This window comes from Tabrizicola sp. (genome assembly GCF_034366665.1).
Taxonomy (GTDB): domain Bacteria; phylum Pseudomonadota; class Alphaproteobacteria; order Rhodobacterales; family Rhodobacteraceae; genus Tabrizicola.
Genome location: NZ_JAXMMF010000101.1, coordinates 1 through 44,502, shown reverse-complemented (window position 1 = coordinate 44,502; position 44,502 = coordinate 1). Strand labels below are relative to the sequence as shown.

At 66.3% G+C, this 44,502-nt stretch carries 44 protein-coding genes, 1 tRNA gene and 3 pseudogenes; 21 read left to right on the top strand and 27 right to left on the bottom strand.

All coding sequences use genetic code 11. From position 1 onward, the window contains the following. Both U1E69_RS13965 and rpmH read right to left on the bottom strand, forming a co-directional pair. Window positions 1-185, bottom strand: a pseudogene (locus U1E69_RS13965) (ribonuclease P protein component); the annotation flags it as partial. A gap of 32 nt (window positions 186-217) precedes the next feature. After that, window positions 218-352: a 50S ribosomal protein L34 gene (rpmH, locus tag U1E69_RS13960; RefSeq protein ID WP_103259146.1), complete on the bottom strand. Its 135-nt coding sequence runs from the start codon at window positions 350-352 to the stop codon at window positions 218-220. A 262-nt stretch (window positions 353-614) separates the two neighbouring features. Between rpmH and U1E69_RS13955 the strand changes: the two genes are divergently transcribed. The 4 genes from U1E69_RS13955 (at window position 615) to U1E69_RS13940 (ending at window position 4,319) form a co-directional block, all read left to right on the top strand. Then, on the top strand, window positions 615-1,343 hold the full coding sequence (locus U1E69_RS13955; RefSeq protein WP_322244980.1) for a TVP38/TMEM64 family protein: 729 nt from the start codon (window positions 615-617) through the stop codon (window positions 1,341-1,343). Next, a complete protein-coding gene (locus tag U1E69_RS13950) occupies window positions 1,344-2,759 on the top strand; it encodes a dihydrolipoyl dehydrogenase family protein (RefSeq protein WP_322244979.1) in 1,416 nt (471 codons plus the stop codon). Between the two features lie 72 nt (window positions 2,760-2,831). After that, window positions 2,832-4,193, top strand: coding sequence for a HAMP domain-containing sensor histidine kinase (locus U1E69_RS13945; protein WP_322244978.1), 1,362 nt, complete (start codon window positions 2,832-2,834; stop codon window positions 4,191-4,193). Window positions 4,194-4,242: 49 nt separating this feature from the next. Beyond that, window positions 4,243-4,319 (top strand) — tRNA-Arg (locus tag U1E69_RS13940). Between the two features lie 67 nt (window positions 4,320-4,386). Here U1E69_RS13940 and U1E69_RS13935 read toward each other — a convergent pair. Then, entirely contained in the window at window positions 4,387-5,001 is a 615-nt protein-coding gene (locus U1E69_RS13935) for a TetR/AcrR family transcriptional regulator (RefSeq protein WP_322244977.1), read from the bottom strand. A gap of 101 nt (window positions 5,002-5,102) precedes the next feature. Here U1E69_RS13935 and U1E69_RS13930 point away from each other — a divergent pair, with 101 nt between their 5' ends. The 5 genes from U1E69_RS13930 (at window position 5,103) to U1E69_RS13910 (ending at window position 9,569) form a co-directional block, all read left to right on the top strand. Continuing rightward, window positions 5,103-6,143 (top strand): spermidine/putrescine ABC transporter substrate-binding protein, encoded by a 1,041-nt coding sequence (locus U1E69_RS13930; protein ID WP_322244976.1) that lies wholly within the window; start codon window positions 5,103-5,105, stop codon window positions 6,141-6,143. Window position 6,144: 1 nt separating this feature from the next. Continuing rightward, a complete protein-coding gene (locus tag U1E69_RS13925) occupies window positions 6,145-6,999 on the top strand; it encodes an ABC transporter permease (protein ID WP_322244975.1) in 855 nt (284 codons plus the stop codon). 82 nt (window positions 7,000-7,081) lie between these two features. Next, the gene (locus tag U1E69_RS13920) at window positions 7,082-7,852 is read left to right on the top strand and encodes an ABC transporter permease (RefSeq protein WP_322244974.1); all 771 of its coding nucleotides are present in this window, start codon (window positions 7,082-7,084) and stop codon (window positions 7,850-7,852) included. Continuing rightward, the gene (locus tag U1E69_RS22620) at window positions 7,849-8,847 is read left to right on the top strand and encodes an ABC transporter ATP-binding protein (RefSeq protein ID WP_416200286.1); all 999 of its coding nucleotides are present in this window, start codon (window positions 7,849-7,851) and stop codon (window positions 8,845-8,847) included. The genes U1E69_RS13920 and U1E69_RS22620 overlap by 4 nt, the downstream gene beginning before the upstream one ends. Continuing rightward, window positions 8,844-9,569, top strand: a complete 726-nt coding sequence (locus tag U1E69_RS13910; protein WP_322244973.1) for an MBL fold metallo-hydrolase — start codon at window positions 8,844-8,846, stop codon at window positions 9,567-9,569. Before U1E69_RS22620 ends, U1E69_RS13910 begins: the two co-directional genes overlap by 4 nt. Window positions 9,570-9,629: 60 nt before the next feature. On the opposite strand, the gene U1E69_RS13905 is transcribed toward U1E69_RS13910, so the two are convergent. The 15 genes from U1E69_RS13905 to U1E69_RS13835 all read right to left on the bottom strand — a co-directional run bounded on the left by U1E69_RS13905 (window position 9,630) and on the right by U1E69_RS13835 (window position 25,267). Then, complete coding sequence (locus tag U1E69_RS13905) at window positions 9,630-11,414, bottom strand: ABC transporter ATP-binding protein (protein WP_322244972.1); 1,785 nt, start codon at window positions 11,412-11,414, stop codon at window positions 9,630-9,632. Continuing rightward, window positions 11,411-12,370: an acetamidase/formamidase family protein gene (locus U1E69_RS13900; RefSeq protein WP_322244971.1), complete on the bottom strand. Its 960-nt coding sequence runs from the start codon at window positions 12,368-12,370 to the stop codon at window positions 11,411-11,413. Before U1E69_RS13900 ends, U1E69_RS13905 begins: the two co-directional genes overlap by 4 nt. 3 nt (window positions 12,371-12,373) lie before the next feature. After that, a complete protein-coding gene (locus U1E69_RS13895) occupies window positions 12,374-13,990 on the bottom strand; it encodes an ABC transporter substrate-binding protein (RefSeq protein WP_322244970.1) in 1,617 nt (538 codons plus the stop codon). A gap of 20 nt (window positions 13,991-14,010) precedes the next feature. Next, window positions 14,011-14,931 (bottom strand): ABC transporter permease, encoded by a 921-nt coding sequence (locus U1E69_RS13890; RefSeq protein WP_322244969.1) that lies wholly within the window; start codon window positions 14,929-14,931, stop codon window positions 14,011-14,013. After that, window positions 14,932-15,813 carry an ABC transporter permease gene (locus U1E69_RS13885; protein ID WP_322244968.1) on the bottom strand — a complete coding sequence of 294 codons (882 nt, stop codon included), beginning with the start codon at window positions 15,811-15,813 and terminating at the stop codon, window positions 14,932-14,934. Continuing rightward, the gene (locus U1E69_RS13880) at window positions 15,791-16,393 is read right to left on the bottom strand and encodes an ANTAR domain-containing response regulator (protein WP_322244967.1); all 603 of its coding nucleotides are present in this window, start codon (window positions 16,391-16,393) and stop codon (window positions 15,791-15,793) included. Before U1E69_RS13880 ends, U1E69_RS13885 begins: the two co-directional genes overlap by 23 nt. Continuing rightward, entirely contained in the window at window positions 16,390-17,469 is a 1,080-nt protein-coding gene (locus tag U1E69_RS13875; protein WP_322244966.1) for a transporter substrate-binding protein, read from the bottom strand. Before U1E69_RS13875 ends, U1E69_RS13880 begins: the two co-directional genes overlap by 4 nt. Before the next feature lie 189 nt (window positions 17,470-17,658). Continuing rightward, window positions 17,659-18,891, bottom strand: coding sequence for a DUF2201 family putative metallopeptidase (locus U1E69_RS13870; protein ID WP_322244965.1), 1,233 nt, complete (start codon window positions 18,889-18,891; stop codon window positions 17,659-17,661). Continuing rightward, window positions 18,888-19,991, bottom strand: coding sequence for an AAA family ATPase (locus tag U1E69_RS13865; protein WP_322244964.1), 1,104 nt, complete (start codon window positions 19,989-19,991; stop codon window positions 18,888-18,890). Before U1E69_RS13865 ends, U1E69_RS13870 begins: the two co-directional genes overlap by 4 nt. Further along, window positions 19,988-20,677, bottom strand: coding sequence for a hypothetical protein (locus U1E69_RS13860; RefSeq protein WP_322244963.1), 690 nt, complete (start codon window positions 20,675-20,677; stop codon window positions 19,988-19,990). Before U1E69_RS13860 ends, U1E69_RS13865 begins: the two co-directional genes overlap by 4 nt. 226 nt (window positions 20,678-20,903) lie before the next feature. After that, window positions 20,904-22,157, bottom strand: a complete 1,254-nt coding sequence (locus U1E69_RS13855; protein ID WP_322244962.1) for an Hsp70 family protein — start codon at window positions 22,155-22,157, stop codon at window positions 20,904-20,906. Between the two features lie 252 nt (window positions 22,158-22,409). After that, the gene (locus U1E69_RS13850; protein WP_322244961.1) at window positions 22,410-22,853 is read right to left on the bottom strand and encodes a response regulator transcription factor; all 444 of its coding nucleotides are present in this window, start codon (window positions 22,851-22,853) and stop codon (window positions 22,410-22,412) included. Window positions 22,854-23,252: 399 nt separating this feature from the next. Then, window positions 23,253-23,900: a BON domain-containing protein gene (locus U1E69_RS13845; RefSeq protein WP_322244960.1), complete on the bottom strand. Its 648-nt coding sequence runs from the start codon at window positions 23,898-23,900 to the stop codon at window positions 23,253-23,255. A 107-nt stretch (window positions 23,901-24,007) separates the two neighbouring features. Continuing rightward, on the bottom strand, window positions 24,008-24,703 hold the full coding sequence (locus U1E69_RS13840) for a VIT family protein (RefSeq protein ID WP_322244959.1): 696 nt from the start codon (window positions 24,701-24,703) through the stop codon (window positions 24,008-24,010). Between the two features lie 3 nt (window positions 24,704-24,706). Beyond that, a complete protein-coding gene (locus tag U1E69_RS13835; protein ID WP_322244958.1) occupies window positions 24,707-25,267 on the bottom strand; it encodes a heme-binding protein in 561 nt (186 codons plus the stop codon). Between the two features lie 193 nt (window positions 25,268-25,460). Between U1E69_RS13835 and U1E69_RS13830 the strand changes: the two genes are divergently transcribed. From U1E69_RS13830 to U1E69_RS13805, 6 genes are all read left to right on the top strand, one after another. Next, complete coding sequence (locus U1E69_RS13830) at window positions 25,461-26,204, top strand: hypothetical protein (protein ID WP_322244957.1); 744 nt, start codon at window positions 25,461-25,463, stop codon at window positions 26,202-26,204. Next, window positions 26,201-26,617, top strand: coding sequence for a hypothetical protein (locus tag U1E69_RS13825; RefSeq protein ID WP_322244956.1), 417 nt, complete (start codon window positions 26,201-26,203; stop codon window positions 26,615-26,617). Before U1E69_RS13830 ends, U1E69_RS13825 begins: the two co-directional genes overlap by 4 nt. A 19-nt stretch (window positions 26,618-26,636) precedes the next feature. After that, window positions 26,637-27,155, top strand: coding sequence for a hypothetical protein (locus U1E69_RS13820; protein ID WP_322244955.1), 519 nt, complete (start codon window positions 26,637-26,639; stop codon window positions 27,153-27,155). Between the two features lie 286 nt (window positions 27,156-27,441). Beyond that, window positions 27,442-28,635, top strand: a complete 1,194-nt coding sequence (locus U1E69_RS13815; protein ID WP_322244954.1) for an efflux RND transporter periplasmic adaptor subunit — start codon at window positions 27,442-27,444, stop codon at window positions 28,633-28,635. Then, on the top strand, window positions 28,635-29,849 hold the full coding sequence (locus U1E69_RS13810) for an ABC transporter permease (protein WP_322244953.1): 1,215 nt from the start codon (window positions 28,635-28,637) through the stop codon (window positions 29,847-29,849). Before U1E69_RS13815 ends, U1E69_RS13810 begins: the two co-directional genes overlap by 1 nt. Continuing rightward, window positions 29,846-30,523 (top strand): ABC transporter ATP-binding protein, encoded by a 678-nt coding sequence (locus U1E69_RS13805; RefSeq protein WP_322244952.1) that lies wholly within the window; start codon window positions 29,846-29,848, stop codon window positions 30,521-30,523. Before U1E69_RS13810 ends, U1E69_RS13805 begins: the two co-directional genes overlap by 4 nt. A gap of 66 nt (window positions 30,524-30,589) precedes the next feature. On the opposite strand, the pseudogene U1E69_RS13800 reads toward U1E69_RS13805, so the two are convergent. From U1E69_RS13800 to U1E69_RS13770, 7 genes and pseudogenes are all read right to left on the bottom strand, one after another. Next, window positions 30,590-30,838: pseudogene (locus tag U1E69_RS13800) on the bottom strand (DUF6920 family protein); the annotation flags it as partial. Between the two features lie 320 nt (window positions 30,839-31,158). Beyond that, a complete protein-coding gene (locus U1E69_RS13795) occupies window positions 31,159-31,467 on the bottom strand; it encodes a hypothetical protein (RefSeq protein ID WP_322244951.1) in 309 nt (102 codons plus the stop codon). 123 nt (window positions 31,468-31,590) lie between these two features. Beyond that, the gene (locus U1E69_RS13790) at window positions 31,591-32,055 is read right to left on the bottom strand and encodes an alpha/beta hydrolase (RefSeq protein ID WP_322244950.1); all 465 of its coding nucleotides are present in this window, start codon (window positions 32,053-32,055) and stop codon (window positions 31,591-31,593) included. Between the two features lie 56 nt (window positions 32,056-32,111). Beyond that, window positions 32,112-32,552 (bottom strand): alpha/beta fold hydrolase, encoded by a 441-nt coding sequence (locus tag U1E69_RS13785; protein WP_322244949.1) that lies wholly within the window; start codon window positions 32,550-32,552, stop codon window positions 32,112-32,114. Window positions 32,553-32,583: 31 nt separating this feature from the next. After that, the gene (locus tag U1E69_RS13780; RefSeq protein ID WP_322244948.1) at window positions 32,584-33,714 is read right to left on the bottom strand and encodes a hypothetical protein; all 1,131 of its coding nucleotides are present in this window, start codon (window positions 33,712-33,714) and stop codon (window positions 32,584-32,586) included. A 28-nt stretch (window positions 33,715-33,742) separates the two neighbouring features. Further along, window positions 33,743-34,138 (bottom strand): cupin domain-containing protein, encoded by a 396-nt coding sequence (locus U1E69_RS13775; RefSeq protein ID WP_322244947.1) that lies wholly within the window; start codon window positions 34,136-34,138, stop codon window positions 33,743-33,745. Window positions 34,139-34,228: 90 nt separating this feature from the next. Continuing rightward, on the bottom strand, window positions 34,229-36,796 hold the full coding sequence (locus tag U1E69_RS13770; protein WP_322244946.1) for a cation-translocating P-type ATPase: 2,568 nt from the start codon (window positions 36,794-36,796) through the stop codon (window positions 34,229-34,231). Window positions 36,797-37,016: 220 nt separating this feature from the next. On the opposite strand from U1E69_RS13770, the gene U1E69_RS13765 reads away from it, so the two are divergent. Both U1E69_RS13765 and U1E69_RS13760 read left to right on the top strand, forming a co-directional pair. Continuing rightward, complete coding sequence (locus tag U1E69_RS13765) at window positions 37,017-37,448, top strand: hypothetical protein (protein ID WP_322244945.1); 432 nt, start codon at window positions 37,017-37,019, stop codon at window positions 37,446-37,448. Window positions 37,449-37,482: 34 nt separating this feature from the next. Beyond that, complete coding sequence (locus U1E69_RS13760) at window positions 37,483-38,415, top strand: hypothetical protein (RefSeq protein WP_322244944.1); 933 nt, start codon at window positions 37,483-37,485, stop codon at window positions 38,413-38,415. Window positions 38,416-38,610: 195 nt separating this feature from the next. Here the strand turns inward: U1E69_RS13760 and U1E69_RS13755 are convergent, their stop codons facing one another. After that, on the bottom strand, window positions 38,611-39,342 hold the full coding sequence (locus U1E69_RS13755) for a Crp/Fnr family transcriptional regulator (protein WP_322244943.1): 732 nt from the start codon (window positions 39,340-39,342) through the stop codon (window positions 38,611-38,613). A 195-nt stretch (window positions 39,343-39,537) separates the two neighbouring features. On the opposite strand from U1E69_RS13755, the gene U1E69_RS13750 reads away from it, so the two are divergent. Next, window positions 39,538-39,774, top strand: coding sequence for a hypothetical protein (locus U1E69_RS13750; RefSeq protein WP_322244942.1), 237 nt, complete (start codon window positions 39,538-39,540; stop codon window positions 39,772-39,774). A 59-nt stretch (window positions 39,775-39,833) separates the two neighbouring features. On the opposite strand, the gene U1E69_RS13745 is transcribed toward U1E69_RS13750, so the two are convergent. Next, window positions 39,834-40,583, bottom strand: a complete 750-nt coding sequence (locus tag U1E69_RS13745) for a cyclic nucleotide-binding domain-containing protein (protein ID WP_322244941.1) — start codon at window positions 40,581-40,583, stop codon at window positions 39,834-39,836. Window positions 40,584-40,771: 188 nt separating this feature from the next. On the opposite strand from U1E69_RS13745, the gene U1E69_RS13740 reads away from it, so the two are divergent. The 3 genes and pseudogenes from U1E69_RS13740 to U1E69_RS13730 all read left to right on the top strand — a co-directional run. After that, window positions 40,772-41,278: a hypothetical protein gene (locus U1E69_RS13740; protein WP_322244940.1), complete on the top strand. Its 507-nt coding sequence runs from the start codon at window positions 40,772-40,774 to the stop codon at window positions 41,276-41,278. After that, the gene (locus U1E69_RS13735; RefSeq protein ID WP_322244939.1) at window positions 41,275-43,458 is read left to right on the top strand and encodes a 4Fe-4S binding protein; all 2,184 of its coding nucleotides are present in this window, start codon (window positions 41,275-41,277) and stop codon (window positions 43,456-43,458) included. The genes U1E69_RS13740 and U1E69_RS13735 overlap by 4 nt, the downstream gene beginning before the upstream one ends. 12 nt (window positions 43,459-43,470) lie before the next feature. Then, window positions 43,471-44,502: pseudogene (locus tag U1E69_RS13730) on the top strand (TAT-dependent nitrous-oxide reductase); the annotation flags it as partial.

The window sequence follows — 44,502 nt, the reverse complement described above, 5'->3', positions numbered from 1 at the left end:
CGGGACTGCGGATCGCCGTCCACCGGGTTACGGGCCAGCAGCAGGAAGCCCCCGGTTCCCTGCCGCCGCGCCGAGGCGGCCTTGAGATAATCGGCACGCTTGGTCAGCACGCAAAGCGAAACCGCCGGAGAGCCTGTGGGCGCTGCGGCAGCGATGCCTTGGCCCTGGGTCTCCGGCGGTGTCATGTGCTTGTCCTGACGCCCCTCGGGGCGCGAAATCAGGCGGTCAGCTTGTGACGGCCCTTGGCGCGGCGGGCGGCCAGGACCAGACGGCCGTTCTTGGTGGCCATGCGCGCACGAAAGCCGTGGCGGCGCTTGCGAACCAGGTTCGACGGTTGAAAGGTGCGCTTCATCGCGGCTCTCCATTAGACTTGCCCGAACCCGGTAGATTCCTATGCGGATTCGGGGGGCCCATAACTTGAAGCCCGTCCTTTACGGGCGGTTTCGACCCAAGTCAACGCAGGCCACGCTGATTTCCTGCAACATTTCACTTCGGCAGCCCGGGAAATGTTTCACTCTGCCCGGGATCGCCCCGCGACGGATCAAGGCCGCGTGAAACCCCTGTCGCCGAGACGCGTCCTGCGCCATGTTCGGCGCCTGATGCAAGGACCTGACATGCCCTCCCCTTCCGCGACCTCCGATGCCCGCTCGTGGCTGAAGCGCCTGCCGATCCTGGTGATTCTGGCGGCGGCCCTTCTGGGCGCCGTCGCGCTGCGCGATGAGTTGAGCTTCGAGACGCTTGCTCGCCACCGTGAGGACCTGCTGGCCTTCCGCGATGCGCATTACCTTTGGGCCGTGCTGGGGTTCCTGGCGGCTTATGTGGGGATCGTGGCACTAAGCCTGCCCGGAGGCACGGTCGCAACGCTGACGGGCGGGTTCCTTTTCGGCCTTTTCCCCGGCGTCTTGTACAACGTGGCGGGCGCGGGTGCCGGGGCGGTCCTGGTGTTCCTGGCCGCGCGCAGCGGGTTCGGTGCGGCCCTGGCGCAAAAGCTGGAAACGGCGGGCGGCAAGGCGGCAAAGCTGCAAGCGGCTCTGCGCGAAAACGAATGGTCGGTCCTGTTCCTGATGCGCCTTGTCCCGCTGGTGCCCTTCTTCATCGCCAACCTGATCCCGGCCTTCGTGGGCACCAGCCTCGTCCGCTTTGCCGTCTCGACCTTCATCGGGATCATTCCCGGGGCGCTGGTCTTCACCTCGGTCGGGTCAGGCCTGGGCGAGGTTTTCGCGCGGGGCGAGGCTCCGGACCTGGGCATCATCTTCACGCCGCCGGTTCTGTTTCCGCTGCTTGGTCTGGCGGCGCTGGCGGCGCTGCCTATGCTGATCCGGGCCATCAAGGGAGCGCGCTGAATGCAGCGGATCGAGACGGATATCTGCGTGATCGGGGCCGGCTCTGGCGGCCTGTCGGTTGCGGCCGGGGCGGTGCAGATGGGCGCCCGCGTCGTGCTGATCGAAGCGGGCGAGATGGGCGGCGACTGCCTGAACACCGGCTGTGTTCCTTCGAAAGCGCTGATCGCCGCGGCCAAGGCAGCCCAGGCGCAGCGGCACGGGTTCCGCGGGGTTGCTCCGGTTACCCCTCAAGTGGATTTCGGCGCGGTGAAGGATCACGTGCAGGCGGTGATCGACAAGATCGCCCCTGTCGACAGCCAGGCGCGGTTCGAGGGCCTGGGCTGCACGGTGATCCGCGCCTTTGCCCGGTTCACCGGCCCGCGGGAGGTCGAGGCAGGGGATACGGTGGTCCGCGCCCGGCGTTTCGTGATCGCCACCGGCTCGCACGCGCTGGTGCCGCCGATCCAGGGGGTGGAAACGGTCCCCTACCTGACCAACGAGACGATCTTTGGCCTGCGTGACCGACCGCAGCATCTGATCGTCATTGGCGGCGGACCCATCGGCGTGGAAATGGCGCAGGCGCATCGGCGGCTGGGTTGCGAGGTGACGGTGATCGAGGGCGCGCGGGTCCTGGGCCGCGAGGACCCCGAGCTTGCGGCCGTGGTGATCGCCGCGCTGCAAGCCGAAGGGATCACCCTGGTCGAAGGCCAGCCGGTCGTGCGACTGTCGGGCTGCGACGGGGTGGTCGAGGTCACGTTGGGCGACGGTCGGCAGGTCACGGGCTCGCACCTCTTGATGGCCGTCGGTCGCAAGGTGGCGCTGGAGGGGATGAACCTGGAAGCGGCGGGCGTGGCCTACACATCCAAGGGTGTCACGGTAGACGACCGGTTGCGGTCGTCGAACCGGCGCGTCTATGCGGTGGGCGATGTGGCGGGCGGCTTGCAGTTCACGCATGTCGCGGCCTGGCACGCGGGGATCGTGATCCGCCAGGCCGTTCTGGGCCTGCCCGCAAAGGCCGACCCGCGCGCCCTGCCTCGGGCCACCTATACCGACCCCGAACTGGCCCAGGCGGGTCTGACCGAAGCCGAGGCGCGCAAGCTGCATGGCGACAAGGTGACTGTGGTGCGGGCCGAGTTCGCCCACAACGACCGCGCGCTGGCCGAGGGCAAAACCAAGGGGATGATCAAGGTCATGGTCGTCAAGGGACGCCCCGTCGGCACCAGCATTGTCGGGGCGCATGCGGGGGAACTTGTCGGGCTTTGGGCGCTTGCCATCTCGTCCAGACTGAAGATGTCGGCCATTGCCGCGATGGTTGCACCCTATCCCACACTGGGAGAGGTTTCCAAACGCGCGGCGGGCGCCTATTTTAGCCCCAAGCTGTTTGAAAATCCGACGTTGAAGCGCCTGGTCAGGGTCGTGCAACGCTGGGTTCCATGAAGCCGGACAAGGAAGGTTCGGGTGGCCGAAAGACGGAAGAGATTTCTCAAGACGCTTTCGGGGCGCTTCCTGATGCTGACGGTCATCTTCGTGATGCTGGCCGAAGTGCTGATCTTTGTCCCCTCGATCGCCCGATTCCGGGCCGACTTCATGCTGACCCGGCTGAAGCAGGCTCAGATCGCCGCGCTGACCCAGCTTGCAGCCGAAGACATGGTCTCGCCCGAGCTGGAGGCCGAACTTCTGGCCAATGCCGAGGTCTACAACGTCGTCCTGCGCCGCGACGAGGTGCGGCAGCTGGTGCTGTCTTCGCCCGTCCCCGGCGAGATCCATGACACCTACGACCTGCGCATGGCCGGCCCGTGGGAGCTGATCCGCGACGCCTTCGCGGTGCTGTTCGACCCGCAGAACCGGATTGTGCGGGTGATCGGTTACCCCGTTCAGGACGCGGGCACCCTGATCGAAGTGACGATCGAGACGAAGCCCCTGCGCGCTGCGATGCTGGACTATGGCTTGCGCATCCTGATCCTGTCGGCGCTGATCTCGATCGTGACGGCGCTTTTGCTGTTCCTTGCGGTGCAGCGCCTGCTGGTCACCCCGATCCGGCGCGTGGTGCATCACATGAAGACCTATGCCGAAGCGCCCGAAGATGCACGCCGGGTGATCGAACCCAACGCGGATGTCGAAGAGCTGCGCTCGGCGGAAGAGGCTCTGCAGTCAATGCAGATGCAGTTGACCAATGCACTGCGCCAGAAGGAACGGCTGGCGCAACTGGGCGGGGCCGTGGCGAAGATCAGCCATGACCTGCGCAACATCCTGACCACGGCGCAGCTTTTCGCCGACCGGCTTGAGGGCAGCGCCGATCCTATCGTCGCCCGGGCGGCCCCGAAGCTGATCAACTCGATCAGCCGGGCGGTGTCCTTGTGCGAATCGACCCTGGCTTTCGGCAAGGCCGAAGAACCCCCGCCACAGCTCCGCCGCCTGAACCTGGCCCAGTTGGTCGGCGAAGTGGCCGAGGGCGAGGCTCTGGTGGCCGAAAGCGCGATCACCTGCCTGATCGAGGTGCCGCCGGGCCTGATCATCCGCGCCGACGGCGAGCAGCTGTATCGCGTCTTGTCCAACCTGATCCGCAACGCCCGGCAGGCCATCGACGCGACCGGCCAGCCCGGCACGATCGAGATCTCGGCCGGCGAGGACGAAAGCGAATGGTGGATCAGGGTCGGCGACACCGGCCCTGGCCTGCCCCCAAAGGCGCGCGAGCACCTTTTCGCGGCCTTCCAGGGCGGGGCGCGCAAGGGCGGCACCGGCCTTGGACTCGCCATCGCCGCCGAACTGGTCCGCGGCCACGGCGGCCGCCTTGACCTTGTGCGCAGCGACGCCGACGGGACCGAGTTCGCCATCCATCTGCCGAAGGAAACAACCGACCCCGCCCCGTGATTTCGCCCTTGCATTGCCCGCCGCGCAAGGCTACATCGCCCGGCATTGCGGACCCGTAGCTCAGCTGGATAGAGCATCAGACTACGAATCTGAGGGTCGGGCGTTCGAATCGCTCCGGGTCCGCCATCCTCCCTTCAAAACAAACCCGAACCGGCGCCGTGTCGGTGATTGTCTGGTCATTTCATCCCGGACATCAAGGTCGCATCAGCATGGCAAGGCAGCGTGTCTGGGCCCCGCTCTTCCTTTGCAGGTCCACCATCTGCATGCCGTCATCCTTGACGAACTCGATGAACAACTGGTTCAGCGACTGGAAAACGACAGTGCCCAGGGTCGTTGGGTCAACCTCGGCCCGTATCAAGGCACGCCTCGCAAGTTCGGTCAGAAGATCGCAGACCTGTGCTGCAAGCATCGCGTCAAGCCGCGTGTAGTGACGCGAGAACGGCGTTCCCGGCGCCTCGATCGAGATCGCCATGGCCTTCCGCCACATCTCTTTCGACAGATACATCAACGAGTGGTCATAGTAGAGCCGGATCAGGCCGATCAGGGCGTCCTCGACGTCGGGTGGCGGGTCGACCACCACAGCCCGCCCCGCCTCCAGCACTTCCTCGACCTCCATCGACACGATGGCCAGCAGAAGATCACCCTTGGTCGAGAAGTAGTTGTAGCACGTCCCGGCCGACACCTCGGCGGCAGCGGCAATGTCCTCGATCCGCACGGCGTCATAACCTTGCATGCGAAACAGGCCCGAGGCCGCTTCAAGAATGCGCCGCGTGCGGTCGGCCTTCTGTCTTTCGCGCAGACCGGTCATGCGGTTTCCAGATCGCCCATTATTTGATGTTGACTTCAAAATTGAACGAACTCAATTCTTTTCGCAAGCGCCCACCAGAGGCCCCCAACATGGAGATGACGATGACCCGCACGCTGTCCGCCCTTGCCCTTCTGCTGACCGCCACCCCCGGCCTTGCGCAAGAGCTGAACGCGCTGGTCTGGTGCGACCACACCGACCCGGCGCTGATCGAGCCGTTCGAACAGAAGTTCGGCGTGAAGGTGAACCTGAAGGAATATGAGGGCACCGCGGCGGGCCTTGCGATCCTGGACCAGTCGCAGCCCGGAGACTGGGATGTCCTGGTGATCGACGCCGTCGACGTGAAGCGCGCGGTCGAGGCGGGGCACCTGGCCGAGCTTCCGGCCGACAAGCTGCAGACGGCGGACTTCTTCCCCGAGCTGGTGATGGCCGAGAACAACGTGGTCGATGGCAAGACCTACGCCGTGACCGAGAAGTTCGGCTACAACACGATCAGCTACGACAAGACCAAGGTCGATCCGGCCGACATGGAGGACATGGCGGCCCTCACCTCGGGCAAGTATGACGGCCGGATCGGGATCTACGACTATTACCTGCCGGTCCTGGGCCTGGTGGCGCTGGGTCAGGGGATCAACACCGCCGACATCTCTGCCGAGAACCTTGCAGCGCTGCGAGACCCGCTGATGGCGCTGCGCAAGGCCTCGAAGCAGGTCTCCGACGTCGTCTCGGCCCAGACCGCCCTGGCGACCGGAGAGGTCGACATCGTCGTAGGCGGGGGCGAGTGGCTGACGGCGGTGCTGGCGGCGGACAACGCGAACCTCGACTGGACGATCCCCAAGCAGGGCGGCCTGCGCTGGGCGCAGTCGATCGGCGTCGTGGCAGGCTCCACCCAGCCCGACCTGGCGCTGGAATTTGTGAACTACATCACCTCGCCCGAAGGCCAGGCGCGGCTGGCGACCTCGTCCTGCTATTGGGGGATGCCCGCCAATGCCAAGGCTGGCGATGTGCTGACGCCCGAGCAGAAGGCCGTGCTGCGCTGGGACCAGCAGCCCGAGTTCCTGACGCGCGCACAGCTTTACCCGATCCCCGATGCCGCCCTGGACACGGCGATGCAGGACCTCTGGACCGAGATGCTGGCGCAGTAATATGGGCCTCGGCGCCCGCGACCGCCGTCAGGCTTGGGGCCTTCTGGCCCCGGCGCTGATCTGGACGGCGGCCTTCTTCGTGCTGCCGTTCCTGGCGATGATCGCCCTCTCCTTCGCGCAGATGGAGGGGCGCGAGGTGGTCCGTGGCCTGGACCCCGGCAACTACATCCGCATCTTCACCGATCCGGTGATGCTGGGCGCGCTGTGGAACAGCCTGGAGATCACGGTGGTCGTCACCGTGATCTCGGTCGTCCTGGCCTACCCCCTGGCCGCGATCATCGCGTTTCGCGTTCCTGCGCGCTGGCAACGCCTGGCGCTGCTGCTGGCGGTGCTGCCGTTCTGGACGTCCTACGTCGTGCGGTCCTATTCCTGGCTTCTGGTGCTGGGCCAGAACGGGGTGGTCAACAAGGCCTTGCTGGGGTTGGGCCTTATCGCCGAGCCTTTGGAGATCGCCTCGACCCGCGCTGCCACCGTGATCGGCTTCGTCCATTTCTTCGTCATGCTGCTGACCCTGACGATCTACGCGAACCTGATCCAGCTTTCGCCGAACTATGCCCGCGCCGCGCAAGACCTTGGCGCCAGCCGCTGGCAGACGTTCGTCCACGTCATCCTGCCCCTGACCCTGCCGGGGGTCGTGACCGGGGCCTTCCTGACCTTTGTCCTGTGCATCGGCGACTACATCACGCCGCAGATCCTGGGCGGCAACACCGAGTTGACGCTGCCGCAGCTGATCATGCTGCAACTGGGCCGCAGCGGGAACTTCCCGCTCGCCTCGGCGCTAAGCGTGGTGCTGATGGCGGTGGTGACGCTGGCTTATTTCGCGTCAAGCCGCTGGCTGAGGCTGGACCGGGTGTGAGGGGCCGCTCGTCGATGACTTCGTCACTCCTCGCTTGCGTCACACCGACGAGAAGCCGAAGGCGCACGAGGAGGGTACCGGGGTGATACGCGTCCTCTCCTGGGCCTACCTTGGCATTGCCTATGCCTTCGTCTTCCTGCCGGTCGCCGTGCTGGTGGCCTTCAGCTTTCAGGACGGCCGCCTGCCCGTTCCGCCCTTCAAGGGTGTGACGCTGGACTGGTACGCGAAGATCCTGGGCAACGACGACCTGACCTCGGCTCTCCTCAACTCGCTGATCGTCGCCGTCGTCTCGTCGCTGATCGCGCTTGTCCTGGGCTTCCTTGCCGCCCATGCCCTGGCGCGGGTCCGCCTGCCCGGATCGGCACTGATGCGGGGCGTCCTGATCGCGCCGATGACGGTCAGCTACCTGATCATCGCATTGGGCCTCCTCAGCCTCTTCAACCTGACCGGCGTCCGGCTTTCGCTTCTGACAGTCGGCATCGGCCATGTCGTCATCAACCTGCCCCTTTGCTTTGCCATCACCTATGCCGCGATGGGCGACCACCAGCGCGCCGCCGAGCGTGCCGCCCGCGACCTTGGCGCGCCCGAATGGAAGGTGCTGACCCTCATCTCCGCCCCCATGCTGGCCGCGCCCCTGGCGGCTGCCTTCTTCCTGTCGGTCACCTTCTCCTGGGACGAGTTCATCATCGCCTTCCTTCTGACCCGCTTCGACGTCACCTTGCCGGTGGAAATCTGGTCGATGCTGAAATCCGGCCTTTCCCCCGCCACCAACGCCGTGGGGTCGCTGGTCTTCCTCGTCTCGGTGACCCTGGTGATCCTTCTTGAACTTACCGTCTTCCGGAACCGCAAATGACCGCCGCCGTCTCCATCCAGACCGTCTCGCAACGCTACGCACAGGCCACCGCATTGGACCGGGTAAGCCTGGAGATCGAGGCGGGGGAGTTCGTCGTCCTTCTTGGACCCTCGGGCTGCGGGAAGACCACGCTTCTGAACCTGATCGGCGGGTTCACCGAACCGACCGAGGGGGCCATCCTGATCGGCACCCGCGACATGGCAGGTGTTGCGCCCAAGGACCGGCCAACCACCACCGTCTTTCAGGACTATGCCCTCTTCCCGCACATGACGCTCCGCGACAACGTGGCCTTCGGCTTGCGGATGCGCGGTGTGGACCGCAGCAAACGGTCAGAGAAGGCCGAGGCGATGCTGGCCCTCGTCGGTCTTGAAGGCCGCGGCGACCGCCGCCCGCATGAGCTGTCCGGCGGCCAGCGCCAGCGCGTCGCCCTGGCCCGCGCGCTGGCGGTGGAACCCGAGGTCCTGCTTCTGGACGAACCCCTTGGGGCACTGGACCTCAAGCTGCGCCGCCAGATGCAGGATGAGCTGAAAGCCATCCAGCGCCGGGTCGGCACGACCTTCATCCACGTCACCCACGACCAGGAGGAAGCGATGGCCATTGCCGACCGCATCGTCGTGATGAACGCAGGCCGGATCGAGGATCACGGCCCCCCGCGCGAGGTCTACCTGCATCCGAAAACCCTTTTCACGGCCGGTTTCATGGGCGAGGTGAACCGCATCCCCGTCGCCAACGGTCAAGCCCCATTCGGCCCCGTGCCGGTGTCTGACGGCATTTTGTGCATCCGCCCCGAGGCGTTGTCCGCCCGCGGCACCCTCCACATCGGTCTGTGCAAGATCGAAGAGGCCGCCTTCTTCGGCACCCACATCCGCGCCCATGTCAGCCCCCTGACCGCGCCCGACTTGCGGCTGGTGGTGCATCTGCCGCAGTCTCAGCTGGTCAAGCCCGGCGGAGTGCTGGATCTTGGCGCCGAAAGTCATGTGGTGCTGACCGAATGAGAGCGAAACCCGAAGACTGGTGGCGCGTGCGCAAGCTGGATGACGGCGTCACGCATATCGACGAACCCCATATCCGCGAGTTCTACCGTTGCAACGTCTGGCACGTCCGGGGCCGCGACAGCGACATGCTGGTCGACAGCGGGATGGGCGTCGTCTCGCTTCGCAACCATGTTCCCGTGGTCACCGAACGCCCGCTGCAAGCCGTCGCCAGCCACACCCATTTCGACCACATCGGGCTGCACCACGAATTTCCCTGCCGCCTCTGCCACGCCGCCGAGGCGCATCTTCTTCGCGCGCCCACGCGCGAGAACACCCTCGCCGACAAGTATGTCACTGACGACATCTTCACGACCCTGCCGCCCGAACCGTACCGGTCCGAGACCTATGCGGTCAAAGCCGCACCGGTGCAGCGCATTCTGTGGGACGGGGACGTCATCAGTCTGGGCGACCGTTCGTTCGAGGTGATCCATACGCCCGGACATTCCCCCGGGGGCATCGCGCTGTGGGAGGCGGCGACGGGCATCCTCTTCTCGGGCGACATCGTCTATGACGGTGAGCTTATCGAAGGCACCAGCGACATCGAACGCGTGCAGTACATCGCATCGATGCAGCGCCTTTTGCGGCTTCCGGTCCGGGTTGTGCATGGTGGGCACTTTCCCAGCTATTCCGGCCAGCGGCACCGGGAAATCATCCTTGACTGGCTTCGGGTGAAGGGACTTTAGCGCGGCCTGCGGGGCCAAAGCCCGCCAGGGGAAGACGTAAGGTCTGCCCGTGCGCCCGTTTCAGCCGGCCGTGTCGATCCCGACCAGATGCCCCTCGCCGATATCCCGCAAGAGGACCCGTCTGGGCTCTTGGCCTGGGGGATGCAGCGGGCTGGGGATGTCGGACGCGGCCCGCGGATGTGCTGTCCGTTTCTGCTTGGGGTCGGGGACTGGAACCGCAGCGATCAGGCGCTGCGTATAGGAGTGCTGGGGGTTGCCGAATATCTGCGCCCTGGTTCCCATCTCGACAATCTGGCCCAGGTACATGACCGCGACGCGGTCCGAGATGTTGTCGACCACCGCCATGTCGTGGCTGATGAACAGGTAGGACATCCCGAACTCGGCCTGCAACGCCCGCAAAAGCTCCAGCACGCGGGCCTGAACGCTGACGTCCAGCGCAGAGACGCTTTCGTCGGCGATGATCAGGTCCGGCTGCAAGGCCAGCGCCCGGGCAATGCAGATGCGCTGGCGCTGACCACCCGAAAATTCGTGGGGATAGCGGTCAAGGTGGCTTGCCTCCAGCCCGACGCGGGCCATGAGGTCCGCCGCCTTCGCCCGCTGGCTGGCCGCGTCGCCAATCCCGTGGATCGCAAGTGGCTCGGCAATCAGCTCGCCCACCCTCATCCGGGGGTTCAGCGCGGCCATCGGGTCCTGAAACACCATCTGCACGCGGCGACGCATGGCTTTCAGCCCGTTGGCGTCCAGCCCTTCCATCGCCTGCCCGCCGATCTCGATCCGGCCCTGGTGCGGGGCAAGGCCGACAAGTGCCTTGGCGATGGTGGACTTGCCACAGCCGGATTCGCCCACCAGAGCCAAGGTCTCACCCTTCAGGATGTCGAAGCTGACATGCTCGACCGCGTGGACATTCTGCTGGACGCGCCCCAGAAGGCCGCCGCGCAAGGGGTAGCGGACAACGACGTCCGTCAGCCGGGCGATGGGATCGCCCACGACAGGCGGGCGGACCGCCCCCCGCCCCATGCGCGGCACTGCCGCCAGTAGCGCGCGGGTGTAGTCGGCCTGGGGGCGGTCAAAGAGGTCGAGGGTCGGCGCGGTTTCAACCTGACGGCCCTGGCGCATCACGATCACCCGGTCGGCCATTTCGGCGACGACACCCATATCATGGGTGATGAGGATGATCGCCGTGCCAAGGTCGCGTTGCAGGTCGCGCAAAAGGTCCAGCACCTCGCGCTGCACTGTCACGTCCAGCGCGGTCGTCGGCTCGTCGGCGATCAGCACCTCGGGCCGCAGCGCGAGGGCCATCGCGATCATCACCCGCTGGCGCATTCCGCCGGAAAGTTCATGCGGATACTGGCCCATCCGACGCTCGGGTTCCGACAGCCGCACGGCGCGCAGGGATTCGACGGCACGCTTCCGGGCCTCGGCCCGGCTGACGGGCTCATGGGCGCGGATCGCCTCGGCAAGCTGCGCACCCACGGTCATCACCGGGTTTAGGCTGGTCATCGGCTCCTGGAAGATCATCGCGATCCGGTCGCCCCGCACCGCCCGCAACGCAGCCTCCGGCATCCCCGTAAGCTCTTGCCCCGCAAGAAGCACCCGCCCCCCCGTCACCCGCACGGCCGGCGGCGGCAGCAGCCCCATGATCGCGAGCGACGTGATCGACTTCCCCGACCCGCTTTCCCCGGCGATGGCCAGCGTCTCTCCCTTCGCCAAGTCGAAGGACAGGTCCTGCACCAGCGGTTTCAACCCGCCTTCGGTGCGGACCGAGACGCACAGCCCCTCGACCCGCAACACGGGCGCCGGGGCCGTCACAGCCCCGGAGGTTGGCATGGCCGCCGCAAGGGTCATTCGAAGACGACCCGGGGGAAGTAGAAGCTGACGACCCAGTTCGGCATGTCGACGACCTCGGAAATCCGAAGATCGCCGCAGACCGAACAGAGCATGTAGGCGTCCACCGCCGAGAGGCCCTGCTGCGCCTGCAGAAGGTCGATCATCCCCGAAACGGCATCCTTGGCCGCCGTCATCAGGTCCGGCCCGATCCCCGTCGTCGCCTCATAGCCCTTGGCGTCAAGGTGCCGCGTCACCGGGCCGGGAGTGGTAAAGCGCGGCGTCTTCAAGGGTTGGTTCTTCACCAGGTCCAGCGTCAGCACCACGTTCATCGGAGACTCGATGGCCGTCCCGCAGACCTCGCCATCGCCCTGCGCGGCATGAGTATCGCCCACACTGAACAAGGCCCCCTCCACCTCCACCGGCAGATAGAGCGTCACGCCCGAGGTCAGGTCCCGGATGTCGAGATTGCCGCCGACCCTGCGCGGGGGAACGACGGAATGGTGGCCAGTTTCCGCAGGTGCATTGCCGATGGTCCCCGAGAAGGGTTTCAACGGCACGCGGGCGGACTTGCCCCACAAAGCAGGCTCCATGCTGGCCGGGTCATAGGACCACAGGCACAGGGCCGGGTCCTTGAACTGGTCGGCCAGCAGCCCGAAGCCCGGAATGTTTGCCGTCCAGCCGAAACCCTTGCCGTCGAACACCTTCGGCGCGAACCCCTCCAGCGTCACCTTCAGCACGTCACCCGGCTTGGCCCCGTCGACATAGATCGGCCCCGACACCGGGTTGATCTTGCCGAAATCAAGGTCGACCACGCTTTGCAGCGTCGACGACGGGCCAAGCTGGCCCGCCGAGGAATCATGACAATGGAACTCGATGGTCGAGCCCGGAGCGACGCGCAGCGCAGGCGGCAGGGAGTTGTCCCAACCGAAGTGGTGCTGCGCGCCGTGGATCGTGTAGTCACAGGCCTTGCACATGGGTCACTTCACGAAGACGTAGTCGAAGTTGACCGTGGCGATCGGGTCGACATAAAGCGCAGGGTCCCCGCCCATCCGGTCGGACCGCATGGTGAAGCGCTGGTCGTTGAACAACGGTGCCCAGGGCGCGTCCTCCATCACCTTCATGTAGATGTCCGACCAGGCTTTCAGACGGTCAGCCGTTTTCGCCGGGTCCGACATGCTGTCGGCGGCCACGGCGGCGGCGTCGAGATCGGCGTTGCAATACTTCGCCCAGTTCCAGCCGCCCGGCTCGGCCCCTGCGCAGCCCAGGATCGGGCCGAAGAAGTTCGACGGATCGGGGAAGTCCGCGACCCAGGCCAGGCCGCCCGACCAGACCATCGGTGCGGTGCCCGCGCCACCCGCCTCGATCACGTTCGGGGCGGCAAGGGATTGCAGGTTCACGGTTATGCCGATGGCGGCAAGGTCCTGCTGGATCGCCTGGGCGATGCGAGGGTTCGGGTCGGTGTTCACCACGTAAAGGTCAGTCTCGAACCCGTCGGGGTAACCCGCGTCGGCCAGCAGTTTCTTCGCCCCTTCGACGTCATAGGGATAGCCCGCGTAGTCAGCGGTATAGCCCGGCATCGCAGGCGGCAGCGGCTGGGTCGCAGGGGCCGCGCGGTTGTTGATCACCTGGACGATGCGGTCCTTGTTGATCGCCATGTTCACCGCGCGCCGCACCTCGACCTTGTCGAAGGGGGCGGCGGTGACGTTCATCGTGATGTAGCCGGTGTGCAGCACGTTGCCCTGCGCCACCATGGCCTTCTGCGCCGGGTCGCCCATCACCTCGGTGAACTTCGCGGGCGGAATGCCGTCGCCGGGCACGTCGATCTCGCCGTTCTGCAGGCGCAGAAGCGCCACCACCGGCTCTTGCCCGAACTCGAAGGTCACGCCGTCCAGATAGGGCTCACCGGCGCGCCAGTAGTCGGGGTTGCGCTCGAACACCAGGCGCTGGCCAAGCGTCCATTCCGTCATCTTGAAGGCCCCGGTGCCGACCGGCAGCTTGCCAAAGTCGCCGCCCGCGGCATCGACCGCCTCTTTCGGCACGACGGACGAGAAGTTGATCGCCATGACGTGCAGGAAGGTGGCGTCGGGGCGCGACAGCTCGATCTTGACGGTCAGGGGATCAACCACCGTCACGCCTTCCAGGCTGGTGGCCGTGCCGCCGACCATCGCGTCATAGCCCTTGATCATGCTGAAAAAGCCCGACCCCGGCGACTGCGTGGCGGGCAGCGTGACGCGGTCCAGCGAGTATTTCACATCCTCGGCCGTCATCTCGCGGCCATTGTGGAACTTCACGCCGGGGCGCAGCTTGAAGACATAGGTCAGCCCGTCCTCCGAGATCTCGAAGCTTTCGGCCAGACCCAGACGCAGGTCGGTGGTGCCGGGGACATAGTCCATCAGCCCGTCGAACAGAGACCGGATCATCGACCAGTTCTGCCAGTCGTAGCCGATGGCCGGGTCCAGCGTGGCGACGTCGTCCTTGTAGGTCATCACCATCGTGCCGCCCTGCTTGGCGGCAGGGTCGGGGGTGTATTCCTCTGCGGCACCAGGCAGGGACAGGGCCAGCATGACGGCGGTCGAGGCGAGCAGTTTCTTCATTCTTTCTCTCCTGTTGGTTGTCAGCGAAGTTTAATTCTGGGGTCGATGAACGGGGCGATGATGTCGGCCAGAAGGTTGCCCAGCACGATGGCGATGGCCGAAACCAGCGTGACGCCCATGATGATCGGGATGTCGACGCGCTGGATCGCCTGCCAGGCCAGTTGCCCGATGCCGGGCCAGCCGAAGACGCTTTCCACCACGACGATCCCGCCCATGAAGATGCCGATGTCGATCCCGATCATCGCGATGACCGGCAGGATCGCATTGGGCAGCGCATGCCGCAGGACGATGCGCCCGCGGGTCAGCCCCTTGGCGCGGGCGGTGCGGATGTAGTCGGCGCGCAACACGTCGATCATGCTTGACCGCATCATGCGGGAATACCAGCCCGAGCCGAGGATACCGAGGGTGACGGCGGGCAGCACCAGATGCGCAAAGGTCCCGTAGCCACCGATCGGGAACCAGCCCAGCTTGACCGCGAAGACATACAGTAGCAGCAGGCTCACCACGAACTGCGGGGCCGAGACGGTGACGAAGGAGGTGATCATCAGCGTCTGGTCCACCGACCTGCCCCGCCAGACCGCCCCGACAATGCCCATCGTCAGGCCCAGCAAAAGCTCGCAGAAGATCGCCCCGGCCATCAGAAGCAGCGTCGCAGGCAGGCGCGACCAGATCAACTCGGCCACTTCGGTCTTCTGCAGGTAGCTGCGCCCCATGTCGCCCTGCACCAGCGCACCCAGGTAACGGGCGTATTGCACGACGAAGGGCTTATCGAGGCCCAGTTGCTGGCGGATATTCTCCACCGTTTCCGGCGTCGCCGACCTCCCGGCGATCTGCCGCACCGGGTCGGCCGGCAGGACGAACAGAAGGAAGAAGGTGATGAAGCTGACGCCCAAAAGGATCAGCGCAGATTGCACCAGACGGCGGATCAGGTAGGCGGCCATTCAGTCGCGCCCCCGCTGCGTCGGGTCCAGCACATCGCGCAGCGCGTCGCCCACCAGGTTGAACGCCAAAGCCAGCAGGATGATCGCGGCGCCGGGGATGAACACCAGCCAGGGGGCCGACTGGAAGTAGGTCTGGTTTTCAAAGATGATGTTGCCCCAGCTGGCCGTCGGGGGCTGCACGCCGATGCCCAGGAACGACAGCGTCGCCTCCAACAGGACCGTGGTCGAAATCCCCAGCGTGCCCCAGACGATGATCGTCGGCATCAGGTGCGGAAGGATGTGGCGGAAGAGGATGCGCGAGGTGCTTGCCCCCAAAGTCCGTTCCGCCGCGATGAAGTCGCGCGTGGCCAGCGACGAGGTCTCGGTATAGATCACCCGCGCGGTCTGCACCCAGTTCACCAGGGCGATGACCAGCGCCACGATCCACAGCGACGGCTGGAAGATCGCCGCCAGACAGATCGCCAGCAGAAGCGCCGGGAAGGCCATCATGAGGTCGGTGAAGCGCATCAGCACGCCGCCGATCCAGCCCCGGAAGAATCCCGCCGTGATCCCGACCAGTGTGCCGATGATCAGCGCAAGGCCGTTCGCCACGACCCCGATGATCAAGGAGGTCTGCGCTCCATACAGCAACCGGCTGAAGAGATCGCGGCCCAAGAGGTCGGTCCCCATCAGATAGGCCCCGCCCGGCGGCATCGGCGCGCCCTCGATGGTCAGCCCGTCGAACATCTGCTCGTTCGGATCATAGGGCGCGATCCAGGGCGCGAAGACCGCCCCGGCCACCACCAGCGCAATGATGACCAGGCCGACGACCGCCATCTTGCGCCGCAAAAGCCGCGCCAGCGCGCCCTGGGACGGCGCTTCAGCCGCGCTGAGATCGGTCATCCGGCCCCCCCTGCGCCGCGACGATCCGCGCCGCCGCGTCTTCGAAACTGATCCGCCAGGCCATCGCCATCTGCCGCAACTGCGCATAGGCCTCGGCCTCGGACTTGCCTCGCGCGGCCAGCAGCGTCACCGCCCGCACGACCGTCTGCCGTTCATCCAGCCGCCGGCGCAGGTCGGCAATCTCTGCCGACAGCGCCTTTTGCGCGTCGAAGGCATCCCGCGCGATCAGAAGCGCCGAATAGGCCCCGTTGTCGCCCACGGGCTTCAGAAGCTGCGCATGCGACCCCGCCTTCAGCGACCACTCGATCCGGCCCGGAGCCTCGGAGCCGATCAGCGCGATCATCGGGATCGGGGGCTGACCGGCCTCCCACGGGAACATCCCGTCATGACCCATGTCGGCGTCGAAGAAAATGTAATCCGCCGCCAGTGCCTCCGGTCCCAGTTCCGGCCAGGCCTGCGCCACCTGCAACCCGATCGCCGTCAACTGCCGGGTCAGCGCCTGCACCGTCGGGTGCGGCCGGTGCAGGATGATCGCCTGCGCCCCGCCCAGGTTCGGAATCCGGATCGGACGGCGCTTCATGACACCACCCGTAACGCGGGCATCGGAACCGATCGGCTGCGCGTAAGGTAGGGGTCGCCCGCCACCGCGTCCCAGCGCTTCAGCGGTTTGAACACCCCGCCCTCAACCCGCGCGATGATGACGGGCAACACCGTATGATGCGTCTCGGGATCGACGATGCCGCCCCGCCCGGCCAGTAGCTGCGACAGGGGCCAGTTCTCGGCCCCCTCGCGCCCGGCCAGAAGCCGCGCCAATTCCATCACCGCCGAAAACGCCGCCGCCTCGTGCGAAGACCCGAAGCTCCCCGCCCCAGGCCAGCCCGGCACGCCCCGGAAATAGGGCCCGGCCGCCACCAGCCCCTCGGCCGCCGTACCAAGGGCAGGAAGTTCGCATTCGGTCAGATTGCAGGACAGGACCGGGCAATTCCCGGGCAGGAACGCCGCATCTTCCTGCCCCAAAGCCCGGTAGGCCGCCATGAATTCATAAGACGACGGCCCGATCAGCGAGTTCAGGATGAAATCCGGCCGGGCAAAGCGCAGCTCTTCGATCATCCGGTCCACGTCGCGCGATCCGATGGGCAGGTAGCGTTCGCCCGTGACCTCGCCGCCCGCTGCGGTGATCCGCTCGCGGGCAAGACGGTTCATCTCCCAGCCCCAGATGTAGTTTGACCCGGTCAGGTAGGCCCGCCGCCCATGTGCGGGCATCACCCAGTCCAGCAACGGCAGAAGGTGCTGGTTCGGGCAGGCATGGGTGTAGACCACATGGTCCGACGCCTCGAACCCCTCGTACGGGACCGCATACCACAGCGTTCCACCGTATTTCTCGACGGTCGGGATCACTTCCTTGCGGCTCCACGAGGTGATGCATCCCACCACATGCCGCGCCCCGCTGCCCTGCAGGATTTCCTCGCAAAGTGGCGCGTAGGCGTCGATGTTGCCACCCGGGTCGCGCTCGACCGGGACGAAGCTCAGGTCGATGTCCGGGTCGCCGTTGATCCGGGCAATGGCCGCCAGGGCGCCCGACCGGCACGCCTCGGAGATCAGCGAATAGCTGCCCGAGCGCGACAAGAGGAGTCCCAGCTTGATCTGCCGTTTCAAGGCTTGCCCCAAACATAAAAGGCCCTGTCGCAGACGGATGAGTGTCTGCGCGCAAGGCCCGAGTGCCACATTGATGTTCTGCAAGTTCAGCGCAGACGATATGCGGGGCGTGACGGCGGTCAAGGCCTGATGCAGATTTTCTTCTGCCAAAGCCGAGCTTCTTGGGTGAAGTGCCCAAACAAAGGACAGCTAGCCATCGACCCATGCGTCGCCGATGCGGATCAGTCGACCAAAGGGCGGGGTCTCGACGCGGCCTGTCACGGCCCAGACCACCGGGAACCTTGGCGCGGCCGGGATGGGGGCGTCGAGATCGGTCAGCACGACCAGGATCGACGGCTGCAGGCGCGCGGTTTTCGCGAAAAGGTCAGTGAAGTCCGTGCCACCGCCAGTCCGCACCTCTGCAGGCTGCTGATTGCGCCAGGCGGCGGGGTCCAGCTGGCTGGAGGCATGGACCGCCTCGTCGAAGGCCAGAAGATGCACCTCGGCCCCCGTTCGGCGGGCGATGCCTGTGGCCTCGGCCCAGAACAGGCGCAGGGTCTGCGGGTCGATCGAGGATGAGGTGTCCAGCCCGACGACGATCCTTGGTCGCTGGCCCGACCGCCGCTGCCCCGGCTGAAAGACCGGGACGGGGCCGCCGGTCCGCTCGGCCTCGGCCAGACGCGCGATGAAGGGCCGGGACGGGCGGGTCCAGCTTGGTGTCGGACGCTCGACCACGGCCCGCGCCAGAAGTCCGCGCAGCACGATTTCCCAAGGCACCTGATCCGGCGCAAGGTCGGCCAGGATCGCGCCAAGCCGTCCGATGCCGGACCCCGCCTTCCGCCCCGCCTCCATCGCCCGCAGGATCTGGTTGCGCCAGTCGGCGGCCGATTGGGCGAGACCTGCGTCGTCGGGCGGGCCGGTCTTCAGATCGTCGTTGAAGCCGCGCGTTCGGGCCCAGTCCCTCAGGCGCTTCGCGCGCGTGGGATCACTGTGCAGCGCCATCGCCAGCCGGTCGGCATCCCACTGCTCCAGCGCGGCCACGGCACTGGGGGCGGGCATGCCCGCTTCAGCCAGAAGCTCGGTCAGGATGACCGAGGGGCGGGGGATCGCATGGCCCGCCAGGATCAGCGTTTCGTTGATGATCGCGTCGGCAGCCAGAGTGAACAGCGCCGGATCAAAGGCATCCCCCAGCCGTTCCGCCAGTCCTGCAGACCGCGCCGAATGCCGCAGCGCCACATGCAGGACGTGATGCGCCACAAGGCCGACCTGTTCGGGCATGCCCAGAAGGTCGAATCCCGGACCGTAGACGATGGTCTCGCCTTCTGTCGCTGTCGGCCCCGTTCCATCCCGGTGTCGGCACCAAAGCGCAAGGACGGCGAGTGCCGCATCTACCTCTCCCAGATGGGCGATGGCTTGCGCGGCGCGGGCCGAATGGCCTGTCACGGCAGGCCAAGGGCGCGGCGGTCGGCGGCATAGCCGGCATAGGCCTCGGACGCGGCGAAGGCGTCTTGCCAGCCCTGCGCCAGCGCCCGGCCGATCAGCAGCTCGAACCCGAAGCTGGCAAGTTCGCTGGTGGGCAGTCCAGCGCCGGACAGGCCCTTGTGCAGGCGCAGGTCGGCCAGGATCTCGATGCCGGCAGGCAGCGTGTCGCGGCTGACCATGCCGACCAGCCCGAAGACCATGGCCGTCAGCCCGTGCAGCGTTGCGGGGTAAAGGCCCGCGCGGTCGGCACGGGGCGTGGCGAGCATTTCATCGATGTGGACGGTCGCGGCAATCTCGTCGGCCAGCAGCGCGAATTCGGCGGCGGGGGCGCTGCCCACGGTGCCCGCGATCATCACCTGCCGGATCGCCCGGTCCGCGATCGTGTCCATGATCCGGCTCACACGGGTCCAGCTGCGCGGGGTGCAGGCAATCATCTGCCCGCGACGAAGGGCATCCTCGGTCGTCTCCAGAAGGTCGGGACGCGTGCGGATGAAGCTGGCGACAGCGGGGTGGATTCCCGCCGGAATCGCGTAATTCGCCAGCCAGTCCGTGGCATTCGCCTGCACGATCATGTGGATCAGCCGGTCGCTCAGCGCGGATCCCATGTCATAGGCGATGGCCCCGTCCTCGACCTGGTTGCCCGCGGCGACGATCATCACGCTGGGGGGCAGCAGGTGGCGCCCGACCCGTCTTTCTTGCAACAGGCCATAAACCGTGGGCTGCAGCGACGGTGCCGCTGCCGTCAGTTCATCCAGGAACAGGATGGCGGGGGCATCCGTGTCGGGCAGATCCTCGGGGCGATACCAGACCGTTTTCGAGGTGCTGTGGTCATAATAGGGCAGGCCGCGCAGGTCCTGCGGCTCGATCGTGGTCAGGCGCAGGTCGTAAAGCCGGGCGCCGATCCGGTCGGCCAGGGCCTGCACCAGCTCGGTCTTGCCCACCCCCGGACGGCCATGCAGCATCCAGGACGCGGTCATCCCCCCCGCCTGCTGCGCGGCCCAACCCGCCTCAAGCACCCGCAGCGCCTCGCCGGCAGAGACGGTGGTTGCGTTCACGCTCATCGCGCCGGTGCCCCCCGGTCAAGCAGCGCCGCCAACCGGGCGTGGGCCGACACGGCGCGTGCCTCCTGCGCGACCTCGCGGACATATCGCTTGTCGCGATGATTGGCGGCCAGAAGATCCCGCTCGGTGAACGCGTCATCGAAAAGGCCATCGGTCAGCAGGGCGCGATCCTCGGGGTCAAGCGAAAGGACGTGCGCGTCGGGCACATCGCTTTGGACCGAGACCAGCGTCAGGGGCGGAACCCGCGCCAGGTCGGACTGTTCGACGACAAGACGCAGCGCCCCCTCGCGCAGATCATGCCGGGCCGCGATCCGTCGCAGGCAACCGCGCGCCCGAAAGGCCAGGGTGTCAAGCCGGCGAGCGGCTTCATCGGGTTCGACCTGTGCTGCCCGGGCCCTCGGCGACAGACGCAAGACCTTAAGCTCGACCAGCACGACCAGGATCACCATCAGGGCCGGGGCCTGCATCACGGGCACCGCAAGGTCGCGCACCATGAGAGGAGGAAGCGCAAACGGCAACAGCGTCACCGAGAAGCGGATCAGCTGCATTTCCACCAGCAGCCGCGCCCAGACCCGGACACTTGCGGTCACCGGAACGACCAGAACCCGGCCGAGGAATTTCTTCGGCAGGCTGCGGGTCTCCAGCACGCCGGGGTTCCACAACGTCGCATTGGTAAGGATCAGCATCGCATCTCATCGCTTGTTGGCGTGACCTAGGACGGCGCGGAACATTTGCAAACGGCACAGCAGGTCGCCGGGGGTGCGACACTGGCTGCATCCGCTGCCCTTGTCCCATCGAAATGTCCGAAGCGCCATCCTGTCGGGCTGCCGTATCGTCCCCCGTTTGCCATCGTCGGACGGCATGGCAAGCATCCGGTGGGCTTTCCGGCCTTCAAGACGGAACCGGCTGCATCTATCTTGCGTCACTTGCAGCGATGGCCAACCCGTCCGCAACCGCCGTGAAAACTTCGCTGTAGACGTGCAACGCCTGCGGGAACTGGGTCTTCATGACCTGCGCGACCAGGGACATCAGGCTGGAGCCTCCGACATAGACCACTTTCTCGACGGAAGCGACATCCAGGCCTGCGATGCGCAGCGTCTCACGTGCGCCCACTGCCAGCGCGTCGGCATGGCGCGCCAGGCTTTCGGCCAGGGCATCGGCCGACAGGGGAATGGCCAGGCCGGGCTCTATCCGGTCCAGACGGATAGAGGCCCCTTCCGCCCCGCCATTGGCCGCGATCTTGCCCCGCTCGACGGCAAAGCTGAGGTCGTGCCCAAGTTCGTCCTCCAGCACCTTCGCCAGGCGGGCCAGCTTTTCCGGCTGATGGGCCAGCCGCACCATCTCGGCGGCCAGCCTGCGGTTTTGCGGCGTATAGAGGAACGCGATCTTTTCCCACGTCGCCAGATCGTTGAAGATGTGGTTCGGCGTGGGCGAGCTGCCGGACCCCAGCGCCTTGCGCAATTCGGTCCCCTTGCCCAGATGCGGCATCACCCAGTCGATGCTGACGGCGCGGTCGAAATCTGTCCCGCCGATGCGGACCCCGTGATTGGCCAGGATCGTCACCCCATCGCGACCCGAGCGGAACAGCGAGAAGTCCGAGGTTCCGCCGCCGACATCGACGATCAACCCGGTCACCCCCTTCTCTTCCAGCGCGCCACTGGCGATGGCGGCGGCCTGGGGTTCGGGCATGAACTCCACCTCGCCAAAGCCGGCCGCCAGGTAACAGGCGCGCAGATCCGCCTCGGCGGCAGCTTCGCGGGGGTCGCCCGCGCCATGAAAGACCACCGGTCGTCCTGACAGGACGCGGTCAAAGCTTACCCCGGCCTCGGCCTCGGCCTGCGCCTTCACCTGGGCCAGGAAGCGGGCGATGATGTCGACGAAGGTTACTCTCTCGTCCAGAAGCTGTCGGCGCTCGTGCATGATGGGGGTGCCCAGGATGCGCTTCAGCGCCCGCATGAAGCGACCCTGGGTGCCCTCAAGCAGCGCCTGATTGGCCGCTTCGCCGATCAGCATCCGGCGCGCGTCGAAGTCGAAGAAGAAGGTCGTCGGAATTGTGGTCTGGCCCGGCTCGAAAGAGACGAGGTGCGGCTGTCCATCCTGCAGGTAGCCCGCGGCGGTGTTCGACGTGCCGAAGTCGACCCCAAGCCCAAGTGCTGTTCGCGCCATGCTCATGTTCCTTGCGCCCTGCAGGGCTGGCGTCAGTAGGCGGCGCGCAGGGGGGTGTCAAGCTGGTGGTCGCAATATCTGCCGATCCTGGCGGCAGGCCGCGGTCGTCCAGAGCGACCGGCTTCAGGACCGCGCGCCGCTGCGCCCAGGGCACGATGCCCGGCAGCCCGGGACCGAAAGCCCGGGACCGAAAGCCCGTGGCAGAGGGTCGCTGCGACACAAAGAGTGCGGGCATTGCTGTCGCTGCCTGCTTCAGGGGCGACAATCGCCTCCGACCTCCGCGCCGATTGCAAGGCGGGCCAGAGCTGGCAGTGACGTGGCTCCGGTGCGCTGCATGATGGCGGCGCGGTGGCTTTCCACGGTGCGTTGACTGATGCCAAGATCGGCCGCGATGTTCTTGCTGGGATGACCCGCAAGCACCAGACCCAGGATTTGATGCTGCCTCTGGGTCAACCCATACCCAAGGTTGGGATAACCTGCCGCAAGACCTGCATCATTGGGGTCCGTCTGCGGGTTGGAGGTCGCGACCTCAGCCGAGGGCGCGGGGACTGTCGTCTTCATCACGGTCACCGGATCTTCTGCGCTGAAGGACAGCGTAGCATTCTGGACCTTGGGCAGTCCTGTCCCGTCACCCAGAAGACTGCGGCGCATGTCGGCAGAGGCGGCCCTCTCCTGGTCCAGGGCTTTCTTCAACATGGCATTTCGGGCCAAGAGGGCGGTTAAGGATGCCGCCAAAGCGGGTGCGGCGCCGGGAAGAAGCCGGGTTTTCCTTTGCAGTCCAGTGGGAGGTGCGACGTGACGACGTAAGCCCAAGCCGACCGAAACGGTCTGTCCGTCTGCCATGTCAGGCTCCTTCAGTCGGTGTGGCTGGCACAGGACGTGCCATATGAAGCCAGCCTACCGGGGAACCCGCATGCTGCACTGCCGCAGATCAGTGTCTTGCCATCGTCAACCTGAAGGGGGGAAGGGGTGGCACGTCAAAAGCGTCTTGAAAAGCGCGTCGGTCAGGGGGCAGGCACGCCATGACCCGACGCACCAGCAGGAAGTGCGAAACTGCGCCGCAGGCCCCTGAAAGCTTGCGGCGCATGGCCTGGATCAGTTGACCCGAATGTCGTTGGTGACCGTGGTCACGCCGGGGGCCGCCCAGGCGGTGGTGCCTGCCAGCGCGCGTTCGTCCCAGTAATCCACGGTTCCGGTCAGCGTCACTTTGCCGTCATAGGCGCTGACGTCGATCTTTTCCGGGCTGAACCAGGACCGGTTCAAGGCGACCATGATGTCCGACTTGATGTTGGCGGCATTGGCCTGCGGTTTGATGGCGATCTGGTTCGACACACCCGTGACGCCCCAAAGCGTGCGCACCGCTTCGGCGGCTGCGTCATGCTGGTAATGCCAGTGGACGTCCCCGGTCAGCGTGACCCAGCCGTTCGAGACGGCGACCTTGACCGCATCCTTCGGGATCGAGACGTTCCAGGTCAGCCGGTTCACGGCGGCATCGGCGATCTCGGCATCACCATGCTTGACGCTGAACGGGATCTTCACTTCGATCTCCTCGGCCACGGCCTTCACGTCCTTGACGCGCAGGGTCGCGGTTTCAGCCGCATGCTTTTCGGCATAGCTTTCGACCGAGCCCATCAGGGTGACGATCCCGTCCTTGGTGGTCACGCCGATCTGGGCGGCGTTGACGCTGGGTTCCCATTTCAGCTCGTCCAGAACGGCTTGCTTGAGGTGTTTGTCATCGGACATTGCTGTCTCCTTCGGGGATGATCGACGCAGGATTGCGTTGGGGGAAGGGTAGGCGCGCAGTTGGGCAAGGCGGCAGGGTCGGAAACGACCTAAGGGCTGAAACCTGCCTAGCCGGTCGTGCCGAAGACCCAGCCGACAAGGGCCGTCGCCAGCATGGCAAGGGCACCCCAAAGCGTGACCCGGGCCGCACCGCGCCAGATCGGTGCGCCGCCGATCCGTGCGCCGATGGCCCCAAGGGCAACAAGGGCGAGGATCGTCGCGATGGAGACGCCGACCAGCAGCCGAGCTTCCGGCAGAAGTCCCGCCACCGCCAGCGGCAAGGCCGCGCCCGAGGCGAAGGTCGCTGCCGACACCAGCCCCGCCTGGATCGGATTGGCGGCGGTTTCGGCGATGATGCCAAGCTCGTCCCGCTTGTGCGCGGCAAGCGCGTCACCCGCCATCATCTCTTGCGCGACCTGCAGGGCGAGCGCCTTTGACAGCCCCCGCCCCTGGTAGATCGCGGCCAGCTCGGCCAGTTCCCCGGCGGGGTCGGCCTTCAGCTCGGCGGTTTCCTTGGCGACGTCAGCGGCTTCGGTGTCGGCCTGACTGCTGACCGACACATACTCCCCCGCCGCCATCGACATCGCCCCGGCCACCAGACCAGCAAGGCCAGCCACCATGACCGGCCCCTTGTCGGACGAGGCGGAAGCCACGCCGACCATCAGGCTGGCCGTCGAAAGGATGCCGTCGTTCGCCCCAAGGACGGCCGCGCGCAACCACCCGATGCGCTGGATCAGGTGGGTCTCCTTGTGAACCAGAGGCATCGGTCAGCCGCCCGCCATAGAAATCATCACCTCGTTCCGACGCAGGAACCAGGGGGTCCAGGGCGGATTGTAGCGGGCAATCGAGACCGGACCGGCGGGATGCAGCCCCCGCACGCGCAGGATCGACAGCAGCTGTTCCCGGGTCTTTGCCACCTTCGCCTCGCCCGCAAGGCCGGAAAAGCGCAGGACGGCAAAGCGGGCGGGCACCATCGCGCGGATCTTGACGGCGGGGTCGTTCGGCACCGGCAGATCGGCCAGGCGATATTGACCGGGCATGGTAAAGCGCACCAGCCAGTCGGAATTTCCCGGGATCTGCGTCACCGGCGCAGTCACGGCGATCTTCTCGCCTGCCGCGGATTTGGTGACGGGTGCCGTCATCGCGTTCTTCTGGCGACGACTGTTGGCCCCGAAGATATACCCTGCGAGGAGCCGAAAGCCCTGGCGGCTCGCCTCCGCCTGAGTGCCCTTCACCGTGACCTCGGCTGCGATCGCGGCAACATGGTCGCGGATTTCAAGGGCCCCATCCTTCAGGGCAAGGCTGAACTTCGGTTCTTCGATGGTCATGTTGCAATCCTTTCGCGGGGAAGCCGCGCGCATCCTGGTCATGCCTGTTGGCCCGAAGGCAGCCTCGGAAACCACCTAGGCCGCCACCCATGCGTAGTTTCCGAGGCTGCCGTTGTGCGGCCAAGACGCCTAGGTCTTGGGGGCGCGCCTTCCCGGATCACCGGTCTTCGCGCCTTTCCCGGAAGGACGACCCATGCCGCAGGATGATCCCGCCACTGCCGCCGTCTCTGGCCTGTCCACCTTCGATCAGCGCGTGCTTGCGCGGGTCTTCCAGCATCCCCTGTCGCACAACCTGTCCTGGCGCGAGGCGCTTGGCCTGATCGCGACGCTCGGCTCGGTCAGCCATGCGCATGACGGCGACGTCGTCCTGCGGATCGGGCAGGTCGAAAGCCGGCTCAAGCCGGGGCGCGACAAGGATCTTTCCGCCGAGGCCCTGATGGCGCTGCGCCATGTCCTGACCCGCGCAGGGTGGGACAACACGATGGCGAATGTCGCTGACGACCCCGCGCCCAGGGACACGGTCGTTGTCATCGACCATGCCGGCGCGCGGGTCTTCTTTGCCACCACCTCCGACGATGCCACGCCGCAAGAGGTGCACCACCTGCTGCACGACACCGACCGCAGCCAGCATGATGCCGACCGGTCCGAGACCTACCCCGCCGATACCCGATTCTTCGAAGACAGTGCGGCCGCGCTTTCGGGCGCGGGGCGGATCGTGGTGATCGGCCACGGCAAGGGCCAAAGCAACGAGGCTGGGCACCTCATGGCCTACCTCGCCAAGCATCACCCCAGCGTTCACACCCGGGTTGTGGCCGACCTTGTCGCCGACCTGGCCCATTCGACCGTCCCGCAGCTTCTGTCCCTTGCCCGGCAGGCCCTGCAGCCCGGATTCGGGCGCAGCTTCAAGTTCTTCTGCAACCTGAAAGGTGCATCATGACCAAACCTCAAACCGTGCTGGAACGCGCGCGCCACGACGCGCAAGAGCTTCACAAGAAGATCAGCGCCAACATTTCAAAGGCGGAACACGCAACCTGGGCCGATGTGAAGACCGTCCAGGCCGAGATCAACGCGCTTGTCGCGCGGATGAAGACCCTGGCCGCGGATCAGTCCGATGACGCGAAAGCCGGGATCAAGGCGGCGATCACCAAGCTGGAAGCCGCTGGCAAGATCGTCGAAGACAAGGCCGTCGCCGCCAAGGACGGCGTCAAGCACGCCAATGCCGCGTTGCTGGACAGCGCGCACAAGGCCGCGCAATCGCTCAGCGCCGCTGTCGCCGCCGCCCGCACCAAGCTGGCCCACGCCACCCAGCCGAAGAAGGTGGTCGCACATCGCCGTTGTCTTTTCGTCTGACGCCAAGGCCCACCAGGCTTTGCGCCGCCTGTGGGCCCTGGACGAAGAAGGCGAGCTGACCGTTCACGGCGCGGCCGTGGTGCGGCGCGACGACATGGGCCATATCCAGGTGGCCAACCGCACCAGTGACCTGGGCATGCGGACGGCCATCGGCGTCGGCGTGGGGGCCCTTCTGGGCCTGATCGCGGGGCCGGTCGGCGTTGCGGCGGGCGTTGCAGGGGCGTCTGCCTTGTCGGTGGGCGCGGCAACGGGGGCCGGTGCACTGGCAGGCGCAGCCATCGGCGCCACGGCCGATGCAGTCAAGGAAACCCGGCGCGAGAATGCGGCGGATGAGGCCTTCTTCACGCTGAAGCAGGGTCAGTCCGCCATTGTGGCCGAGATTTCCGAAGACTGGACCTCGGTCCTGGACGAGGCGATGAAACCGCTGGGCGGCATCATCCACCGGCGTCTGAACGACGCGGCCACCAACGCGGCCTTCGGCGCAAACTACTGCAACTCTTACCTTTATCCCTACTACTACGAGCCGATGTACGGCTGACCGGCTGCTGTGGCCGAAGCCAACCACGGTGCCGGGATCATCCGGCACCGCCCCTGGCACCACCACCTTGCCTCTGCCCAGGGGCTGTGAAAGCCCGCGGCAAGGCGCAGTCCGTGACCCGACGGCGGAACCGGCAGGCTGACCGGGCCGTTGAAGGTTGGGGGCCGCCGCACCTGTCTCTGATGCAGATCAACATCGAAGTGGCGGAAGGGACCTAGGGTTGGAAAAGCAAAGCGCGGATCATCCGGCAGCCGGGACTCGTGATGCGCTGCAATCGGAAAAGGTCATGACGAAAGCGAACATCGGGACGGCCAACGCGGATGGGACCAGCCCCGTTGCCGCACCGTCAAAGCCAAAGGAAGCCGGAGCGCTGATGGTTCCCGCTGTGGTCGAGGTGCCGCCAAAGAAGGTGTCCCCGGCGCCAAACCCCAAGCGCCCTGTCTGGATCTGGGCCTTGGGCGGGGTGCTGGCGATTGGCCTTGGCGCGCTGGCTTTTCTGCAACCTTGGGCCACTCCGGTCACAGAAGTCGGCGTCGAGACGGTGGCCTTGGGACCGGTCAGCCGCGTGCTGGCGGTGAACGGACGCATTGCGGGCGAGCGGTCGGTCGACGTGCGGCCCCAGGTCAGCGGCAAGCTTGCCGCCGTGACAGTCGTGGAGGGGGACCCGGTCACGTCGGGTTCTGTGGTGGCGCTGATCGAACCGGCCACGCAGCAGGCCGTCGTGCGACAGGCAATGGCGGGACTGGATGCGGCACAGGTCGCCGAGGCCGACGCACAGGCGGACTATGCCCGCAACAAGGCGCTTGGGTCCAACATCGCGCGGGTGGTCCTGGAAAGCTCGGCGCGGGCGGTGCAATCCTCGGCGCAAGAGGTGGCGCGGATGACCGCCCTTCTGGATCAGGCGCAGATCCAGCTGAAGACCTACACGATCCGCGCTCCGCTTTCGGGCAGCGTGCTGGTGCTGACGGCCGAGCCTGGACAGCTGGTCGATCCCGCGACCGTGCTGATGACGATTGCCGACCTGCGGTATCTGGTGGTCGAAACGGATGTGGACGAATCCTATGCCACGCAGGTCAAGGTCGACCAGCCCGCCGCGCTGCAACTGTCGGGCGAGACCGCCGTGCGGGACGGCCATGTCAGCTTCGTGTCGCAGAAGGTCGATGAAGCCACCGGCGGGCTGAAGGTCAAGCTGACTGCGGATACTCCGCTGCAGGCCCCGATCGGCCTGACCGTGACCGCGAATATCACGGTCGATCAGCGCGCGGCGGCGATCACGGTTCCCCGCGCGGCCATCCTGCGCGATGCGGGCGGCACCGCTGTCATGGTCGTGGCCGACGGCAAGGCCCTGCGCCGCGATGTCACGCTGATCGACTGGCCCGCCGCCCGGCTGATCGTGACGGAAGGGCTGTCCCCCGGGGACCTGGTGATCGCCGATGCGACCGGCATCGTCGATGGACAGGCCGTGAAGGTGGCTCCCTGATGCTTTACGCGCTGAAGATCGCCACCCGCTACCTGACCGCCTCGAAGGCGCAAACGGCGCTGCTGGTCTTCGGCGTCGCCATCGGTGTCTTCATCTTCATCTTCATGTCGGCGCTGATCGGGGGCCTGGCCGAGTTCATCATGATGCGCACTGCCGGTGACATGGCCCACATCACCATCCAGGCCGAGGCCGTGGACCCTGCCCTGCTGAACCCCGCCGCGCCGGGCACGGTGCTGCTGGTGCAGGAACCCTCGACCCTGGCGACGGCGATCCTGAAGGACACCGCCGCCTTCATCCCGCTGATCGCGGGTCTGCCGGGGGTGAAGGGCACCTCGCAACAGATCAACGGATCGGGGTTCCTCACCCGGGGCGGGCAGGTCACGCAAGTGTCGATCAACGGGCTGGAGCCGGGGCATGAATCCGTCATCGCCAACCTTGCCAGCTACGTCACCGAGGGGACGGCGACCCTTGGGGCGGGGGGCGTCCTGCTGGGCAAGACGCTGGTTCAGGATATGGACCTGACGCTGGGCCAGACCGTGCGGCTGCAAAGCTCTGCGGGCGTTGTGGCGGTGCTGACGGTCACCGGGATCTACGAGATGGGATCGGGCGGACCGGACCGCAGGCAGGCCTATGTCAGCCTTGCCACCGCGCGGACCCTGTTCAAGCTGCCGCAGGGAGTGACGCGGGTCGAGATCAAGCTTGACGACCTTTACGCCGCCGACGCCCTTGCCCCGCAGATCAAGGCGCTGACGGGCCTCGATGCGAAATCCTGGACCGAACAGGCCGCGCAGCTGCTGGATGCACTGAAGGCGCAGGCGCAGACCGGCTACATCCTCAAGGCCTTCGCCCTTCTGACCATCATCATCGGCGTCGCCTCGGCCCTCCTCCTCTCCACCTACCGCCGCAGGCCCGAGATCGGGATCATGCGGGCGATGGGCGCGGGGCGCTGGTTCGTGATGGTGGTCTTTGTCAGTCAGGGTGCCCTTATCGGGCTGATGGGCGGCCTTTTCGGCGCGGCTGCTGGGTATGGCGTGCTGCTTGCGTTCCCGTCGCGTGACAGCTTTGGGCCGGGGCAAAGCGGGTTGCCCATCGACATCACCCAAGGGGCCTATGGGCTGGCGATCTGGCTGACGACGCTGGGGGCGATCCTCGCCTCCATCCTGCCCGCCCGCGCCGCAGCAAGGCTGGACCCGGTCACGGCCATCGGCCAATGACGGCGCTGCTGGAGGTCCGCGATCTGGTCAAGACCTTCGGATCGGGTGAGGCCGAGACGCGCGTCCTGCGTGGGCTGAACCTGGCGATGCAGACGGGGGAGTTGGCGGCCCTCCTTGGCCCGTCGGGGTCGGGGAAAAGCACGCTTTTGACCATCCTCGGCACGCTGATGCACCCCACTTCGGGCAGCCACACAATGCTGGGCGTCGACCTTACCACCGCCAGCGACCGCGCCCTGACCGAGTTTCGCAACCTGCACATCGGGTTCGTCTTCCAGTTCCACAACCTCTTGCCCGACTTCACCGCGCTGGAGAACGTGTGTTTCCCCACCGCCGTCCGCGAAGGCCGCGAGACCGCCACAGCGCGCGCCCGGGGTCAGGAGCTTCTGGTCCGCATGGGCCTGGCCGAGCGTATCCACTTTCCCACCGCCAACCTCTCGGGCGGGCAGAAGCAGCGCGTGGCGGTCGCCCGCGCCCTGATGAACAGCCCCGAGCTGGTGCTGGCCGATGAACCCACCGGCAACCTCGACCGCGCCTCGGCCCTGCAGGTCATGGACCTGATCGGAGAGATCAACCGGGATGAGGGGACGACCTTCCTGATCTCGACCCACGACGAAAAGATCGCCGCGCAGTGCCGGCGCCAGATCGTGGTCGGGGATGGTCTGGTCACGGGCTAAGCGCTGGTCGAACGCGTAGGTGACCCGCGGACCGTGCCGTGGAAGTCGGACCGCTCCCCTTTGGCGCTATGGCACAGCACCTTGCCGGTCATCGGGATGGTCATGCCGTCTTGCAGCTGATAGCCCGACATCCGACAGGCCCACGGCAGCATGACCGAAGAAGCCCAGAAGCGCTGGATGCAGCTGCCCCCGCCCGCCAATCAGGGAACCCGTCACCCGGACCGGCAGGCCCGAAGCCATCATGATCCGCGCGTCCCAGACAAAGCCGGGGCGATTGGTCGTGACATGCCGCACCGATGTGAAGGGCTTCCAGGCCCTGCCGCGCGGGACATGTTGAAGCGCCCTCGCATCGACAAGGTGGCCAGGATCGGCTGGCCATCGGTCAGCGCGAGGTCAAAGCCCGCGATTTCGGCGGCGTCGCAGGTGTGCGCCGGGCGCCTTGCGTCGTTGCGTCAGGACGGGCGACAAGGCTGCTGTTGGTCTGCGCCATCGCCAGCCCTCGAACACGGCCGACCGGCATTGGCGGTGACCATCACCAAAGCTCCACTGGCCCCTTTCACCAGATCCACGCCACGCCCCCGATCCGGGACAGCGGCTCCAAGACGACAGGGGCGCGCGCTCTGAACGACCAGGGCTCAACGCTGCGACAGCGCGCCGATCATCAGGCCCGCACCGACCGCCAGGACCAGGGCCAGATACGGGTGCAAGGCGACGGTGTTCTCGATACTGGCTTCAGCCGTCTTGCCGCGCCGCTCGACCGAGTGGACAGCGATGCCGATGTCGTCCGAGATGTCCGAAACCATCCGACGCCCGCGCCGTTCGGCCATTGCCGTCACAGAGTGCGCCAGCGTCGCCACATCGCCGCGCAGCGCGTCGAATTGTGCGGATAGCCCGGCAAAGTCGGTCGGGGCGGTGGGTCCTTGAAGCTTGCCATCTTGCAGCATCGCGTTCTCCTTGATCGGTCAGCGGAATTGCTTGGGTCCACTGGACAGCAGATGCGGGCAGGCCGCACTAACCTCGCTCAGGAGGACCCGAAGGTTGCCGGGGGCGCAGGCTAGGGTAGCGGGTCACAGTGCGGTCGGCGGTTGTGCGGACAGGACCAGCGTCGAGATCGCGGCCATCACTTCGTCGTTGTGGCCGACCCAGGCGTGGCCTCCGGTTTCAAACCCAAGGAAGCGTGCGCCCTTGATCCGTCCCGCCATGTATTCGGCGCTGGCATAGGTGCCATAGCCATCGTCCCGCGCGCTGACGATCAAGCTGGGGGCGGTGACGCGGCTCAGGTCAACCGGGGTCATCGACTTGCCCGCCGCAGTATCGGCCCTTAGCCCAGCCGCCCGGGCAGAGACCGGCAGGATCGCATCCAGCATGGCGGCGACCCGTGCCTGTTCAGCCGGATCGGCGGCAGCGACAACGGCGGGCGGGGTGGCGACGACGGTGGCGACCATCTGGTCCCGCGCGATGTGCAGACCCGTCCAGAACAGGAAATCCGACCCGATAACCCGCATCATCGTCGCCTCGACCCAAGGGGCCATCGGCTCGGCAGAGGGCGCCTGATCCGGGGGCTTGTAGCCAAGCGGAACCACAAGGATCAGGATACCCGGTCGGGGTGCCGCAGCGCCATCTGCAGGGCCGAAAGCGCCCCTGCCGATCCCCCCATGACGGCGGCTTGGTCGATGTCCAGCGCATCCATCAGGCAGACGAAGGCATCGGCCTGCGCCTCGGCCGAGCCATCCGCAGGCATCGGCGTGCGCAGGTAGCCAAAGCGCGACAGGGCAACGACGCGGATGCCTTGGGCGACAAGCGGTGCGGCAAAGGCCATGCCTTGGTCAAAGCCCACGCCGCTGCCATGCACGGCCAGCAGGACCGGCCCTTCGCCCGCCGCCTGATATTCGATCAGGCCGCAGGGGGTGTCGATCACGGTGCTGCCCCGCGCGACCCGCGCCTTTGCCGCCGCGATGGCGGTCGTGAACTGCCACCAGATCGCCGTGCCGCCAACCACCGACGTCAGCGCGACCGATGCCAACAGCATCCTGCCCCAACCCATCATGGCGCGGGCAGGCTCACGGCTGCACCGCCTCGCGCCGCAGAAGCCAGCCGCCGGGCAGCACGAAGGCCGCCAGTGTCCCGATCCCCAGCATGGTCAGACCCAGGACGAAGAACCGCCCGGCAATCGGCACCAGCCAGGCGAGGCCCGCCACAAAGGCCCCAAGACATGGCAGCGAGAACCTGCCCAGCAGTCCCTCCGGCATCCTGCGCCCGACGCCCAGCCAGAGGCCCACGCCCAGGACATAGGACACCAGCGCATAGCCCGCAAAGATCGCCAGCATGGTCAGGACCAGCATCACCGGCAAGAGGAAGACGCCGATAATGGTCAGCATCAGGACGAACCCCGATCCCGCCAGTGCCGAGGTCACCACAAACCCCGACCAGATCGCCCTGCCCGGATGCGCCAGCGCCAGCACCCGCCAGGTCTGCACCGCCTGCGGGGCAATCGCGATGACCATCGCCGCGATCAGGCCCGAGATCAGCACCCCCATCAGAAAGCCGGTGACGACCCGCCAGACCGGCACCTGCATAGGCATCTCTTTCGACCACTCGCTTTCACTGTCTTGCTTGCGCTGCTCGATCCTGACGCGGGCCGCAGGGGCGACGGTTTCGGGCACTTTGATGCTGGCAGGGTCCTCGGCATAGATCGTCAGCGCGCCCGCAACCTTTGCCTCTGGCCCAAAGATGATGTCATCGGCCACCAGCACCGCATCCCCTGCAATGACGCCCTGCAAGGTAATGTCCGCGCCCGTGATCAAGGCATAGCCGCCAACCGCAGCGACGGTGACCTCGGACCCCGCCGCGCGCAGGTTTCCGGTGACGGGTACAAGCGATAGTTCGTACCCCGAGACCGAGGCATCGCTACTGACGGGGGCTGTCACTGTCACGCTGTATCCCACCGCGAACAGATCGCCCGCCACCGGAGCCGCAACCGAAACCCGTCGCCCCGCCAGATGGGCCGACCCACCGACGGGCGCGGTCACGGACACCACGTTCCCCGCCATGAAAAGGTCAATCACCGAGGGACCGTTGAAGCTGACCGCGGCTCCAGCCTCATAGCGGTCCTGCGCGATGGTCAGGCTGGTGGTCTCGGCATGGGCGGGCAGGGCCAGAAGCCCGCAGGAAAGGGTCAGGGCGCGCAGCATTGGGGGTCATCCTTGGATGAAAGGGCCGCTACTCGCTGGCCACGCCGTCGAAAACCTCACGCGAAGCCTCGGCGTCGGCCTTGGTCACTTCGACCAGCTTGTCGACGTGGTTCGGCGGGCCGTAGATCGTATAGAGCCGCAAGCGCTTGTCGCCGGTGTTGAGGACGTTGTGCTTTGCCCCGGCTGGAACGATCAGCGCATCGCCGCCCTTGATCTTGTGGCGAACCCCGTCGATCACGACCTCGCCCTGGCCCTTTTCGATGCGGAAGAACTGGTCATGCGTGGCGTGGGTCTCCATCCCGATGTCCTGCCCGGGCGTCAGCGACATCAGGACAAGCTGCAGGTTGTGACCGGCGTAAAGCACCTTGCGGAAATCGGTGTTCTCTTCGGTCAGCGTTTCGATGTCGGCGAGATAACCCTGCATGATGGCGTCCTCTTGTGGCGGCAAATGCGCGGATGGCGCAGCGTCCGCGTTGACACTGCTGCCTTCAAGGACGCGCCGCGCTGCCCCAGATCAGTGGGTGACGCGATTTCCGGAGGTGATCGCCAGGGCCGCCTTGTTGCGGTGCACCGCCCAACGCCAGATCGGCTTCAGCACTTCCAGCGCAAGAAGGACCGCCAGGCCCGCCAGCGGTGGCACCACCAGGTGCGCCGGGTCGAGGGCCGCAAAGCCGAAAAGGTCGCGCGCAGTGGGCCAGAAGAGCGTGACGGCCAGCAAAGCCCCCACGATGGGCAGCACCACCGCCAGCGCGCGGTTGGGGCGGGTGATGGCCCTCAGGATCGACGACGAGCGCGACCGGTCCACCAGGATCAGCGCCACGATGGCGAAGATGAGGGCGGCAAAGGTCATCCCGCGGACCTGGTCGGTCGTCAGGCCATAGCCCGGGGCCAAGGCAAAGATCGTCGCGGTCACCGCCAGGACCAGCGCGCCTTGCACAAGGCTCCACAGGATCGTCGGGACCGAGAACAAAGGCTCGGCTGGCGGGCGCGGTTTGCGGGTCATCACGTCGTCCTCTTCCGTCTCGGCCTCGAAGACGAGGGAACAGACCGGGTCGATCACCATCTCAAGGAAAGCGATATGCATCGGGCCAAAAAGGATCGGCATCCCGAAGAGAAGCGGCATCAACGCCAGCCCCGCAATGGGGACGTGGACGGCAAGAATGAAGCTCATCGCCTTGCGCAGGTTGTCGTAGATCCGGCGGCCAAGTCGGACAGTGGTGACGATGGACCCGAAATCGTCGTCCAGCAGCACGATGGAAGCGGCTTCCCGCGCGACATCCGTCCCCCTCCCGCCCATCGCGATGCCGATGTGTGCGGCCTTGAGCGAGGGCGCGTCGTTCACCCCGTCGCCGGTCATCGCCACCACGGCCCCGGCGGTCTTCAAGGCGGAGACGATGCGCAGTTTCTGTTCCGGCATGATGCGGGCGAAGATGGTCACGTCCCTGACGGCGTCTGCGAGGTCTGCATCCGACAGGGCGGAAAGCTCCGGCCCGGTGATGACGCGGTCCCCCTGCAACCCCGCCTCGGCGGCAATGGCCTGCGCCGTGGTGGGATAGTCCCCCGTAATCATGATGACCCGGATGCCCGCACTGCGGCATTGGGCGACGGCATCAGGGACCGAGGCGCGCAGGGGGTCGGCCAGGCCCACCAGACCCAGGAACCGAAAGCGGAAATCGCGGGGGTCCTTGGTCAAGGTGCCCTGCTGCGAAGCCTCCGCCACGCCCAGAACGCGCAGGCCCGCGCCTGCCATCTGATTGACCTCGGCCGTCATCCGGGCACGCGCCGCCGTGTCCAGGCGGCACAGCACCGCCATCGCCTCGGGCGCGCCCTTTGCCGCTATCTGCCAGCCCGTGTCAGCCTTCCAGGCTTGCGACATCGCCAGAAGCTCGGGTGAGATCGGATAGCTGCGCACCAGCTGCCGCCCCGCGCCGGGCGGGGTTTCCCCGTCGCGCAACTCGGCCTTGGCGAGCACATGAAACGCCTTCTCCATCGGGTCGAAGGGTTCGGGGGCCGAGGCCATGACCCCCGCCGCCGCCAGTTCGCGAAACGCCTCGGGCAGGGCCGCACCCGCCTTGGCGACCGTCCCATCCGGCAGACGCAGTTCGGCAATCGTCATGCGGTTTTCGGTCAGCGTGCCGGTCTTGTCGGTGCAAAGCACGCTTGCCGCGCCCAGCGTCTCGATGGCCGAAGCCCGCCGTGTCAGCACTCGCACCTTGGAAATCCGCCAGGCCCCCATCGCCATGAAGACGGCCAGAACCATCGGAAACTCCTCGGGCAGCATCGACATGCCGACCGCGATCCCGGCCAGCACCCCGTCCAGCCAGCCGCCCCTGAGCAGACCGTAAAGCACCACCACCGCGACGCTGACCGCCGCCCCCACAGCGGCAAAGACGATGACCAGCTTGCGCATCTGGCGCTGCAGGTGGGGCGTCTCGGTCTCCAACTGACCCAATGAAGTGCCGATCCTGCCGATCTCGCTGGCCTTTCCGGTCGCGGTCACGCAGGCCACCCCGGTGCCCCGCACGATCAGGCTGCCGGAGTAGACCATCGGTTGATCCTCGCCCCCAGGACGCCTTTCTGTGGCCGCTCCAGCCACCTTGCGCACCGGCACCGCCTCGCCGGTCAGCAGGGATTCGTCCGCCGACAGGTGGTGCGCTTCGACCAAGGCCGCATCGGCGGGCACCCGGTCGCCCTCGGCCAGCACGATCACATCGCCCCGCACCACCTCGCGGCCCGCGATGCGCTGGCGCTGGCCGTCGCGGATGACCAGTGCCCGGGGACTGGTCAGGTCGCGCAGGGCTTCCAGAACCCGCTCGGTCCGCGCCTCTTGGACAACGGTGATCCCGACGGACAGGCAGGCGAAGGCAAGAAGGATCAGCGCCTCTTCCCGGCTGCCCAGCAGAAGGTAGACCACGCCCCCGGCCAGAAGCAGCGCCAGCATCGGCTCGCGCAGGACATCCAGGATGATCCGCAGGGGTGACCGCCGCTTGGCCTTTGGCAGCTCATTCGGCCCCTCGGCGGCAAGCCGGGCGGTGGCTTCGGCCTGGGTCAGGCCGACGGGAGCGGGTGCAGCTTGTGTCATGGGCGCTTTCGGAAATCAGGCGCGGTGCGGCCCGATGCCATGTTCGCACGGCCCATGCGCATCTTGCGTTGACCTGCATCAGTGGCCCGGGACCTCCGGCGGGAAACCCCGCCACACGACCAGCCGCTGACCCGAGGCTCATTGGCTAACCTGCATCAACGCCAGCCCACCCGGCCCGGCCTAATGTCACGCCATGAAGCCTGACCAATGGACCGCGCCCATGCCGCCCGTCGAAAAGCCCGGCTTCCGCTTCCCGTCCGCCTTCACCATCCTCTTCGGCCTGATCATCATCCCGGCCGGGCAATACGCCCGCGTCCGGTCCGAAGCTTTGGGCAAGGACGTCCCCGTCGCAGGCAGCCACGCCCCGACCGATGCCAACCCGCGGGGCATTTTCGACGTCCTCCTGGCCCCCATCGCCGGGTTCTACGATCCCGTCGCCTATACCGCCAATGCCATCGACGTGTCGCTCTTTGTCCTCATCATCGGCGACTTCATCGGGGTGGTCACCGCGACGGGGGCCATTGACGCAGGGATCAAGCGGGCGATGGTCCGCCTGAAGGGCCGCGAGGTCTGGATGATCCCGTTCCTGATGGCGCTTTTCGCCCTTGGCGGCACGACCTACGGCATGGCCGAAGAGACGCTGGCCTTCTAACTGATCCTGACGCCGGTGATGATCGCCGCAGGCTATGACGCACTTGGCCGTCGCCGTCATCCTGCTGGGCGCGGGGATCGGGGTGCTTCGCTCTACCATCAACGCCTTTTCCACCGTCATCGCCTCGGACGCCGCCGGGGTGACCTTTGGCCAAGGGCTGTGGCTGCGGATTGCAATCCTTGTGGTCACTTGGGCGGTCACGGTCGCCTTCGTCATGCGCTATGCCGCACGGGTGAAGGCCGATCCCTCCAAATCGCTGGTCTTCGACCGCAAGGCGACGAACGAGGCGCATTTCCTGAAGGACACCACCGCCGATGTGGCCTTCACCAGGCTGCAACAACTGGTGCTGGTCCTCTTCGCCCTGACCTTCGCGGTGATGATCTGGGGCGTCTCCTCGGGCGAATGGTGGATGGCCGAGATGAGCGCCCTCTTCCTTGCCGCCGCCATCGTGATCGGCGTGATGGCCCGGCTGGGTGAGGGCAGGCTGGTCGAGGCCGGGGTCTGCGTGATCTGCGCGGGCGGTGGCGGCATCCCCGTGGTGCGGGGCGTGGATGGCAAGATGGAGGGGGTCGAAGCGGTGATCGACAAGGACCGCACGGCAGCCCTGCTGGCGATGGCGCTGGGGGCTGATGTCCTTTTGATGCTGACGGATGTCGAGGCGGTGTTCCGCGACTGGGGCACGCCCACGCAGTCGCCTATCGGGCGCATCGCCCCGGACGCGCTGGATGCGATGGACTTTGCCCTCGGATCGATGGCACCGAAGATCACCTCGGCCTGTGACTTTGTTCGCGCCGGTGGAAGGCTTGCCGGGATCGGCCGCCTTCAGGACCCGCGCGCCATCGTCGAAGGGCGGGCAGGAACGCAGATCCGGGTGGAGACGTCGGTTTCTGAAAGGCGCCTCCCACCCCGAGAGGCTGCGAAGATATCGACCGGACGCAAACCTGGATCAGTGCAGGGGCACCTCTGACAGCCAGAATGACCCACGACTTGCTGGCTGACGAGTTCCCCAAGGCTCTGGCAAGTGACGGACCGCTTCACCCGATGCTCCTGCCCCCTGTCACGGGCATCGGGTGGGCGGAACCGAAAAGGGCGCGCGCCCGGGCGGGGCGGCTACCCATCACCCAGGCTTTGCCGCCACGATCCCGGGCTGACCGCCGCCAAATCACGTCATCAACGGACCTTCATGATCAAGGTAGTGCCGGTCGAATTCGGAAAACGCCACCAGGCCATCGAAATCGATGAAGACGACCTTGCCGTTCTGAAAGCTGACCAGCCCGTCCTCGCGCAGTTCGCGCAGCACGCGGTTCACGTGAACGGCGCTAAGGCCAAGGGCATCAGCCAGAAGATATTGCGTCAGGGGACAGTTGTAGCCTTCGCTGGACGCAAGCCCGACAAGCTTAAGCCGCGCGCCCAGTTCCAGAAGGAAATGCCCCATCCGCTGCCTGGCATCCCGCCGCCCGATGTCGACGAGATGCTCCACCACCATCGCCTCATCGCAGGACGCGGCCCACAGGACCGCAGCCGCCAGCCGAGGGGCGGTGTTGAACGCATCCAGCAAATCGTGGGCCTGAACCTCCGAGGCCTGCACCCGGGTGATCGGCTCGACATTGTGGTCCGCCGTCCGAAACAGGACCAAGCGGAGGCCCAGGAAATCGCCCGGGATCTGGAAATCGACGATCTGCCGCGTGCCCCCCGGCAAAAGCTTGGAGGAACAGACCCAGCCGGACGCGAGGATACAGGCTGACCGTTCGACCTGCCCTTCGTAGATCATGTCCCGCCGCGCCGGAAACGTCCTGCGCCGACTGTGCAACTGATCAAGCAATCCCAGTTCCTCGGGGGAAAGGGCGACAAAAGCCCCCAGCTTTCGCGCAAACGGGCTGTGCTGGGGTGTCATGGACGCCAATCCCTTCGTGACGCATGACCTGCGTCATGAGGCAGAAGTTCTCCCCTTCACGCTTTAGATCAGCCGACCACAGCTTTCGCTGATCCAGGTCAGTCTCTCTTGCCACAGGTCTGCGACAATACCGCCGAGATTGAAGACGCAGGCATCTGGACTACGCACCCCGGGGCCTCAACCGGAGACCCGCGAATGAAGAACGTCCCTGATGTGGCCGGAACTGCTGCTCTGGCAATTTGCGAGTCCCTGCTGCTTGCGTTGAACGACCGGAACATCCTGCCGGAGAGAGAGATCGTCGGCATCCTGCGTGATGCGGCTGCCGCGCATGCCAACGACCCGGGTGAGGATGGCATGACCGATTTGCACAAGGCGGTTGCGGCCCTGATCAACGGCATCCTCGCGGGCGGGAACTCGGTCCGCAGGCGCTAGGCGCCTGCCGCGCAGCTGAAACAGGATGGCACGCGATCCGCTGGGGCCCGCGGGTGGGATCAAGCCCCCGGCAGCGTGGGGCCCGGCAGGCTGACGCCCCCGCTCATGCTTTCAGGGTCAGGCCCGTCAATCAGCACATCCGGCGGCGCGGCAGCCTTCAGCCTGGTCCGGTCGGTGATCGTCACCGTCTGCCCTTTGACCGACACTCCGTCCGGTTCCAGTGCCTTCAAGGCGCGCGACAGATTTTCCGGCGTCATCCCCAGATACGAGGCGACAAGCCGCTTCTCCACCTGCAGGACGAACCGGTCCACGCCTCCGGCCAGTTGCGACTGCTTCAGCAGATAGCTGGCAATCCGCTCGCGCGAGGTGCGCAGCTTCAGGTTCTTGGCGTGGCGCGTCATCGACCGGAAGGCCCCTGCCAGTTCCCCCACGATCGAGACGGCAAACTCGGGGTCGCTGCGAAAGATCGCCCGCAGGTCCGAGGCGGGGACGAGGAGAAGCCGCGAAGGTTCCAGCGTGCGGGCCGACATGAGGTAAGGCAGGTCGCGCACGCAGGCGGCCAGGATGAAGGTCCCGACCGGCTGGATCAACGCCATTGTCGTCGTCCGGCCCTGCCAGTCGGCGTAAAGCTCGACGCTGCCTTCGACGACGACATGCAGGAAATCGGCGCTGTCGCCCTGCCGGATCAGAACCAGCCCGGAGGGGAACCGTTGCGCATAGGCGGACTGCATCAGCGCGTCAAAGCTGGACTGCAACATATTGCGGAACACGGGCAGCTGCCGGATGTCCGCAAGGTCTTGAACGCGCATGGCTGGTCCTGTCTGGCTTGATGCAATTCAAGGCCAGGTCCGACGGATGTCAATCCTGCGCCGAACGGATTTCGGCTGGCGCAAAGCCGCAGGATCTGCCCCTTCGACGCAGCCGACCCCATCGCGGATCTGACCTTCATTTGATCTCTATCAAGGAATCACCGGCCACTTTCGGTCAGACAGGTCCTATGCAAAAGCTCGCCCAAACCCTTGGTTGCCTTGTGCTGGCCCTTGTGCTGGCCCTTGCCCTGGTCTTGACCGGACCGGGTGGAGCGGGGCCGGTCAAAGGCGCGATGCTGGTCGAACTTTGCGCGGATGGCGCCACCAGCCTGGTGTGGATCGACGCCGATGGCGCCCCGGTCGTGCCGGGAAAATCTCATGCCAAATGTCTGGATTGCCTTGTCTTTTCGCCACCCCTGCCTGAAATCGCCGATGGGCGGCTGACCCTTGCCTCCTTGCGCGGGACGGCCAGCCTGTCCCTGCCCGCACCGCCGGCCTGCCAGCCCGTCGCACATCTTCGCCCAGCCCCCAGAGGCCCACCTGCCGCAGACGCCCGTGCCATGCGCCAGGGGGACCCGCGCCCTGCTTTCCGGTCCCTGCACCCGTCGGCCCTTCGTCAGATTGATTTTCATCAATCCAACGATACGGCCTGGGTGACCGACCCTCGGGCGACCTTCGAAAGTGCCCGAACATGACCTTTCCCCGCCTTCTTTCCTTTGTCCTGCCGCTGGTTCTGGCCGCCCTGCCCCTTTGGGCCGAGCCGGTCCTGCCGCAGTTCCTGGACAAGATCCCCGCCAGCGAACTTGTCGCCGGGGCCGAGGCATACGGCCCGATGCAGGTCGACCCGCCGGTCGCTCCTGTCCTCAAGGGCGGCGAGACGATTGGCTGGGCCTTCATCACCAGCGATTTCGTGTCCACCACCGGATATTCCGGCAAGCCGATCCACACGCTTGTCGCGGTGGACCTGGACGCCCACGTGACCGGGGTCAAGCTGGTCAAGCATTCCGAACCCATCGTCCTGATCGGCATCCCGCAAGCCAAGATGGATGCCTTGGCTGCAGGTTACATCGGCCTCGACCTCGTGGCCGAGGCGCAGTCGGGCGGCAGTTCGCATGACGTGGACATCATCTCGGGTGCCACTGTCACGGTGATGGTGATCGACGACAGCATCGTGCGCGCGGGGCTGAAGGTGGCGCGTGCGCTGGGTCTGGGCGGGCTTGCGGTGGATGCGGCACCCACGGGGCCGGTGTTCGAGTTGAACCCCGATGCGCCCGCGGCAACCGACTGGATGACGCTGGAAGGCGACGGCACCTTGCGGCGACTGTCGCTGGACGTGGGCCAGGTGAACGCGGCCTTTGCGGCGCTGGGGGACGAACGGGCCATCGCCCGCGCCCTGACCGAAGCGCCCGAGACGACGTTCATCGAGATGCAGGCGGCGCTGGTCTCGCACCCAGCGATTGCCAAGGCGATCCTGGGCGAAGGCGAGGCGGCGAACCTGGCGGGGTGGCTCGCTCCGGGCGACCAAGCGCTGCTGATCGTGGGCCGCGGCATCTACAGCTTCAAGGGTTCGGGCTATGTGCGGGGCGGCATCTTCGACCGGATCGTGCTGATCCAGGACGATGTGTCGGTCCGCTTCCGCGACAAGATGCACAAGCGGCTTGGCGCGGTCGTGGCCGAAGGCGCGCCCGAGTTCACCGAGACCGATCTGTTCAAGATCCCCGCCGATGTGGGCTTTGACCCGACCAAACCCTTCCGCATCCAGCTTCTGGTCCACCGCGAGGTCGGGCCGATCGAGAAGGTCTTCACCACTTTCGACCTGGGCTACCAGCTGCCGCCGCAGTACCTTCGCCCCGTTGCCGTCGCCGCCCCGCAGGACACCGCCCCGGCCGAGGCCGTCGCCGCGCAAGAAGAAACCGAAGCGCACCAGGCGCTGTGGAAGCGGATCTGGGCCGACAAGCAGCTGGAAATCGCGATAACCGCCGCGATGCTGGCCGTGCTGACGCTGGTCTTCTTCTTCCAGGGCTTCGCCACCCGGAACGAGCGCCGATTCTACTGGTTCCGCATGGGCTTTCTGACCGTGACGCTGGTCTTCCTGGGCTGGTACGCCAATGCGCAGCTTTCGGTCGTCAACCTGATGGCGCTGTTCGGCGCGCTGACCTCGGGCTTCTCCTGGCAGGCGTTCCTGCTGGACCCCTTGACCTTCATCCTGTGGTTCAGCGTCGCTGCCGCGCTGATCTTCTGGGGCCGGGGGGCCTATTGCGGCTGGCTTTGCCCCTTTGGCGCGCTGCAGGAACTGACCAACCAGATCGCCCGCAAGCTTGGCATCCCGCAGTGGACCCTGCCCTGGGGCCTGCACGAACGCCTGTGGCCGATCAAGTACATGATCTTCCTTGGTCTTTTCGGCGCAAGTCTGGTCAGCATCGAACAGGCCGAGCATCTGGCCGAGGTCGAGCCGTTCAAGACTGCCATCATCCTGAAATTCGTCCGCGCCTGGCCCTTCGTCGCCTACGCCGTGGCGCTTCTGGTCGCGGGGCTGTTCGTCGAGCGGTTCTACTGCCGCTACCTCTGCCCCCTCGGTGCCGGCCTCGCCATCCCGGCGCGGATGCGGATGTTCGACTGGCTCAAGCGCTACCGCGAATGCGGCAACCCCTGCCAGACCTGCGCCAATGAATGCCCGGTGCAGTCGATCCACCCGACGGGCGAGATCAACCCGAACGAATGCATCAACTGCCTGCATTGCCAGGTGCTGTACCAGTCCACCACGAAATGCCCCGTGGTGATCAAAAAGGTGAAGCGGCGCGAAGCTTTCGCCGCCTCGCCGGTCCGCGACCTGACGGGCCACCCGAACCACCAACACCCCCAACCAGCTGAATGAAAGGGACAGATCATGTCTGAACGACCCACCTCGGGGATCTCACGCCGCGGCCTTCTGGGTGCCACGGCAGGCGGCGCGGCGCTTGCGGGCGCCATCGGCGGGGGCCGCCTGGCCCTAGGCACCAGCGCGGGTGTCGGCGCACTGGCGCTGGGCAGCACCGCAGCCCTGGCCGCCGGCGAAGGCTACAACGTCCCGCCCGGCCAGCTGGACACGCATTATGGCTTCTGGTCCTCGGGCCAGTCGGGCGAGATGCGGATTCTTGGCATCCCGTCCATGCGCGAGCTGATGCGGGTTCCGGTCTTCAACCGCTGCTCGGCCACCGGTTGGGGCGAGACGAATGAATCGCTGCGCATCCACCAGCGCACGATGAGCGACAAGACGAAGAAGTTCCTGGCGGCCAACGGCAAGAAAATCCACGACAACGGCGATCTCCACCACGTCCACATGTCGTTCACCGACGGCAAGTACGACGGCAAGTACCTGTTCATGAACGACAAGGCGAACACCCGCGTCGCCCGGGTCCGCGCCGACGTGATGAAGTGCGACGCCATCCTGGAAATCCCGAACGCCAAGGCGATCCACGGGATGCGGCCGCAGAAGGCCCCGAACACCAAATACGTCTTCTGCAACGGCGAGGATGAGGCCCCGCTGGTCAACGACGGCACCACGATGCAGGACGTGGGCACGTATGTGAACATCTTCACCGCCGTCGATGCCGAAGCGATGCTGCCCGCCTGGCAGGTCATCGTCTCGGGCAACCTCGACAACTGCGACGCGGATTATGAGGGGAAGTGGGCATTTTCCACCTCGTACAACTCGGAAATGGGGATGACCCTGTCCGACATGACCGCGGCCGAGATGGACCACGTGGTGATCTTCAACATCGCCGCCATCGAGGCCGCCGTCGCGGCGGGTGAGGGGCAAGAGCTGAACGGCGTCCGCATCCTTGACGGCCGCAAGGACGCGAAAAGCCAGTTCACGCGTTATGTGCCGATCGCCAACAACCCGCACGGCTGCAACATGGCGCCGGACAAGAAGCACCTC

Excerpts from the sequence above, each read along its gene's own strand:
- U1E69_RS13945 (WP_322244978.1), top strand. The coding sequence starts at position 2,832 with ATGCTGACGGTCATCTTCGTGATGCTGGCCGAAGTGCTGATCTTTGTC.
- U1E69_RS13935 (WP_322244977.1), bottom strand. The coding sequence starts at position 5,001 with ATGACCGGTCTGCGCGAAAGACAGAAGGCCGACCGCACGCGGCGCATT.
- U1E69_RS13815 (WP_322244954.1), top strand. The coding sequence starts at position 27,442 with ATGACGAAAGCGAACATCGGGACGGCCAACGCGGATGGGACCAGCCCC.
- U1E69_RS13845 (WP_322244960.1), bottom strand. The coding sequence starts at position 23,900 with ATGTCCGATGACAAACACCTCAAGCAAGCCGTTCTGGACGAGCTGAAA.
- U1E69_RS13950 (WP_322244979.1), top strand. The coding sequence starts at position 1,344 with ATGCAGCGGATCGAGACGGATATCTGCGTGATCGGGGCCGGCTCTGGC.
- U1E69_RS13770 (WP_322244946.1), bottom strand. The coding sequence starts at position 36,796 with ATGACACAAGCTGCACCCGCTCCCGTCGGCCTGACCCAGGCCGAAGCC.
- U1E69_RS13840 (WP_322244959.1), bottom strand. The coding sequence starts at position 24,703 with ATGCCTCTGGTTCACAAGGAGACCCACCTGATCCAGCGCATCGGGTGG.
- U1E69_RS13910 (WP_322244973.1), top strand. The coding sequence starts at position 8,844 with ATGAGAGCGAAACCCGAAGACTGGTGGCGCGTGCGCAAGCTGGATGAC.
- U1E69_RS13890 (WP_322244969.1), bottom strand. The coding sequence starts at position 14,931 with ATGGCCGCCTACCTGATCCGCCGTCTGGTGCAATCTGCGCTGATCCTT.
- U1E69_RS13735 (WP_322244939.1), top strand. The coding sequence starts at position 41,275 with ATGACCTTTCCCCGCCTTCTTTCCTTTGTCCTGCCGCTGGTTCTGGCC.
- U1E69_RS13760 (WP_322244944.1), top strand. The coding sequence starts at position 37,483 with ATGACGCACTTGGCCGTCGCCGTCATCCTGCTGGGCGCGGGGATCGGG.
- U1E69_RS13795 (WP_322244951.1), bottom strand. The coding sequence starts at position 31,467 with ATGCTGCAAGATGGCAAGCTTCAAGGACCCACCGCCCCGACCGACTTT.
- U1E69_RS13900 (WP_322244971.1), bottom strand. The coding sequence starts at position 12,370 with ATGTGCAAGGCCTGTGACTACACGATCCACGGCGCGCAGCACCACTTC.
- rpmH (WP_103259146.1), bottom strand. The coding sequence starts at position 352 with ATGAAGCGCACCTTTCAACCGTCGAACCTGGTTCGCAAGCGCCGCCAC.
- U1E69_RS13780 (WP_322244948.1), bottom strand. The coding sequence starts at position 33,714 with ATGCTGCGCGCCCTGACCCTTTCCTGCGGGCTTCTGGCCCTGCCCGCC.
- U1E69_RS13955 (WP_322244980.1), top strand. The coding sequence starts at position 615 with ATGCCCTCCCCTTCCGCGACCTCCGATGCCCGCTCGTGGCTGAAGCGC.
- U1E69_RS13765 (WP_322244945.1), top strand. The coding sequence starts at position 37,017 with ATGCCGCCCGTCGAAAAGCCCGGCTTCCGCTTCCCGTCCGCCTTCACC.
- U1E69_RS13865 (WP_322244964.1), bottom strand. The coding sequence starts at position 19,991 with ATGAGCGTGAACGCAACCACCGTCTCTGCCGGCGAGGCGCTGCGGGTG.
- U1E69_RS13895 (WP_322244970.1), bottom strand. The coding sequence starts at position 13,990 with ATGAAGAAACTGCTCGCCTCGACCGCCGTCATGCTGGCCCTGTCCCTG.
- U1E69_RS13790 (WP_322244950.1), bottom strand. The coding sequence starts at position 32,055 with ATGGCCCCTTGGGTCGAGGCGACGATGATGCGGGTTATCGGGTCGGAT.
- U1E69_RS13860 (WP_322244963.1), bottom strand. The coding sequence starts at position 20,677 with ATGCTGATCCTTACCAATGCGACGTTGTGGAACCCCGGCGTGCTGGAG.
- U1E69_RS13850 (WP_322244961.1), bottom strand. The coding sequence starts at position 22,853 with ATGTTGAAGAAAGCCCTGGACCAGGAGAGGGCCGCCTCTGCCGACATG.
- U1E69_RS13785 (WP_322244949.1), bottom strand. The coding sequence starts at position 32,552 with ATGCTGTTGGCATCGGTCGCGCTGACGTCGGTGGTTGGCGGCACGGCG.
- U1E69_RS13775 (WP_322244947.1), bottom strand. The coding sequence starts at position 34,138 with ATGCAGGGTTATCTCGCCGACATCGAAACGCTGACCGAAGAGAACACC.
- U1E69_RS13810 (WP_322244953.1), top strand. The coding sequence starts at position 28,635 with ATGCTTTACGCGCTGAAGATCGCCACCCGCTACCTGACCGCCTCGAAG.
- U1E69_RS13805 (WP_322244952.1), top strand. The coding sequence starts at position 29,846 with ATGACGGCGCTGCTGGAGGTCCGCGATCTGGTCAAGACCTTCGGATCG.
- U1E69_RS13750 (WP_322244942.1), top strand. The coding sequence starts at position 39,538 with ATGAAGAACGTCCCTGATGTGGCCGGAACTGCTGCTCTGGCAATTTGC.
- U1E69_RS13925 (WP_322244975.1), top strand. The coding sequence starts at position 6,145 with ATGGGCCTCGGCGCCCGCGACCGCCGTCAGGCTTGGGGCCTTCTGGCC.
- U1E69_RS13855 (WP_322244962.1), bottom strand. The coding sequence starts at position 22,157 with ATGGCGCGAACAGCACTTGGGCTTGGGGTCGACTTCGGCACGTCGAAC.
- U1E69_RS22620 (WP_416200286.1), top strand. The coding sequence starts at position 7,849 with ATGACCGCCGCCGTCTCCATCCAGACCGTCTCGCAACGCTACGCACAG.
- U1E69_RS13830 (WP_322244957.1), top strand. The coding sequence starts at position 25,461 with ATGCCGCAGGATGATCCCGCCACTGCCGCCGTCTCTGGCCTGTCCACC.
- U1E69_RS13905 (WP_322244972.1), bottom strand. The coding sequence starts at position 11,414 with ATGACCCTTGCGGCGGCCATGCCAACCTCCGGGGCTGTGACGGCCCCG.
- U1E69_RS13835 (WP_322244958.1), bottom strand. The coding sequence starts at position 25,267 with ATGACCATCGAAGAACCGAAGTTCAGCCTTGCCCTGAAGGATGGGGCC.
- U1E69_RS13740 (WP_322244940.1), top strand. The coding sequence starts at position 40,772 with ATGCAAAAGCTCGCCCAAACCCTTGGTTGCCTTGTGCTGGCCCTTGTG.
- U1E69_RS13755 (WP_322244943.1), bottom strand. The coding sequence starts at position 39,342 with ATGACACCCCAGCACAGCCCGTTTGCGCGAAAGCTGGGGGCTTTTGTC.
- U1E69_RS13825 (WP_322244956.1), top strand. The coding sequence starts at position 26,201 with ATGACCAAACCTCAAACCGTGCTGGAACGCGCGCGCCACGACGCGCAA.
- U1E69_RS13930 (WP_322244976.1), top strand. The coding sequence starts at position 5,103 with ATGACCCGCACGCTGTCCGCCCTTGCCCTTCTGCTGACCGCCACCCCC.
- U1E69_RS13885 (WP_322244968.1), bottom strand. The coding sequence starts at position 15,813 with ATGACCGATCTCAGCGCGGCTGAAGCGCCGTCCCAGGGCGCGCTGGCG.
- U1E69_RS13880 (WP_322244967.1), bottom strand. The coding sequence starts at position 16,393 with ATGAAGCGCCGTCCGATCCGGATTCCGAACCTGGGCGGGGCGCAGGCG.
- U1E69_RS13745 (WP_322244941.1), bottom strand. The coding sequence starts at position 40,583 with ATGCGCGTTCAAGACCTTGCGGACATCCGGCAGCTGCCCGTGTTCCGC.